This window comes from Azospirillum sp. A1-3, from assembly GCF_023806445.1.
GTDB lineage: Bacteria > Pseudomonadota > Alphaproteobacteria > Azospirillales > Azospirillaceae > Azospirillum.
In genome coordinates this window covers 225,442-272,500 of sequence record NZ_JAMSLU010000001.1, presented here as the reverse complement: position 1 = coordinate 272,500, position 47,059 = coordinate 225,442, and the positions used below count along the sequence as shown (strand labels likewise).

Below are 47,059 nucleotides of genomic sequence, written 5' to 3'. Positions count from 1 at the left end.
ATGTCGAGGCGGTCCCAGCCCCAGAACGGTTCGCCGTCGACGATGACGAAGGGCGAGCCGAAGACGCCGCGCTCCACCGCATCGTCGGTTTCGGTGCGCAGCCGGTCCTTGACCGCCGGGTCCTGGAGGGCGGCGGCCACCGCGGCGCGGTCGATGCCGACACTGCCCAGGGTCTTCGCCGCGATCTCCGCCACCGTGTCGGCCGGGCCGATGTCCCGCCCCTCGCCGAAATGGGCACGGAAGAGCGCATGGGCCAGCAGCTTCGCCTGTTCCGGATGCTCGTCGGTCAGCCAATAGAAGGCGCGCGAGGCGGCGACGCCGTTGGCAGGAGCCGAATCGGGGAAGGTGAAGGGAGCGCCGGTCAGCCGAGCGATGCGGCCGACGTCATGGGTCAGATATTCGCCGCGCAAGGGCTGCTGCAGGTTGGGCTTCATGCCCGTCACCTTGAAGATCGCCCCGAGAAGGACCGGGCGCCAGGTGACGGTGCGGCCATGCTTCGCCGCCAGCTCGTCGATGCGCAGGCTGGCGAAATAGCCGTAGGGCGAGGCGAAGTCGAAATAGAAATCGATCGGGTCCGGCACGCGCGTTTCCTCTCCGACAGGTTTTCCGGAAAGGCTAACGCGGGCGCGGGACAGCGTCCAGCAGTGCATCCGGGGGGCGCCTAGGGAAGGCGCAATCCCCGAACGGCCCGGCCCCGTCAGACCGTGCGCACCTTGGCGTCGAAGACGTAGCCGGCGCCGCGTTCGGTCTTGATGATGCGGGGCTCCTTCGGGTTCGCCTCGATCTTGCGGCGCAAGCGCAGGATCAGCACGTCGATGGACCGGTCGAACACCTCCGCCCCATCGACGCGGGTGAGGTCGAGCAGCTGGTCGCGGGTCAGCACCCGCTGCGGCCGCTTGACGAAGGCCGCCAGCAGGCCGAACTCCGCCTTGGTCAGTTCCACCTCGCGCCCCTCCTGCCCGCGCAGGCGCTGGGCGGTGAGGTCGAGTTCCCAATTGGCGAACTGCACGACGGCGCGCAGCTCGTCCGCGCTGCGGGCCGGGCGGGCGTCGTTGGAGACGCGGCGCAGGACCGCCTTGATGCGGGCCAGCAGTTCGCGAGGGTTGAACGGCTTGGTCAGGTAATCGTCGGCCCCCAGCTCCAGCCCGACGATGCGGTCGACGTCCTGGTCCTTGGAGGAGAGGATGATGACGGGAATCTGCGATTCGGTGCGGATCTGGCGGACGAGGCCCAGCCCGTCGCCGTCGGGCAGGCGCAAATCGCAGACCACGAGGTCGACAGGGTCGCCATCCAGAGCCTGCCGGGCCGATGCGGTGTCCTGCGCCGTCGTGACCCGGTAGCCCTCTCCCGCCAGATATGAGGCCAAAAGCTCCCGAATCGGCTCGTCGTCGTCGACAGCGAGAATGTGCATGCCTGTTACCTCCCCAAATCTTCTTATCTCACGCGCGAGCGGCACGCAATGCGTTACAACCCCGTAACAGCCGCGTCCGATTCGCCGACCACATGAGTTGGTTGAAACCGCGTCCTGCACCGGCGACATAAAAATACCGTTGCGCGGACATTAACCAGAAACAGGCTGCGGTTTAAATCCAGACCATTGAACAGGGGATGGTGGCGAACAGGGGGCGGCTGCCCGCCTGTGGGCGCCGGACCAATGCCGTGATGGGGAAGCACCGCCATGTCGAACATCGATCATTGCCTGGAGCGCCTGGCCCTGCTCGACCGCGCCGACCGTCTTCTGAACGAGGTGCAGGTCTATGGCCAGCATGGCTCGATCCGCGAAACGCTGGCGCAGCACCGGCTGCTGCTGGGCGAGGCGAGGCGCCACCTCGACTCGGCGCGCTCGGTCGGGCGGCTGGGCTGAGAACCATCGACAAGACCATCATCATGTCCGGCTGCAACGCCCAGGCGGCACCGATGCCGTCCCACCGCGCCGCGCCCCATGGCCAGTCTCAAGGCCAACCCCATTGCAGGGCGGCGAGGCGCCTGCCCGCCGACGGCCACCGCCGTCCGGCGACGGAGCGTTGTGCCCATCATTCCGGCTGCATGCCTGGTGCCGCACAGGTCGCGGCCCCGATCGCAGCACAGGTCATGGCCCACGGCGGCGCGCCGCTGTGGCGCACGATGATGGAACGCTGGCTGGCGGCGGCGCCCTGACCGATCCGGACTTTCGGAAGCCCTCCTGTTGCGCTCTCCCTATTCCCGCCCGATTTCGCGCCTATGTCGGCATCCGGGAGTCACAGAAACGGAGAGACCCATCATGACCCGCGCCATCCTTCTCGCCTCCACTGCCCTGCTGATGGCGGCCCCGGCGGCGTTTGCCGCGACAGGCGGGCCGGCCGGCGGGCAGCTGGCGCTGACGCGGGTCCTGCTGTCCACCGGCGGCGTCGGCTATTTCGAATATGAGGCGACGGTGAGCGGCGATGCCGACCTGTCGCTGGAGGTGCGGCGCGATCAGGTCGACGACGTGCTGAAGAGCATCGTCGTCTATGACGACAAGGGCGGCGTCGGCACCATCGCCCTGCCGGGAGCCGAACCGCTGGACACTGCCTTCCGCGAGCTGCCCTTTTCGGCCGACGACCTCACCTCTCCCGCCGCATTGCTGAACGCGATGCGCGGGGCGGAGGTGACGACCGGCGGCTCCCGCCAACTGACCGGCCGGCTGATGTCGGTGACGGAGGAGACGGTGCGGCTGCCGGGGAACGACGGCGCCACCACCACGCGCCACCGCGTAACGCTGATGACTGGCGAGGGCCTGCGCCAGCTGGTGCTGGAGGAGGCCGACGCGCTGCGCTTCACCGATCCGGCGGTGCAGTCGCAGATCGACCGGGCGCTGTCGGCGGTGGCGGAGAACGCCCGGCGCGAGCGGCGGCGGCTGACCGTCCACAGCCGGGCACCGCAGGGCCAAGAAGGCGGACAGGCGGCCGGCGAGCGGCGGGTCCGGGTCGGCTTTGTCGCGGAGATGCCGCTGTGGAAAGCGACCTATCGGCTCAGCCTCGGCACCGGGCCAGGGCAAGACGGACAGGGGCAAGACGGACAGGGGCAAAACGGGCAGGCCGATAAGGGCAACGGTTCGCTGCAGGGCTGGGCGGTGCTGGAAAATCTCAGCGGCGAGGATTGGCGCGGCGTCGACCTGACGGTGGTGTCGGGCAACCCGGTCACCCTGCGCCAAGCGCTCTACACCCCCTATTTCGTCGAGCGGCCGGAGGTGCCGGTGGAGGTGCTCGGCCGCGTGCTGCCCAGCGCCGACGAAGGAGCGGTGACGCTGAACGACGCCCGCCCGGCAATGCGGTCGCAGTCGGAGGCCTCGCGTGCCGGCGCGCCGCCCGCCACGGCCATGGCCGCTCCGGCGCCGATGCCCGGCGCGCCGGCTCCGGCACCGATGGGTGAAGCACTGGCGAAGGTCGCCCCCTATGGCAGCGCCGCGGGAACGCCGGCGATGGCCGCGGTGCGCGGTGCCGAGGCCGGTGCGGCGGAGGGCGTCCAGGTGCTGTTCCATTACCCGCAGCCGGTCAGCGTGCCGAATGGCGGGACGCTGATGATGCCGATCGCCGCGAGCACCCTGCCGGTGGAGCGGGTGGCGCTCTACCAGCCCGCCGCCGACGCCCGCCACCCGCTGGCCTCCCTGCGGCTGCGCAACGACGGCGACACCGCCCTGCCGCCGGGGCTGCTGACCTTCTATGACAGAGGCTCGGCGAACAGCGCTTATGTCGGTGATGCCCGGATGGCGACCCTGCCGGCGGGCGAGAGCCGGCTGCTGTCCTTCGCCGTCGATCAGTCGGTCACCGTCGACCGCGAGGAGAAGCCGAGCCGCCGGCTGTCGCGCGCCACCATCGCCGACGGTGTGCTGACCCTGTCGGTGATCGACCGGCAGAGCACGACCTATACGGTGGCCGGTGCCCCGGACGCCGACCGCGATGTCGTGATCGAGCATCCGCGCCGTCCCGGCTGGGACCTGGCCGAACCGGCGAACGGCAAGCCGGAGGCGACCGCCACCGCCTATCGTCTGCCGCTGGCGGTGCCGGCCGGCAAGACGGTGACGCTGACCGCCACGCTGGAACGGCCGCGGCAGGAGCGGATCATCCTGACCGACCTGACCGCCGACCAGATCGCCGCCCGCGCCTCCGCCCCCGAATTGCCGGCGGAGGTTCGTCAGGCGCTGACCACGCTCGCCGGCCTGCGCGCCGCCGTCGCCGAGAAGGAGCGTCGCATCGCCGAGCTGGAGCGCGAGCGGACGGAGCGCATCGCCGACCAGGACCGCCTGCGCGAGAACCTGAAGGCCCTGCCGGCGGGCAGCGACCTGCACAAGCGGACGCTGGCGAAAATGGCGGAGGCGGAAAACCGGCTGGACGCGCTGGCTCGGGACTTGGGCACCGCCCGCTCGGAAGCGGAAGCGGCGCGGCAGACGCTGCGGGAGCGGGTGAAGGCGATGGCGATCTGAGAGTAGCAGAGAGTTCGGTGGCGGCCTGAATGCCCCCTCCCCATCCCTCCCCCACCTTCGGTGGGAGAGGGGGCGGGACGCTTGTCAGCGTAACTGAAATGCGGAGCGGCGGAGTCCCCTCTCCCGCGGAACGCGGGGGAGGGTTAGGGAGGGGGCCCCCGCCGCGACACTTCACCTCCTACAGCGTCGTCGCGCTGCAATAGGCCCAATCCTCACCCTGCAGACCGAAGAAGGCGGCGACAGGCTTGCCGCTGGAGCGGTCGACGACGACGCGGAAGCGGCTGCCGGTGCAGGTGCCCTGGGGCTGCTTGGCGAAGGGCAGCTTGACGTGCTTGGACTTCAGGCAAGCGTCGGACATCTTCGGCGGGTTGGCCGGGCCGTCCACCTTCTTGCCGTTCAGCACCATATAATAGTTGGTGGCCTGCCCGCCCTTGACATCGGCCTTCACCTCGATCTTGCCGAAGCGCGATTTGTAGAGGCCGGCATCCTGTTCGCCATCCGGTGCGCCGCCGGGCAGCGAGCGGAAGGAGATGGCGGCGCAGGACGGCGGATCCTTGGCCTCCGCCGGGGCGGCGGCCAGTACGGCAAAACCGCCGGCCAGCAGAAGGGCGGCAGGTAGCAGGCGTGCAGAGAGCATCGGAGAACCCTTTCGAACCGGTTGAACCGTCACTTCGGCAATATACAGATGGCGGTCTGCTGCATCAGGGCGCAATCCTTCTCCGCGCCGCCGTCCAGCATCGACACCTCGACCTGGGTGATCGTCAGGGTGCGCCCCGGCTTCACCACACGGGCGCGGGCGATCATCACGTCGCCCTTGGCCGGCGCCATCAGGTTGATCTTGAACTCCACCGCCAGAACTTCGGCACCCGCCGGCATCAGGCTGTAGGCGGCATAGCCGCCGGCATTGTCGGCCAGCGTGCTGACCATGCCGGCATGGAAGAAGCCGTGCTGCTGCGTCAGTTCGGGGCGGAACGGCAGCCGCATTTCGCAGAATCCCGGCTCGACCGCCGTCAACTCGATGCCGAGAGTCCGGCAGATCGGCTGCTGTTCGAAGGAGGCGAGACAGCGCGCCTTCCAGTCGGGGTCGCGGGGAACGAAGGTGTCGGCCAAGGCGAAGCACTCCGGCAAAGGGACGTCGCGGGACAGCCTGCGTCAGCCGCCCCGCCGGATCAAGTCCGTATCCCTATAGGTCAGCCGCCGATCTCAGCTGCCGATCAGGCCCATCTGCGGGCTGGACGGTTCGGCATGGGCGCGCATCGGCATACGGCCGGCCAGATAAGCGTCGCGGCCGGCGCTGACCGCGTCGCGCATCGCCGCCGCCATCCGCACCGGATCGCGCGCCTTCGACACTGCCGTGTTCAGCAGCACGGCGGCGCAGCCCAGTTCCATCGCCAGGGCGGCGTCGGATGCGGTGCCGATGCCGGCGTCCAGCACCACCGGCACGGGGCTGCGGGCGCAGATCGTCTCGATGGCGTGCGGGTTGCGGATGCCCATGCCCGAGCCGATGAAGGCGCCCAGCGGCATCACCGCCGCCGCGCCCAGATCGGCCAGCTTGCGGCAGGTGACGGGGTCGTCGTTGCAGTAGGGCAGCACGACGAAGCCGTCATTGACCAGCTCATCCGTCGCGCGCAGCAGTTCCTCGACATCGGGATAGAGCAGTTCGCGGTCGCCGATGACCTCCAGCTTGATCCAGGGCGTATCGAGCGCCTCGCGCGACAGCTGGGCGGTCAGAACGGCTTCCTTGGCGGTCATGCAGCCGGCGGTGTTGGGCAGCAGCCCGACCGGGCCGGTGGGGCGCCCGGCGGTGGCGCGGGCCAGCACGTCGACGAGGCTTTCCGAATAGCCGTCCAGGCTGATGCGCCGGATCGCCAGCGTGACCAGCTCGCTGCCGCTGGCCGCCAGCGCGTCGAGCATGAGCTGCTGATTCGGATAGCCGGCGGTGCCGAGGAAGAGGCGCGAGCCGAGGCTGCGCCCGGCGATGGTGAGAGTGTCGGATTGGGACATGGGGAGTGCCTTTTGAAGGCCCTCTCCCGAGGGGGATTACCCGGGGACTCCCCCTCTCCCCCCGGGGAGAGGGTCGGGGTGAGGGGGATGCACATGCCGGATTTTCCGAGAATCCTCGCCGCGCGCCCCCCTCACCCTAACCCTCTCCCCGGGGGGGAGAGGGGATTCTTCCCGGATCACTCGCGGAGAGGGAAATTAAGGTCAGCCGCCTTGGATCGGGCGGACGATTTCCAGGCTGTCGCCGGGCTGGAGCGGGGTTTCGGGCCAGCGGCGGCGGGGGACGACGGCGCCGTTCAGGGCGACGGCGACGCCCTGCGCACCCTCGGCGATGCCGCGGCCGGCCAGAAGCTCGGCCAGTGATGCCGCGGACAATGGCTCTTCGCGGCCATTGATGCGGATGGCGCTCATGCGGCGGCTCCCGCCGCAACAAAGCGGTCGGCAGCGAAAGGGCGCAGCAGCGGGTCGGTCTCGCCGGTCAGCACCAGCCGGGCGATGCCGTCGGCGGTCACCGGGGTCAGCAGGATGCCGTTGCGGTGGTGGCCGGTGGCGTGGATTAGGCCGGGAATGCCGCTGTCGCCCAGGATCGGCGCATCGTCGCGGCTGCCGGGGCGGAAGCCGACCCAGGCCTCCTCGATCGGCAGTTCGGCGATGCCGGGCAGCGCCCGCCATGCCCCCTCCAGCAGGGCGAACTGCCCGCCGGCGGTCAGACGGTCGTCGAAGCCGCGCTCCTCCGTGGTGGCGCCGATCAGCAACCGGCCATCCAGCCGCGGGATCAGGTAGGTGCCCGGCGTCCACACCACATGGCGCAGCAGCGGCAACCGCGCGTCCATCCTCAGGCAGACCATCTGCCCCTTCACCGGCCGCACCGGCGGCTTGGCGGCGGGCGGCAGTCCCGGCACTCCGGCCGACCAGGCCCCGGCGGCCAGCACCACCCGGTCGGCCCGGTGCAGAGTTTCGGCAACCCGCACACCCACGGCGCGCCCGCCCTCCACCGCCAGCGCCACCTCGCCGCACTGCTCATGCAGGTGGGCACCGGCGGCCAGAGCGGCACGGCGCAGGGCGGCCGCGACCTTGCGGTTGTCGACCTGATGGTCGCCGGCACAGAACAGCGCACCGGCGACGCCGGGCTGCAGGAAAGGTTCGTGCCGCCGCACCTCGGCCCCGCTCAGCCATTCCACCGGCAGGCCCAGGTCGCGCTGGAAGCCGTGCAGGAAACGGACCTTGGCGGCATCGTCAGCGTTCAGCGCGATGACCATCGTGCCTTCGCTGCGCAGATCGACGGCCATGCCGCTCGCGGCTTCCAGAGCGCGGGCGAAGTCCGGCCACAGCGCCTGCGAGGCGCGGGTCAGCGGCAGCAGCCCCTCCTCGCCCGGTTCGGTTTCGACGCAGGCGGCCAGCATGCCGCCGGCGGCATGGGTGGCGCCGCGCCCGGCCTCTCCCCGCTCGAACAGATCGACGCGGCAGCCGGCCGACGCCAGCCTCCAGGCGATGGCAAGGCCGATGCAGCCGGCACCGATGATGGCGACGGACGGACGGGCAGCGGAAACGGAATATGGATGCGGTTCTGGCGCATGGATCATGCGGCGGCTCCCTTCGCTGGAATTACCCAGACAGGTTCGATGGGTGTGTTCTCAGCCGCGCGACCACCGCACGGCACCCCAGGCCTATGGCTTGCCTTATGCCAATGTTTCGCTGGCCCCACAAGCGGAATCGGTTCTTCCCGCCGGCGAGGCCGCCGCCCTCATATCAAGCACCCCCTACAACAAAAACACCGATGCCAGCCCCAGGAAGGCCAGGAAGCCGACGACATCCGTCACCGTCGTCAGGAACACCGCGCTCGACACCGCCGGATCGACGCCGAGCTTCTCCAGCCCCAGCGGGATCAGCGCACCGCTCAGCCCCGCCACCACCAGATTGATGATCATGGCGAGCCCGATGACGATGCCGATCAGCGGGCCGTACCAGACCAGCGCGATCGCACCGACCATCACCGCGAAGATGCCGCCGTTGATCAACCCGACCAGCAGCTCCTTGCCCACCACGCGCAGCGCGTTGGCCGACGACAGGTCGTGCGTCGCCAGCGCGCGGACGACGACGGTCAGCGTCTGGGTGCCGGCATTGCCGCCCATCGAGGCGACGATCGGCATCAGCACCGCCAACGCCACGATCTGCTCGATGGTGCCCTCGAACAGCGAGATGACGCCGGAGGCCAAAAAGGCGGTGGCGAGGTTGATGGTCAGCCAGCCGACGCGGCTGCGGGCGATGTCGGCGATGCCGCTGAACACGCCGGTGTCGCCCGACCCGCTCAGCTTGCGCAGGTCGTCCTCCGCCTCCTCGTCGATGATGCGGACGACGTCGTCGACGGTGATGACGCCGATCAGCCGGCCGGCGGCATCGACCACCGGCGCGGAGACCAGGGCGTATTGGCGGAACAGGTTCGCCACCTCCGCCCGCTCCATGGTGGCGGGGATGGAGTCGACCTCGCCGGTCACCAGATCGGCGATGCGCACGGCACGGCGCTGGCGCAGCAGCCGCGACAGCGGCACCGCCCCCACCACCCGGTGCATCGGATCGACGATGAAGATGTCGTAGAAATCCTCCGGCAGCGTATCGGTCGCCGCACGGACGAAGTCGATGGTCTTGCCGACCGTCCAGAATTCCGGCACCGCGACCAGCTCGCGCTGCATCATGCGGCCGGCGCTGTCCTCGTCGTAGGTCAGGTTCTCCTGCACCAGGGCGCGTTCGGCATCGGGCAGGTTCGCCAGGATCTGCGCGCGCGTCTCGGCGTCCAGATCCTCGATCAGTTCCACCGCGTCGTCGGTGTCCAGATCGGCGACGGCGGCGGCCAGTTCCTGCGGCTCGAACCGTTCGATCAGCGCTTCGCGCAGATCGGGGTTCAGGTAGGACAGCACCTCGCCGTCCAGCGCGGCGGGAAGCAGGTCGATCAGGTCGGCGCGCTCGGCCGGCTCCGCCTGTTCGATCAGGTCGGCGATGTCGGCGGCATGCAGCCCGTCGAGCCGCGCCAGCACGGCCTCGCGTTCGCGGGCGCGCAGCAGGCCGACGATCTCTTCCACGAACTCCGGCTCGACGCCGTAGGGACGTTCGTCGTCCGCCTCGGGACCGGCATGGGGGCGGCCGTGGGCGTGGGCGGCCCCGTCCGGCCGAAGATCCGGCCGCAGATCCGGCGTGTGGGGATCGGTGTGCATGCCGGCACCCTCCCTTCGACGATGCATCCCCCGCATGCCTGAGCCGGGTGGCCGGCGGCATGGTAACGGCGGGACGGCTCCGCGACATCGGACGGGACCGATGGCGCTTGGGGCCGGCGTTCGGGGTTTGCGGGTTGTGGAAGCCTTCCGGCCGGTGCCGGGAGCCGTCCGTCAAGGGACGGGACCGGTGACGGCGGAAGCGCCCCCGACATAGAGGCGCCGCCCCGGTTTGTCCAGCCCGGTTCGGCGGAAACCGGCAGGCAACGGCGGCATCGGCCGCAATTGCCACCATATCCTTGCACCGCCGCGACCCTTCATGTTCCCATGCGTCTCGCGCCGCGTCCGCGGCGGCGCGGGATGGGGATGGGGACCGAAAGCACCGATGGAGTATGCCTTCACCACCGTCGGCGGTCGCGACGGCATCCTGCTCTCCGGCCGCTGCACCTACGAGGACGGCACCCGCTTCCACGACATGTTGCGCGACTGGGACTTCGCGGCCAGCCCGGTGGTCCCGATCGACCTGCGCTTCGTCACCTTCATCGATTCCGCCGCCATCGGGATGATGTTCATCCTGGCGAACCGCTGCCGCGAGGCTGGCGGCCACATCGTCGCCAGCGGCGCCGCCCCGCACGTCATCCGCGCGCTGCGCCGCGCCACGCTGGACCGCTACATCGAGTTCCGCTGACCCGGCCACGCCCCCCCCCCGCACGGCCCGAAATCGGGGAGGGTGGCACCCCGAACCGCTCGTCCTGGTCCCGGACGGCGCCTTCCGATGCGCCGTTGACCCACCATGTCATAAAAACGCAACACTGGCCGCTCCCGTACCCCCCACCTTTGGAGCGCCTGTGGAGTACCTGCATCGTCTCGACCAGTCGCTGCTGCTGTGGCTGAACCAGTTCGCGGGGCACAGCGCGGCGTTGGACATGGCGGTGCGCGGGATCGCCAACATCTATCTGATCAAGCTGGGGCTGTTCAGTGCCGCCCTGTGGTGGCTGTGGTTCCGCCGCGAGGAGACGGAGGCCGGGCGCCGGCTGGTGGTGGACGCCATCGCCGCGGTGGTGCTGGCGGTGGCGGCGTCCATCCTGATCCAGGCGGTGATGCCGGCCCGGCCGCGCCCGCTGCACGACGCCGGCCTCTCCTTCGTCCCGCCGATCGGCCAGAGCCGCGACGCCCTGAAGAATTGGAGTTCCTTCCCCAGCGACAACGCCGCGCTTGGCTTCGCGCTGGCCGCCACCTTCCTCCGCGCCTCGCGCCCGTGGGGGCTGCTGGCCTGCCTGTGGGCGGCGCTGGTGATCGCGCTGCCGCGGGTCTATCTGGGCCTGCATTATCCGGGCGACGTCACCGGCGGCGCCCTGATCGGCATGCTCAGCGCCTTCGCCGTCGCCCGGCTGCTGCCGATGGGCGGCATCCACCGGCTGGTCGCCTGGGTGGAGGAACGCTGGCGCCCCTGGTTCTACGGCGCCGCCTTCCTGGTGATCTACGAGATGATGGTTCTGTTCGAGGATGTCCGCCGCGCCTGCGGGGGAGCGGCCAAGCTGCTGCACGCGCTGGCGGGGTAAGGCCCGGATACCGAAGCCCGGATACGAAAAAGCCCGCTCGGTCTTGCGACCTGCGGGCTTTTCGGTGTTCCTGTATCCCCAGGATGGTCCCATCTGCATGGGAGAGTGGTGCGGTCGAGAAGACTCGAACTTCCACGGGTTGCCCCACAGCGACCTCAACGCTGCGCGTCTACCAATTCCGCCACGACCGCATCAGGCTGGTAGTCCCCGACGCTCGCTCGCGCGCCTCATCGGGTGGAGCGGGTAGATATCAGCTTCCCGATGGCCGATCAAGCGTTACAATCATCGTCTGCGAAGAAAAATTCGGGACGGCCTTCCGGCCGCTCCGCCCACACCGTCCGCCGACGCCATCAGAGACCAGATCGAATGACCTCCCCGACCAGCCTGTCCGCCAGTCAGCCCGACATGCCCGCCCCGCAGCAGATCGAGTGGCGCATCTCCGACCAGCCGGTGCCCTACCCCGACGCCATCGCCGAGATGGAGGCGCGCGTCGAGGCGATCCGCGCCGGCACCGCGCCGGAACTGGTCTGGCTGTTGGAGCATCCGCCGCTCTACACCGCCGGCACCAGCGCGCGCGACGAGGATCTGCTGGAGGCCGACCGCTTCCCGGTCTACCGCAGCGGGCGCGGCGGCCAGTACACCTATCATGGGCCGGGACAGCGCGTGGCCTACGTCATGCTGGACCTGAAGAAGCGCGGTGCCGACATCCGCGGCTTCGTCCGCGATCTGGAGGAATGGATCATCCGCACGCTCGCCGCCTTCAACATCAAGGGCGAGCGGCGCGAGGGCCGCGTCGGCATCTGGGTCGACAAGCAGCCCTATGGCGGGCTGAAGGGCCAGGAGGACAAGATCGCCGCCATCGGCGTGCGCGTGCGCCGCTGGGTCAGCTTCCACGGCATCGCCCTGAACGTGGAGCCGGACCTGTCCCATTTCGGCGGCATCGTCCCCTGCGGCATCGCCGAGCATGGCGTCACCTCCATCGTCGCGCTGGGCCAGCTGGTGACGATGGAGGACGTCGATTCCGCCCTGATCGCGGCATGGCCGGAGGTGTTCGGCGGCCCGATGCGCGGTGAGGAGGACGGCGACGGGGACGCCTAGTACTTCTTGAACCCGCCGGCGGCCGGGGTGCCCGCCTGGGTGCCGGCGGGGTTCACGCGCGGGTCCTGGTTGTCCATCGACTGCACGGTGCAGCCGGTCGAATCGCCGTTGCGGAACAGGTAGATCTTCTTGCGGTCGGCCTTCTTGCCAGGATCGTGCAGGTTCAGCCCATGGCCGAAGGCGACGCCCAGCACCTCGCCCTTGTAATAGGCGCGGAAGCGCATCGGCTCGATCTCGTTGAAGCGCAGGGCGGCGCAGTCCTTGCTCAGTTCCTTCTCGAACTTGCCGGCCTTGCGCCAGTCCTCCTTGGAGCGGATCGTCATCCACTGCGACGGCAGCGCGTATTGCACGATCGGCGGCGCGATCGGCAGGCTGGCCCCCGGCTGCGGCGGCGCCATGTGGCCCTGCTCCGTCCGCTCCAGCGCACCGGCCAGCGCCGGGGCGGCCCCCAGCAGCGTCAGCCCGCACAGCCAGAGGGCTGCCTTGACGGGCGCATCAAATCCGGACATCGAACCCACGCTCCTTGACCTCGCCGACCGCTTTCTCCTTGGCAGGCATTTGAATGGATGGCGCAGCAGTGGCCACCTCCCCCAGCCGTCCGGAGAGCGACAGCGACAGGTCCAGCGCTCCGCCTTCCTCCGGCGCACCCAGCGGCTGCAACGTCACCGTGCCTTCCAGCCCCTGCGGCGGCCCGGACATCGCCCCGCTCAGCGCCGCCATGACGCGGCCGAGATCGTCGATGACGACCCGGTCGGTCTCGACCGTCAGCCCCCGGCCCGGACGGATGGAGGAGCGGAGGACGCCGAGCATGGCGGCCAGCCCCTCGCCCTTCTCCTCGGCCGGCACCCGCGCCAGCACCAGGGCCGCGTCGGCCAGCCTGACATCCACATGCCCATCGGCCAGGGCAAGGCCGATCCCCCGCAGATCCACTACCACATCCGGCCCGGCGTCCTCGCCCAGAGGCCGCAACTCGCCGGCCTGTCCGTCCAGCGCTATGACCGCGGCCCGGCGCTCCGCCTCGCCGAAGCGGGCGACGAGCGCGGTTTCAGCGGCGGCGGCATCGCTCCCGTCCATGCCGAAGGCGGTCAGCAGCCGACCCAGATCGCGCGCCAGCGCCTGGATCGCCGGCCCCAGCCGGTCGGCAAGATCGGCCGCCGGCGGTTCGGACGGCCGCGCCGGCGCATCCTGCACCGCCTCCGCCCCCAGGCTGAGGCGAACGGCCGGGTCGCCGCGTCCCGGCGCGGCGGAAGCCTTTGGCGCCGGCGCAGTCACGGTCGCGCGGACAGCCTTGCCCTTCGCCTCCGCCGCTTTGGCGAAGACTCCGGTGAGCATGGCCTTCATGCCGGCCACATCCGGTTTTCTGGCGGTCATCCGGCTACCATCCCCAAAACCACTGAGGGGCCAGCATGCCGCCGTCATGGTTAGCGGAACGCTAATGCGGGACCTAGGCCGTCGGCCGCTGCTCGAACCCCACCATGCCGGGGTCCTGCTCCGGTTCGGACACCACGTCGCGGACGATGGCCGATGGCGGGCCACGGCGGCAGGCGACCAGCATGCGGTCGACAGCGTCGGCGGGGCCGGCGAACAGAGCCTCCACCGTGCCGTCGCTGCGATTGCGCACCCAGCCGGTCAGGCCGAGCCTGTCTGCCTGATCGACGGTCCAGCCGCGATACCACACCCCCTGCACCTTGCCCTGGATGCGGACGCGAACCGCCTTCCGGTCGACAGCGCTCATGCCGCGCCACCCTTCGCGGCGGTGCTCCGTTTGCCCTGCTCCTCGTCCAGCAGGGCCTTGCGGGACAGTTTTCCGATCATGGTCTTGGGCAGCTCCTGGCGGAATTCCACGACTTTCGGCATCTCGATGGGCGACAGCTTGTCCTTCAGGAAGGCGTGCAGCTCCTCGGCGGTCAGGCTCTGTCCATCGTCCAGCCGGACATAGGCCTTCACCGTCTGGCCACGATACTCGTCCGGCAAACCCGCCACCACGCATTCGGCGACCGCCGGGTGCAGGTAGATCGCCTCCTCCACATTGCGGGGATAGACGTTGAAGCCGCTGCACAGGATCATGTCCTTGATGCGGTCGACGATGGTGGTATAGCCGTCCTCGTCCATCACCCCGACATCGCCGGTGTGCAGCCGGCCGTCGACCAGCGTCTGCGCCGTCTCGGCCGGGCGGCGCCAATAGCCTTTCATCACCTGCGGCCCGCGGATGCAGACTTCGCCCTTCTCGCCCGGCGGCAGGACGCGGCGCGGTTCCTCCAGGCTGACGATCTCGACGATGGTCCCGGGCAGCGGCAGGCCGATGGAGCCCTTCTTGTCCGAATGCAGCACCGCCGGATTGACGGTGGCGACGGGGGAGCATTCCGACAGGCCATACCCCTCCACCAGCGTGCAGCCGGTCGTGCGTTCGAACGCCTCCTTCACCTCCAGCGGCAGCGGCGCCCCGCCCGACATGCAGAAGCGGATCGAGGAAAGATCGAACTTCTCCAAGTGTTTATGGTGGTTGATCGCGGTGTAGATGGTCGGCACGGCGGGGAACAGGGTGATCCGCTCCGTCTGCAGGGTGCGCATCACCTGCTCCAGCTCGAAGCGCGGCAGCAGGACGATCTCCGCCCCCAGATGCAGGCCGAAATTCATCACCGCGGTCATGGCGAAGACATGGAACAGCGGCAGCACGCCCAGCATGCGCTCCTGCCCATCGTCACGTCCTTCGCCCGGCTTACGCTCCTTCGCCGCGTACCATGTCGCGCACTGGATGGTGTTGGCGTAGAGATTGGCGTGGGTCAGCATCGCGCCCTTCGGCACGCCGGTGGTGCCGCCGGTGTATTGCAGCACCGCGACATCCTCCTGCGCATCGATGGCGACCGGGGTCGGCCGGCCGTCGTTGGCGATCAACTGGGCGAAGGGGATGTGGCGGTCGTCGCGCGGGATCGCCGCGATCTCCGCCCGCTTGGCGATGGGAAACAGCCAGTTCTTCGGGAAGGGCAGGATGTCGGCCATGCGGCAGATCACCAGCCGCTTCAGCCCGGTCTCCTCCAGCATCCGCGCCATCTTGCCGTAGAGCAGCTTGAGGTCCAGCGTGACCATCAGGTCGATGTCGCTGTCGCCGATCTGGTGGATCAGTTCGCGCTCGGCATAGAGCGGGTTGAAGTTCACCACCGTGCCGCCGGCCTTCAGGATGGCAAAGAAGGCGATGACGTAATAGGGCGTGTTGGGCAGGAACAGCCCGACCCGCGTGCCCTTCCCCACCCCGATCGCCTGGAAGCCGCGGGCGGCGCGGTCGACCAGCCGCCCCAGTTCGCGATAGCTGGTGCGCTTGCCCAGGAAGTTCAGGCAGGGCTTGTCGCCGTGACGGGCGACGGCGCCCTCCAACAGCTCAGTCAGCGGCCGGGCCGGGATGGGCATCGCCCAATCCACCGCCGGCGGGTATGAGGCCAGCCATGGATAATCGGGCAGCTTGCGGGCGGCATCTCCCATCGCGCGGTTCCTCCCCTGAATTTCTGGCCCTGAGTTCCTGGTTCCGGTGGCCGGTTTCGCCCGACACCGCCGCCGCCCCGAGTCTACGCCGGGAAGCGGGGGATTGTCCCCTGGAGAGGAGATGGGATCGCCGCCATCCTGAACAAGCAGGAGCTGTGTTGCCTGCCGCCTTATCGCACGCCGCGCAGCCGGTGCAGCACCTCCACCGCCATCCATTCGGCAAGGTTTCCATCCTCGCCATCCAAAAAGACGGCGACGGAGACCGGAACCGGCCCCGGCGCATGGAAGGCGGCCGGCGTGACCCCCGGCCCGCCGCCGGTGTGGCCCCAATAGGGTCCGGCCACCGGGTCCAGCTCCACCATCATGCCGAGCCCATAGGACGGCTCGACCCAGGGCCGCCCGCCCATCGGCCCGCCGACCGGCAGACCGTCCCGCATCCGCCGCAGCAGCGCATCCGGCAGGTAGTCCTCGGTCAGGCCGTGGATGAAGCGGCAGGCATCCGCCGCCGTCATCGCCACCACCCCATGCGACACCCAGCCGGGATGATAGGCCTTCTCCACCGCATCCCCGCCGAAGGTCGGGCTCGGACCGAAGAACAGCCCGGTGAGGTCGGAGCGGTCGCGCAGAAGCGACGCGCTGGACAGCCCGAGCGGGTCGAAGACCTCGCGCGCCAGCAGCTCCGCCAGCGGGGCGCCGCCCGCCCGCTCCAGCAGCCGGCCGATCAGCAGATAGCCGATGTTGGAATAGGCGAAGCTGCCGACCGGCACCCCCTCCACCCCGCAACGGGCGAGGAACTCCTCGCCGCTCCAGGGCTCCGTTCCGGCGGCGACGGCGGCATGGTAATCGGCCCGGCCGCCATAATCGGGCAGCCCGGCGCGGTGGGTCAGGATCTGCGCCACGCTGACCGACACCGGCCGCCCAGCCAGTTCCGGCAGCCAGCGCTCTGCCGGCCCGTCGAGATCGACCACGCCGCGCGCGGCCAGCCGCAGCACGGCGGCGGCGAGGATCGTCTTGGTCAGGCTGTAGACCAGGGCGCGCCGGTCGGCCGGATCGGCTGGATCGGTTGGATCGGCCGCCGCCGCTCCGCTCACGGGCTTCCGCCGCAGCACCAGCGTACGGATCGGCTCCGCATCGGCTCCCCGGCCGCGGAGAAAGGCGACGACGGCAGTCCCGGCCGGGGCGGGGCTCGCGCTCTCCTCCCCCAGCAGATCGGTCAGGGCAGCGGCCAGCAAGTCCGGTTCGGTATCCGCACCCGCCAAATTATTCTTGTTCTTGTCCATCACTCGCCCACTCCCGCTACCCGTCCTGTTTGTCACCACAGATAAGAAGGCACCCACAAGGCAAAGGAAAATCGGGTCCGCTCCTACTGGGGCGCCCCGCAGGTGGACCGTTAACCACAACTGTCGGCTGTCACCCGCCGCCGACCTGCTGTATCCTTATGAAACCGCCCCCGTGGAGGGCCGCGCCATGCCCGTGATGGACGCCGACCAGCGCCGGAAACTGGAAGACCAGCTGCTTCGCAAGGCGGAGGAAGCGATACGGACCCTGCGCCGGGAGGCGGAGACCGGCGACCCCGCCCGCGTCGATTCGCTGGCGGAGGGAATGGCCGGGCTGCTGAAGACCCGGGAATTCCCCAGCCTGCGCGCCGCCGAGTTCCGCGAGCTGACCCGCGCCGTCCAGCGCGGCGCCTATCAGCGCAGCGTCGATTCGCTGCTGATCCAGGCCGAACGCTGCGGCCATCGCGGCGACGAAAAGGGACGCAACGCGCTGCTGACCCAGGCCAAAGACCATTTTGCCAAGGCCCTGCGCTTCGGCGCCGACGACGAGTTCCGCCACGGTGTCGAGCGGCGCGTGCAGGCGACGCTGATGACCAGCAAGGACGGGGTGGACGACCGCACCAAGCAGGCGGCCAAGCACAAGCTGGACCAGCACGATGTCGGCGCCAAGCCGCCCAACGGCATCGAGCGCCGCCGCGCCATCCGCTACATGGACCCGGTCCTGGCGGTGGAGGCGGAGGGGCGGCGCTGCACGACGATCAACTGGTCGACCCGCGGCCTGCTGGTCGACCTGCCGCCGGAGGAATTCGCCCATGCCGTCGGCGGCAGGCTGCGGCTGGAGCTGTATTGCCCGGAAATTCCGGTGGGTCCGGATAAGACCAGCCATCGCATCGGCGGCCGGCAGATCGCCCATGTGGTGCGCCTCGACCCCGACCGCCGCGCGGTGGCCCTGTCCTTCCCCGACATCAGCACCGTGATGCTGGACCTGATACACGCGATGAAGGAGGCCGGCATCAAACCCGAACCGGAGCGCTGACCGACCTCCTTCACCTCCAAACTCACATCACGCCGATCCCGCTGGGCGCCGTCACGGCATGTTCCTTCAGGATCGCTTCGGAGATCGCCGACACCTCGATCAGCTGGACCTCGTAGCCCCACAGGTTGGCGATGTGGCGCAGCACCGCCTTGGCGTCGCTCTCGTCCAGCAGCACGCCGTTGGTGACGCGGTGCTGCAGGATCAGCTTGCGGTCGCCGGCAAGATCGACGTCGACGATCTGGATGTCCGGCTCCAGGTAGCCGAGGTCGTACTGGCGGGCCAGCTTCTTGCGGATGTCGCGATAGCCGCGCTCGTTGTGAATGTGATCGACCAGCAGATAGGGGTCCTCCGCGTCGTCGCGCACGCTGAACAGCTTCAGTTTCCGCATCAGATGCGGGCTGAGATATTGCAGGACGAAGCTCTCGTCGCGGAAATTGGCCCAGGCCTCGCGCACCGCCGCCATGCCGTCGCCCTGGCCGGCGAGGTCGGGGAACCACTGGCGGTCCTCGTCGGTCGGTTTCTCGGCGATGCGGGCGATGTCCTGCATCATCGCGAAGCCGATCGCGTAGGGGTTCAGGCCGGAGAAGCGCTTGTCGTCGAACTCCGGCTGGAACACCACCGAGGTATGGGAGTGCAGGAACTCCAGGAAGGCGCCTTCGCTGATCTGGCCGGTCTCGTGCAGGCGGCTCATGATCTGGTAATGGACGTAGGTGGCGCAGCCCTCGTTCATCACCTTGGTCTGTTTCTGCGGATAGAAATACTGGGAGATGTGGCGGACGATGCGCAGGATCTCGCGCTGCCAATGCTCCAGCCGCGGCGCCTTCTTCTCCAGGAAATAGAGGATGTTCTCCTCAGGCAGTCCCAGCAGCTTCTTGCGCTCCGACACCGACTTGGCCGGACGCGGGCCGGCGGCGGTTTTGGGCACCGTGCGCCACAGATCGTTGAAGGTCTGGTCCTGATATTCCTGCCGCTCGCGCTCGCGCCGCTGTTCGGTCCGCAGGTCGGAGCGCTTCTTCGGATATTTGTGCACGCCCTGGCTCATCAGCGCATGGGCGGCGTCCAGCACCCGCTCCACCGCGGCATGGCCGTAGCGTTCCTCGCAATGGGTGATGTAGGTCTTGGCGAATTCCAGATAGTCCAGGATGCCCTGGGCGTCGGTCCATTGCTGGAACAGCTGGTTGTTCTTGAAGAAGTGATTGTGGCCGAAGGCGGCGTGGGCGATCACCAGCGTCTGCATCGTCATGGTGTTCTCTTCCATGATGTAGCTGATGCAGGGGCTGGAATTGATGACGATCTCGTAGGCCAAGCCGCGATAGCCCTTGCGGTACATCATCTCGTCGCGGGCGAAATGCTTGCCGAAGGACCAGTGCTTGTACATCAGCGGCATGCCGATGGACGAATAGGCGTCGAGCATCTGCTCGGCGGTGATGACCTCGATCTGATTGGGATAGACGTCGAGGCCCATTTCCTTCAGCGCGATGTGCTCGACGGCGTCGTAGACGCGCTTGATCTTGTCGTAATCCCACTCGACGCCGTCATACAGCAGCGCGTCGGGTCTGGTGATCACAGCGGTCATTCTCGATCTCCCCCTACCGCCCCCCCGGCTATGGGATGGGGGCGGTGATTTCCCTTTATCCCCTTACGCTCCCGCCTTCTCGCGGGCGAACAGCTCGCGGAAGACCGGGAAGATCTCCCGGCGGGAGCGGACGCGGCGCATCGCCAGCGGGCGTTCCGGGCTCTGCACCTGCTTGTAGGTGCGCCACAGCTCCGTCTCGCGGCCCAGCGCCGACAGGCCCATGTTGTGTTCCGCCGCCACCTCAATGTAGGCGAAATACTGGCACATCGGCAGGATGACATCGCGCAGCAGGGTCGCCGACTTGGCGTTGTCCGACGACATGTTGTCGCCGTCCGACGCCTGGGCGGCGTAGATGTTCCATTCATTGTGCGGATAGCGGTCCTGCACGACCTTCTGCATCTCCTCCAGCGCGGTCGACACCACGGTGCCGCCGGTCTCGGTGGAGTAGAAGAAGGTTTCCTCGTCGACCTCCTTGGCCTCGTGGGTGTGGCGGATGAAGACGATGTCGACCGACCGGTACCGCCGCCGCAGGAACAGGTACAGCAGCATGAAGAAGCGCTTGGCCAGATCCTTCATGTGCTCGGTCATCGAACCGGACACGTCCATCAGGCAGAACATCACCGCCTGGGCGATCGGCTTCGGCACCGATTCGAACCGGTTGTAGCGGACGTCGATCGGGTCGATGAAGGGAATGCGCTTGGAGCGCAGGACGATGTGTTCCAGCTGTTCGCGCAGCGCCTGGATCTGGTCGGCATCCTCGCCGGCCTCCTCGGCCTCGCGCAGCAACTCCTCCAGCTCTCGGATTTCGTCGCGCTTGGGGCGCTTCAGCGCGATGCGGCGCGACAGGCTGTTCCGCATGGTGCGGACGAGGTTCAGGTTGGCGGGCGATCCCGACACCGAATAGCCGGCCCGGGTCAGCGTGTGCGATTCCGACTGCTTGACCTTCTGCTTCACCAGATCGGGAAGCTCCAGATCCTCCAGGAAGATGTCGAGGAACTCGTCGCGCGACAGGACGAAGCGGAACTCGTCCTCGCCCTCCCCGTCGGCGCTGCCCTCGCTGCCGCGACCGCCGCCACCGCCGTCCGGGCGCTGGATGGTGTCGCCTTCCACATATTCCTTGTTGCCGGGCACGACATAGTCGCGCACCCCGCCCTGGCTGGCGCGGTGGAAGGACGGTTCGCGCACGCCGCCGGCGGCGATCGTCACCTTCTCGCCGTTCTCGATATCCTGGATGCCCCGCTTGCCGGAGGCGTCGCGGACCGCCTTGACCACCTGTTCCTTGGCACGGCGCAGGAAGCGCTGGCGGTTGGCCAGGCTCTTGCCTTGCGGGTTCAGGCGACGGTCGATGATGTTCATCAAGGGGCTGGCCCTCCCACCCGTTTCGTCACGCGGCCTTCGAACTCTGACAGCATTCTATGACAGTGGGGTCGCCGCGGGGCGTTGCAACACCCCGCCCCGCGGCAATTATGCACCCAGCAGTCTACTGAACTCAGCCCGCCTGCTTGACCCGCATGTACCACTCGACCAGCCGGCGGACCTGCCGCTCGGTGTAGCCGCGGGTCATCATGCGCGAGACGAACTCGGTGTGCTTCTTCTCGGTCTCGCCGTCCTTCTTCGAGCCGAAGCTGATGACCGGCAGCAGATCCTCGACCTGGCTGAACATCCGCTTCTCGATGACCTCGCGGATCTTCTCGTAGGAGGTCCAGGACGGGTTGCGTCCGGCATTCGCCGCCCGGGCGCGCAGGGCGAACTTCACCACCTCGTTGCGGAAGTCCTTCGGGTTGGCGATGCCCGCCGGCTTCTCGATCTTGGTCAGCTCCTGGTTCAGCAGCTCGCGGTTCATCAGCTGGCCGGTGTCGGGATCCTTGAAGTCCTGATCCTCGATCCAGGCGTCGGCATAGTCCACGTAGCGGTCGAACAGGTTCTGGCCGTAATCGGAGTAGGATTCCAGATAGGCCTTCTGGATCTCGTTGCCGATGAACTCGGCATAGCGCGGGGCGAGTTCGGCCTTGATGAACTCGACGTACTTCTTCTCCGTCTCCTCCGGGAACTGTTCGCGCCGGATTGCCTGTTCCAGCACATACATCAGATGCACCGGATCGGCCGAGATCTCCGTCGAGTCGTAGTTGAAGGTCGAGGCCAGGACCTTGAAGGCGAAGCGGGTGGAGATGCCGCCCATGCCCTCGTCGACGCCGGCCTGATCCTTGTACTCCTGCATCGACTTGGCTTTGGGATCGGTTTCCTTGACGCTTTCGCCGTCATAGACCCGCATCTTGCTGTAGAAGCTGCTGTTCGGATGCTCGCGCAGGCGCGACAGCACCGAGAAGCGGGCCAGCATCTCCAGCGTCGCCGGGGCGCAGGGTGCGGTCGCCAGATCGGAACTGCGGACCAGCTTCTCGTAGATCTTCTGCTCCTCCGCCACCCGCAGGCAGTAGGGGACCTTGATGACGCAGATGCGGTCGATGAAGGCTTCGTTGTTCTTGTTGTTCTTGAAGGTCTGCCACTCCGCCTCGTTGGAGTGGGCCAGGATCACGCCCTGGAAGGGGATGGCGCCGATGTTCTCCGACCCGACATAGTTGCCCTCCTGCGTCGCGGTCAGCAGGGGGTGCAGCATCTTGATCGGAGCCTTGAACATCTCGACGAATTCCAGCATGCCCTGGGTCGCCCGGTTCAGGCCGCCGGAGAAGCTGTAGGCGTCGGGATCGTTCTGGCTGTAGATCTCCAGCTTGCGGATGTCGACCTTGCCGACCAGGGACGAGATGTCCTGGTTGTTCTCGTCGCCCGGCTCAGTCTTTGTCACGCCGATCTGGCGCAGCTTGCTGGGATGCAGCTTCACCACCTTGAAGCGGTTGATGTCGCCGCCGAACTCGTCGAGGCGCTTGACCGCCCACGGGCTCATCAGTCCGGTCAGGCGGCGCTTCGGGATGCCGAAGCGTTCCTCAAGCTCGTCGCCGATCTCGTCCGGGTTGAACAGGCCGAGCGGGCTTTCGAAGGTCGGGCTGATCTCCTTGCCGGCCTTCAGGACGTAGATCGGGCATTTCTCCACCAGCGATTTCAGCCGCTCCGCCAGCGACGACTTGCCGCCGCCGACCGGGCCCAGCAGGTAGAGGATCTGCTTGCGCTCCTCCAGGCCCTGTGCGGCGTGCCGGAAGAATCCGACGATCCGCTCGATCGTCTCTTCCATGCCGTAGAACTCGGAGAAGGCGGGATAGACCTTGATGGTCCGGTTCATGAAGATGCGGCCCAACCGCGGGTCGCGGGCCGTGTCGACCACCTCCGGTTCGCCGATGGCGGCCAGGATGCGTTCGGAGGCCGAGGCGTAGGACATGGGGTCGTCGCGGCACAGCTGGAGATAGTCCATCAGGGACATCTCGGTCTCGCGGCGGGTCTCGTAATTCTGCGTGTAGCGCGTGAACAGTTCGTCGGCCGGGAACATTCGTCGCTCCGTCTTATCTGGTCCGATGCGCCGGGGCGCCGCCGGTGGCTGCGGCGGCAGGCCGCGGCGCATGCCGCGATCCATGGGGCACTCCAGGGAAGACGCGGACCTCAAGGGGTCCACAGCCTCCCCGCTCAGCGGTAGAAGCCAGCGGTCTGGTGTAAGGAACGGTCCTGTGAAGGCCGGGAGCCGTCCGTCCTGCGACGCGGCAACCCCCGAACGAGTCATTTTTGAATGTAATGCTCCACCTAGAGCTTTCCAGGCACTCAGGCTCCATAGCCGGAAAGCCCGCTGTGGAGCCGGCCTCAGCCATAGGACCTAGGTCCCACGGCCAGTGTGGGTGCGGCGAGCGCACCTGCTCAACCAGCGCGCGTGTTTGCCGCGCGTGCGGCGGAAGGTTCGGCGATTGGAGTGTGACGGCTTTGCAGAGAGACGGCGTGTATCCGGCGGCAGTCGTCGTTGCCCGTCCGGTCGGGGAGAGTTGCCCAGTGCTGGTCGATCCATTGCGGTTCGATCGGGCCCTCTTGATCACGCCATCGGCCTCCTCAAGCAAGCGCGCCGCCTCGACCAAGCACGGCGCAGGGATTTACCGTCGATGCTGGACTCCAAACCTTAACAAAATCTCGCAAGCGACATTGCGGCTGGCCGTATCGTATGGCCGGTGCTCCGTAACACCTCGCCCCAATACCTCGCCCAATACCTCTTTGAGATCATGTTGCGTCCCAATCATCCCCATCAACAAGGCGGAAATTGGGTGAGGATGGGGCACCCATGCGGCGCGGTGGGGGAATACCGCTCGATTACCGAATTGTTTCAACGGCTTGGCAAGCTTGCCACGGGGTGGGAAATTTTAAGGAGGGGTCCGCACCCTGCCGGCCGCCGCCGTCGGGAGCGACAATCACAGGCGGTAAACGCGACGTTCGGGCAAGGCCCGCTCAGGCCAGAAGGCTGGTCCCCAGCCCCATGGCCAGCACCCCGCGCAGGCTGGCGGGGGTGACCGGCTTGGCCAGCACCGCGTCGGCGCCGCCGTCACGCGCCTGGGCCTCACGGTCGCTGTCGACACGGCCGCTCATCAGCACCACCGGCAGGGCATGCCGGTAAGGCTCGCCGCCGGCGCGCAGCGCGCGGACGAAGCCGAAGCCGTCCATCGGCTGCATTTCCACGTCGCACAGCACCAGATCGGGAGAGTGTGCGGCGACGGCGGCAAGGCCCGACTCGCCGTCGGCGGCCTGATGGACCGCCTTGACGCCCAGCGTGCCCAGCATCTTCGCCAACACCATGCGGGTGAAGGACTCGTCCTCGACAACCAGGACCGACAAGGCGCCGAACGGCGTCTCCGTCCCGCCTGCCCCAGTGTCTTCAGCAGCATCCTCAGCCGATCGGTCAGCCACCACGCCCGCCCTTTCGCTTGAGCCACCCTCGGCGGACTGGCGCCGGGGGTCATTTCGTGACTGAACCTGTGTACGATGGCAACCAGAACCACGCAAGATGTCCAAAAATGCGAGGGGCGGAGTGCCCTGGATGAGCGGTTGCGCCGGTCCTCCGGCCCCGCTTAGATGGAACGCATGAGCTTCCTCGATCACATCCGCGCGTGCAACGCGCACGACCTGTCCGGTTTCCGCCCCTTCGAGCTGGACGGCCACACCGTGGGCTGGGTGCGCCATGCCCTGGCCGACGCGCTGCCCGGCGTCGATCCCGGCTTCGTCGTCACCGCCGACCGGCTGACCATTGCGCCCGAGATCCGGGACTTCGAAGCGCGCTCCACCCTGCTCGACCATGCCGCCGCCTATCTGGTGGAGCAGGGCACGGTCAAGGCGCTGCGCGGGGAATATTACCCCATCCTGCCACGCTGGGGGGCGGAGCCGCTGGCCCGGCTGGACCGCGCCGCGGTCGGCGCCTTCGGCATCGAGGCCTATGGCCTGCACATCAACGGCTTCGTCCGCGATGAGGCCAGCGGTAATGGGGCCGGCGGCCTGCTGCTGTGGGTCGGCCGCCGCGCCCGCGACCGCGAGGTGGCGCCGGGCCAGTTCGACAACCTGATCGCCGGCGGCCAGCCGATCGGCCTGACGCTGGCCGAAAACCTGGAGAAGGAGGCGGCGGAGGAGGCCGGGCTCGACGCCGAGACCGCGCGGCGCGCCGTGCCGGTCGGCGCCATCAGCTACACCATGGAGACTCCGGCCGGGCTGAAGCGCGACCGCCTGTTCGTCTACGACCTGGAGCTTCCGCCCGGCGTCACCCCGGTCAACACCGACGGCGAGGTGGAGGCCTTCGAACTCTGGCCGCTGGACAAGGTGGCCGACTCGGTGCGGGGCACCGGCGACTGGAAGTTCAACGTCAACCTCGTGGTGATCGACTTCCTGGTCCGCCACGGCTGGCTGACCCCGGAGAACGACCCCGACTATCTGGAGATCGCCTGCGGCCTGCGCCGGTAGGCCCGACTCCGGTCAAACAAAAGGCCCCGCTCTCTTGCGAGAGCGGGGCCTTTTTTGTTTCCGGCCGCGGGCGCGCCCGGTGCCTTTACCAGAGCCTTGCTTACCCTGAGCGTTGCTTGCCCTGGGCCTTACTGCGGCAGCGGCTGCGGGCTGTCGGCCAGCGAGCGCAGGTAGGCGATGACAGCGGCGCGGTCGTCGTCCTTCTTCAGGCCGGCGAAGGTCATCTTGGTGCCCGGGGCATAAGCCTTCGGGTCGTAGAGGAACTTGTTCAGCTCGTCATAGGTCCAGGTGCCGCCGGTCTTGACCAGGGCATCGGAATAGCTGAAGCCCTGCATGTGGCCCTTCGGACCGCCGAGGACGCCGTACAGGTTCGGGCCGACCTTGGCCGAACCGCCCTTGTCGAAGCTGTGGCAGGCGGCGCAGGCCTTGGCGACCTTCTGGCCGGCTTCCGGGCTGGCGGCGGCGAGCAGCGGCGCGATCGGCGCCGGACCGGTGGGAGCGGCACCCTTGTCGGCGGGCGCGCTTGCCCCCTCGGGCGTCGCGATGACATAGACGCTCTGTTCGAGCGGCTTCGAATGAACCAGCACCTTGGACGCGAATCCGGCCAGCATCGCGATCAGCCCGGCCAGCAGCACGGCGCCGAAAACCTTGTTCCACTCCATGCTCATTGAGAGCCCCTTTTTTCCCTATTTCAGTACACTCGGCGTTTCTCCCGCCCGCGGCTGAACGCGCCGCGGCTACCATAGCCCGCGGTCCGAAGCTTGTCATAGCCCAGCGGACCGCGAAAAAAGGTCGCATACAAATTTGTCGCAGTCACCAACCACTTAATTTCCTTGCGCATTACGCTGCACTGCAAAACCTCCTCCATCCGGGTCATACCGGCACTTGACGCCGCACCGGCGTCCATGTTTCACCCGCGCCAATGCCGTCTGGCCCGCTCTGGCGGACCTGATCCCCTTTCCACCGGAGCTTCCGCGCCATGCCGACCGCCTCCAGCCCCACCCGTCCCGTCAACCCGATCGTGGTGATCCCGGCGCGCATGGCCTCCACCCGGCTGCCCGGCAAGCCGCTGGCCGACATCCTGGGCGCGCCGATGATCGTCCATGTGCTGCGCCGCGCCATGGAGGCCGCCATCGGCCCGGTGGTGGTCGCCTGCGCCGAGCCGGAGATCGCCCGCGCCGTCGAGGCCGCCGGCGGTACCGCCGTGCTGACGCGCCCCGACCATCCCTCGGGCTCCGACCGCATCTTCGAGGCGCTGCAGCTGATCGATCCGGAGGGGCGGCACGACGCGGTGGTCAATGTGCAGGGCGACCTGCCGACCATCGAGCCGGAGAGCGTCCGCGCCGCCTTCGCTCCGCTGGCCGACCCGGAGGTCGACATCGCCACGCTGGTCGTCGAGATCACGCGGGAGGAGGAGATCAGCGACCCCAACGTGGTCAAGGCGGTGCTGGAGCTGCCCGCCGGCGCCCGCCAGGGCCGTGCGCTTTATTTCACCCGCGCCACCGCGCCGACCGGAGACGGTCCGCTCTATCACCACATCGGCCTCTACGCCTACCGCCGGGCGGCGCTGGAGCGTTTCGTGTCGCTGCCGCCCTCGGTGCTGGAGCAGCGCGAGCGGCTGGAGCAGCTGCGCGCCCTGTCCAATGGCATGCGCATCGACGCGGCGGTCGTTGACGCGGTTCCGTTGGGTGTCGATACTCCCGCCGACCTGGAGCGCGCCTGCGCCCTCCTGTCCGCCCGCAAGGGCGGCTGAGATCTGATGATGTCCGGCCGCAAGGCCGGCTGAAACCTTACCGACCCGCCTTTCCAAGATCCGCCGGGGGAACTTTGTCCATGCCCAGCTCCAACATCATCGCCTTCCAGGGCTTCCCCGGCGCCTATTCCGATCTGGCCTGCCGCAACGCGCGGCCGACCATGACGACGATGCCCTGCGCCACCTTCGAGGACGCCTTCTCGGCGGTGCGCGAAGGCCGCGCCTCGCTGGCGATGATTCCGGTGGAGAACTCCATCGCCGGCCGCGTCGCCGACAACCATTACCTGCTGCCCGAAGGCGGCCTGCACATCATCGGCGAGCATTTCCAGCGGGTGAACCACCAGCTGCTGGCGCCGAAGGGCGCCACGCTGGACAGCATCCAGACCGTGCGCAGCCACATCCAGGCGCTGTCCCAGTGCCAGACCGCCATCCGCGAGTTGGGCCTGCAGGCGATCAACCATGCCGACACGGCGGGGGCGGCGAAAGAGATCGCGGCGATGAACGACCCGCGCCATGCCGCCATCGCCTCCTCGCTGGCGGCGGAGATCTACGGCCTCGACATCCTGAAGAGCGGGATCGAGGACGCCACCCACAACACCACCCGCTTCCTGATCCTGGCGCGCGAGCCGAAGCTGCCGGCGCTGGGCTCCTGCAAGACGATCACCACCTTCGTCTTCCGCGTCCGCAGCGTGCCGGCCGCTCTGTACAAGGCGCTGGGCGGCTTCGCCACCAACGGCGTCAACATGACCAAGCTGGAAAGCTATATGGTCGGCGGCCACTTCACCCAGACGCAGTTCTACGCCGACGTGGAGGGCCATCCGGACGAACGCCTGCTGCGCCTCGCCCTGGAGGAACTGGATTTCTTCGCCCGCGAGGTGAAGATCCTCGGCGTCTATCCGGCCAACCCGTTCCGCTATCAGGAGAGCCAGCGCGTCGGCGAGGACTGAGTCTCTCCCGCAACGCCGCAAGTCTTTTCGCAGTTGCCGCAAGTCGCGCGTCATTCCGCCGCAGTGACGCGACTTAGCCATGGCCGCGTTCGGCAGGTGCTGGGCATGATTAGCGAAAGTTGTTATACAATAAAGACCGGCAAGGACCGGACTCATAAGCCTACGAATACAACAAGACACCACGGCGGCTGACGGGTGAAACCCCGCCGACGGCCATGGCGCCACGGATGGAGGTTGCCATGCTCACGATGGACGATTGCCTGGGGTTGGCGAATCTGGAGGCGGAGGAGGTGGCGCAGATCGCCGCCCACGAACATCTCCCCTTCATGACCGCCCTGGAAAAGGGTGCCTCGCTTTTGGTTGAGCCCTGGGGCGACGCCGCCGTCCGCCAGATGGTGTGGGACAACCTGTGCAGCACCCACCGCCGCCATCCGGCCGAAGCGGCCTCGCTGATGACGCTCTACAACGACACCTGCACCCGCCACCCCAACCCCTTCGACCGCCGCTGCTCCCCGGCGCGGGCCATGGGGCCGCAACGGCGGCATTGAGGGGGCTCTGGCTTCCATCTATGCGCTGCATGACCGGCCTGACGCGCTGTGTTACGCTTTGCGGACCCCGCAATTCTTGCTGTACGTCAGGCCGACCATGCGCATGATCCGAGACATGTCCAAACCGCGTCCGGAGCGTCAGGTTCCGCCAGCCAAGCTGGCAACGGACATACCGGACGCCGGGCTTTACGACGAAGACTTCGTGGCCTGGATCGAACGCCAGGCGGCGCTGCTTCGTTCGGGCACTCTTACTGCGCTGGATCGCGCCAACCTAGCCGAAGAACTGGAGGATATGGGAAAGGCCAAGCGGCAGGAACTGCGCAACCGGCTTGAAGTGCTGCTCACTCATCTCCTCAAATACCAGTTCCAGCCGGCTATGCGCACGGGCAGTTGGCTCGGAACCATCGGTGAGCAGCGCCATCGCATCGAAGACGTGGTGGAGGAAAGTCCGAGCCTGCGTCCGCTGCTCGCCGAATTGCTGGAGGATGCCAAGATCTACAAGAGGGCGGTCCAGAAGGCGGCGCTGGAGACCGGCCTCCCCGCCAGCACCTTCCCGCCAGCCAATCCCTACGACGGGCAGGCGCTGGACGGCCGCTTCTGGCCCGGCCCCGGTCCGCATCCGGATCTCGACTGACTGCTGTTTCAGCCGCTTCTCATCGGATCCTGCCACGCGCCTCTCTCAGCCGTCATTCCCGCGAAGGCGGGAATCCAGCTGTTTCAGCCGCTTAGCTGCGGAGCTTCCTGGATCCCCGCCTGCGCGGGGATGACGGCCGAGGAAAGAGGCTACTCCCTCACCCCTCCGCCATCCATTCCCGGATCAGGCGGTGGGCGATCGAGTCGGGGCGGGCGAGGCGGAAGGTCTCGTCCGGGGTGTGGGTGCGCAGGAAGTCGCGGTCGAACCAGCGGGCGCTTTCCAGCTCGTCATTGCCGGTGTCGATGTCGAAGCTGGTGGCCCGCGCCATGAAGCCCAGCATCAGCGAGGACGGGAAGGGCCAGGGCTGCGACGACCGGTATTGGATGTCGGTCACCGTCAGCCCGACCTCCTCGAACACCTCGCGGGCGACGGTGTCCTCCAGGCTTTCGCCCGGCTCCAGGAAGCCGGCCAGCACCGAATGCATGCCCGGCGGGAAACGGCTCTGGCGGCCCAGCACGATCCGGTCGCCGCCGTCATGGACCAGCATGATGACGGCCGGGTCGGTGCGCGGGAAATGGTGGGTGGCGCAGTCGGGGTTGGTGCAGAGGCGCACATGCCCGCCCTCCGCCGACGCGGCCGGGGAGCCGCAGACCCCGCAGAAGCGGTGGCGGGCGTTCCACCACACCATGCCGCGGGCATAGGCGCACAGTGCCGCCTCCCCTTCCGGCATCAGCGGCCCGGTGGCGCGCAGATCCTCGAACCGGCCGTGGCCCCGCAAGGCCGGCAGCCCGTCCGGCTCCTCCACCATCGACAGGTCGACGGTGAAGAGCGGGGTGCCATCCTCCATCAGCCCGAGGAAGATCGGCACCGCATCCAGCCCTTCCGCCGGCAGCAGGACGGCGCGCGGCGCATCCTGGGGTCCGGCGACGAAGCTCTTGGTCTGCCAGATCGGCAGGACACGGGACGCGGGAGCGAGCCAGGCCTCCGTCAGCCACTCCTCGTCCTTGCGGCGGAGGGAGGCGCGGTCGATCGGCGCGGCGGCGTAGATGTTGGGTCGGTTCATCATGGCCGGTCGAGGCTGCCACAAGCCGTGCCGGGCGAAAAGCCCTCCCGGTGGCCTAGCTGTCCTGCGGCGGCACGAGCCGCCCTCAACACGAAGCCTGAAGCCTGGACAGGGCGCTTTCGGGTTTCCGGGGCGGGCGGGCACCGGTAGGATGCGGCAACCAGTCTGACAGAATTCCCAGTTTGACAGAATTGAAGGAGCGACCATGACCGAACCCTGCCCCGCCCCGATGGTGGCGCTCGCCCAGCGGTTGGCCGACTCCAGCGGCAGCGTCGTCCGCCGCTATTTCCGCACCCCCGTCGCCATCGACGACAAGGCCGACGCCTCGCCGGTCACCATCGCCGACCGCGAGGCGGAGCATGTCATCCGCACCATCATCGAAAGCCAGCGCCCCGACGACGGCATCTATGGCGAGGAACACGGCACCAAGAACCTCGACGCCGAATGGGTGTGGGTGATCGACCCCATCGACGGCACCAAGTCCTTCATCACCGGCCGGCCGATCTTCGGCACGCTGATCGCCCTGCTGCACCATGGCCGCCCGGTTCTGGGCATCATCGACCAGCCCATCGTCGGCGACCGCTGGATCGGCGTGGAGGGCCGGCCGACCACCCACAACGGCCAGCCGGTGCGCGTCCGCCCCTGCCCCGGTGGGCTGCCTGCCGCGATGTTCGGGACCACCTCGCCCGACCTGTTCCCCGGCAGCGATTACGAGGCCTACCGCCGCGTCGCCGCCAAGGTGAAGACGGCGGCCTATGGCGGCGATTGCTACACCTACGGCCTGCTGGCGTCCGGCTATTACGACCTCGTCGTCGAGTCGGGGTTGAAGCTGTACGACTTCGCGGCGCTGGTGCCCGTGGTGACCGGGGCCGGCGGGCTGATGACGGATTGGGAGGGCAAGCCGCTCGACGCCAAATCCAGCGGCCGGGTGATCGCCGCCGGTGACCCGCTGACCCACCAGGATGCCATGAAGGCGCTGGCCGGCTGAGGACACCGAGATGACCGCCCCGACTATAACCACCATCGAGCCGCCCGCCCGTTCCGTCTTCGAAACGTCCCCTGAAAAGCTGCGGCCCTTTCTGGAAGGCTTGGCCGCGCGGGTATCGGTCGGGTCGAACTGGATGGTGCGCAAGAAGACCGTCTGCGACCTGCTGTTGGGGCTGGACGCCTTCTTCGCCCTGCCGGCGGCCGAACGCAGCGCGCTGATGGCCGATGATGCCTCTTCCGGTACCCCAGCCGACGCGGAAGGCGGGCCGGAGGATTTCCGCAAGGTCCTGCCGCTCTATGTCGGCGCCATCCTGGAAGGGCTGAAGGAAACGGCCGTTGCGTCCCCGGAACAGGCGGCCATCTACCTGCTGTCCATCCATCCGGAGCATCAGGCGGCGGCGGAAGCCTGGATGCTGGCCGACCCGCGCAACGGGAAGTCGGTGCGTAAACTGATGCGGGACGACCGCCGCTATCGCCAGTTGATGGACCGCATGGCCGACCACTGGCGAAGCTCGCAAAGCCGCTGAACCTGAACCGGAATTGCGCTTGACCGGGGCGCGGGCGTGGCAATCTAACCAGAACGTCCGCTCCTCCAAACAGGACCGCCGATGCGCCGCCTTCTCGCCGTTGCCGCCACGATCCTGACCCTCGCCGCGCCGGTCGTCCTCACTCCGGCCCAGGCCGCGACCAGGACCGTCACCGCGCTGAAGCAGTTCGGGGAGCCGCAGTTCAAGCCGGGCTTCACCCATTTCCCCCACGTCAATCCCGACGCGCCCAAGGGTGGGTCGATCGGGCTGGCCGAATCGCAGCCGGGCACCTACGACAGCCTGAACACGCTGATCCTGCGCGGGGTGCGGCCGCGCACGCTGGGGCTGATCTCCGACACGCTGATGGTCGGGTCGGGCTGGGAGCTGGACGCCGCCTATGCCCATCTGGCGGAAAGCGTCGAGGTCCCGGACGATTACGGCTGGGCCATCTTCACGTTGCGCCAGGGCGCCCATTGGCATGACGGCACGCCGATCACCAGCGCCGACGTGGTCTTCACCTGGGATGCGATCCAGGCCCACGGCGCCCCCTTCATCAAGTCCTTCCTCGACCACATCGCCAAGGTGGAGGCGCTGGACGACCGCCGCTTCAAGATCACCCTGACCGGCACCGGGGAGATCAAGCCGATCATCGACTTCGCCGTCACCTTCGCGCCGCAGCCCAAGCATTGGTGGACCGCCAATGGCCGCGACATCTCCAAGACGACGCTGGAGCCGGTGCTGGGCAGCGGCCCCTACCGGATCAAGATCGTCGATCCCGGCCGCTCCATCACCTATGAGCGGGTCGCCGACTGGTGGGCGAAGGATCTGCCGACCGCCCGCGGCTTCTACAATTTCGACACGGTGAAGGACGACTTCTACCGCGACGACGACGTGATGTTCGAGGCGTTCAAGGCCGGCGCCTACGACTTCCGCGGCGAATACCGGGCGCAGCGCTGGACCACCGGCTACGACTTCCCCGCCGTCAAGGACGGCCGGGTCAAGACGCTTGAAGTCCCGAGCGAGTTGCCGCTCGGCGCCCAGGGTTTCCGCCTGAACACCCGGCGCGCCAAGTTCGCCGATCCGCAGGTGCGCGAGGCGCTGACCCTGCTGTTCGACTTCGACTGGATCCAGAAGAACATCCTGTACGGCCAGTACAAGCGCACGCTCAGCAACTTCCCCAACTCCGACTTCGGGGCGAAGGGACCTCCCGGCCCGGCGGAACTGGCGCTGCTGGACCCCTACAAGGCAAAGGTGCCGGAGCGGGTGCTGACCCAGCCCTTCACTCTGCCCACCACCGACGGCAGCGGCAACAACCGCGCCCAGGTGCGCGAGGCGACCCGCTTGTTCAAGGCGGCCGGCTGGGAGGTCCGCAACGGCAAGCTGACCAACGTGAAGACCGGCGAGGTGATGGCGATCGAGTTCCTCGACGGCACCGGTGCGCTGACCCGCGTCATACAGCCCTATGTCGAGACGCTGCGCCGCGTCGGCATCGACGCCAGCCTGCGATTGGTCGACACCGCCCAGTATCAGGCCCGGCTGGACGAGTTCGATTTCGACGCCATTATCGTCAATCTCAGCTTCTTCACCCCGCCGGGCACTGAATTGCGCGGCTATTTCGGGTCGGCCGCCGCCGGCACCAAGGGCTCGGCCAATTATTCCGGCATCCACGACCCGGTGGCCGACGCGCTGATCGAAAAGGCGCTGGCCGCCAAGGATCTGGACAGCGTCCAGGCCGCCACCCGCGCGCTCGACCGCGTTCTGCTGTGGGGCTTCTACATGGTTCCGCAATGGTACAACCCGGAAAGCTGGATCGCCCACAAGGCGTGGCTGGCCCATCCCGCGGTCTGGCCGAAATACGACCAGGACTATCGCAGCACCAATTTCCCGGCGACCTGGTGGGTCGACGCGGCCAGTAAGGCGGCACAGCCTTGATGACGCCCCATTGCCGGGCTAACTCCATCCATCTGAACGGTTTTTGAGAAAACAAGCGAGGGAGGGGATCGGGTATGATGGGTCGGATGCGGTGGCTGGGCACCGGCGTGATGGCCGCGATGACGGGGGCTCTGCTGCTTGCGGCACCCGTCGCGGCACAGGACAAGGGCAGCCACGCCATCGCCCTGCATGGCAAGCCGAAATACGGGCCGGACTTCCAGCATCTCGACTACGTCAATCCCGACGCGCCGAAGGGTGGCGAGGTCAAGCTGATGGCCTTCGGCGGCTTCGACAACCTCAACCCCTTCATCCTGCGCGGACAGGCCGCCGCCGGCTCCGGGCTGGCGTTCCAGACCCTGACCACCAGCAACGGCGACGAGGCGATCACCGAATACGGCCTGCTCGCCGAAAGCATCGAGGTCGCACCGGACCACACCTGGGTCGCTTTCACCCTGCGGCCGGAGGCCCGTTTCCAGGACGGCAAGCCGGTCACGGTGGACGACGTGATCTGGAGCTTCGACACGCTCCGCGAAAAGGGCCATCCGCTCTACCGCACCTACTACGCCGACGTAACGAAGGCGGAGAAGACCGGCGAGCGCACGGTCAAATTCTCGTTCCGGGATGGCAACAATCCAGAGCTGCCGGTCATCATGGGCCAGTTGCCGGTGCTGCCCAAACACGCCTTCGCCAATCGCGATTTCGCCGCCACGACGCTGGAGCCGCTGGTCGGCAGCGGTCCCTATAAGGTGGTGGACGTGCAGGCCGGCCGCTCCATCACCTATGAGCGGGTGAAGGACTGGTGGGCGAAGGATCTGCCGATCAACCGCGGCCGCTACAATTTCGACCGCATCCGCTACGACTATTACCGCGATCTCGACGTGGCGTTCGAGGCGTTCAAGGCCGGCGCCTATGATTTCCGGCTGGAGAACTCGTCGAAGAACTGGACCACCGGCTACAATGTCCCGGCGGTGCAGAACGGCCAGATCGTCAAGGAAGAGATCAAGCACCAGGACCCGCAGGGTATGCAGGCCTTCGTGTTCAACATCCGCCGGCCGATCTTCGAGGATCGGCGGGTGCGCGAGGCGCTGAATTACCTGTTCGACTATGAATGGACGCGGGCCAACCTGTCCTACGGTCTCTATCAGCGCACCAAAAGCTATTTCGCCAACACCGAACTGGCGTCCACCGGCCTGCCCTCCCCCGCCGAGCTGAAGCTGCTGGAACCGTTCCGCGGCCAGATCCCGGAGGAGGTGTTCACCAAGCCGTACGAGCCGCCGAAGACCGATGCCAGCGGCAACATCCGCGGCAACCTGCGCACGGCACTGGGCCTGTTGAAGGAGGCCGGCTGGGAGTTGAAGAACGGCAAGCTGGTCAACGCCCAGGGCCAGCCCTTCCGCTTCGAGATCCTGCTGGTCCAGGCCGACATGGAACGCATCGTCCAGCCCTTCGTCCGCAATCTGGAGCGCGCCGGCATCGAGGCGCAAATCCGCGTGGTCGACAGCGCGCAGTACCAGAACCGCACCGATAATTTCGATTACGATATGATCATCGAGCGGTTCGCGCAGTCATTGTCGCCCGGCAACGAACAGCGCGACTACTGGGAATCCTCGCGCGCCGACCAGCCGGGCAGCCGCAACGCCATCGGCATCAAGAACCCGGTGGTCGACAAGCTGGTGGAGACGCTGATCGCCGCCCCCGACCGCGAGTCGCTGATCGCCGCCACCCGGGCGCTGGACCGCGTGCTGCTGTGGAACTGGTACGTCATCCCGCACTGGCACGACACGGTGTACCGCGTCGCCTACTGGAACCGTTTCTCCCATCCGGCGGTTGCCCCCAAATACGGCCTCGGCTTCCAGGACACATGGTGGGTCGATCCGGAAAAGAACGCCAAGCTGGCCAACAGCGCGCGCCGCACGGAACCCTGAGCCGCCTGACACGTACACTGCTCTGGTCTAAGCTGTCGTTTCCTTGAGGATTGGGGAGGGTCGGGACACCCGCGATGCTGGCATACATCATCCGACGCCTGTTGCTGATCATCCCCACCCTGTTCGGGATCATGGTGATCAATTTCCTGATCGTGCAGATCGCCCCCGGCGGCCCGATCGAGCAGATGATCGCCCGTGTCCAGGGCACGGCGGTGGAGGCGACCTCGCGCATCGGCGGATCGGCCGGCGGCGACGCCAACACCGCCCAGCGCCAAAACCAGACCGGCGGCGACAGCGGCAGCAAGTACCGCGGCGCCCAGGGCCTGGATCCCGCCTTCATCAAGCAGCTGGAGAAGGAGTTCGGCTTCGACAAGCCGCTGCACGAACGCTTCATCCACATGATGTCGAACTACATCCGCTTCGATTTCGGCACCAGCTACTTCCGCGACCGCCGGGTGGTCGATCTGGTGATCGAGAAGATGCCGGTGTCGATCTCGCTCGGCATCTGGACGACGCTGATCGTCTATCTGGTCTCCATTCCGCTCGGCATCGCCAAGGCGGTGCGCGACGGACAGCCCTTCGATGTCTGGACCTCCGGCGTCGTCATCGTCGGCTATGCGATTCCCAGCTTCCTGTTCGCCGTGCTGCTGATCGTGCTGTTCGCCGGCGGGCGTTATCTCGACTGGTTCCCCTTGCGCGGGCTGGTGTCGGACAATTGGGGCGACCTGCCCTGGTACAAGCAGATACTCGACTATTTCTGGCACATGGCGCTGCCGGTGCTGTCGATGGTGATCGGCGGCTTCGCCGGCCTGACCATGCTGACCAAGAACTCCTTCATGGAGGAGATCGGCAAGCAGTACGTCATCACCGCCCGCGCCAAGGGCCTGACGGAAAACCGGGTGCTGTACGGCCATGTCTTCCGCAACGCCATGCTGATCGTCATCGCCGGCTTCCCCGGCGCCTTCATCGGCATCCTGTTCACCGGCGCGATGCTGATCGAGGTGATCTTCTCGCTCGACGGGCTGGGGCTGCTGGGCTTCGAGGCGGCGATCAACCGCGACTATCCGGTGATGTTCGGCACGCTGTACTTCTTCACGCTGCTGGGGCTGATCATGAATCTGGTCGGCGACATCACCTATGTGATGGTCGATCCCCGCATCGACTTCGAATCGCGGAGGGTGTGATGACTCCGCTGACCCGGCGCCGGCTGGCCAATTTCAAGGCGAACCGCCGCGGCTTCTGGTCCTTCTGGATCTTCCTGGTGCTGTTCGTCGTCTCGCTGGGGGCGGAGTTCATCGCCAACGACAAGCCGTTGGTGATCGAATATGAGAATCACTACTACTGGCCCGTCTTCAACGCCTACCCCGAGACCACCTTCGGCGGGGAGTTCGAGACGGAGACCGATTACCGCGACCCCTATGTCCGCGACCTGATCAATTCCAAGGGCTGGATGGTTTGGCCGCTGATCCCCTACAGCTACCGCACCATCAACTACAACCTGCCGGTTCCCGCCCCCGCCCCGCCGTCCGCCGACAACTGGCTGGGCACCGACGACCAGGGGCGCGACGTGGTGGCGCGGCTGATCTACGGCTTCCGCATCTCGGTGCTGTTTGGTCTGGTGCTGACGGCCTTTTCGTCGGTCATCGGCGTGGCGGCCGGTGCGGTGCAGGGCTATTTCGGCGGGCTGACCGACCTGCTGTTCCAGCGCTTCATCGAAATCTGGCAGGGTCTTCCCACCCTGTTCCTGCTGATCATCCTGGCCAGCGTGGTGACGCCGACCTTCTGGTGGCTGCTGGGCCTTCTGCTGCTGTTCTCCTGGACCGCGCTTGTCCATGTGGTGCGGGCGGAGTTCCTGCGGGCGCGCAACCTGGATTACGTGCGCGCGGCCAAGGCGCTGGGGGCGGGCGACGTCACCATCATGGTGCGCCATGTGCTGCCCAACGCGATGGTGGCGACGCTGACCTTCATGCCCTTCATCCTGAACGGTTCGATCACCACCCTGACCGCGCTGGACTTCCTCGGCTTCGGCCTGCCGCCCGGCTCGCCGTCGCTGGGCGAGCTGCTGGCCCAGGGCAAGGCCAACCTCCAGGCGCCCTGGCTGGGCCTGACTGCCTTCTTCGTGCTGGCGATAATGCTGAGCCTGCTGATCTTCATCGGCGAGGCGGTGCGCGACGCCTTCGACCCGCGCAAGACCATCGCCCAGATGTCCACCGCCCTGCCCGGCGAGGCCAGCGCGGCGACGGCTGCGCGCAAGGAGGCGGCGGAGTGATGGTGTACATCGACCACGACCGCCTGTCCCCTCTCCCCCCCGGGGAGAGGGTTAGGGTGAGGGGGATGCGCTACGTGGCTTCGCAAGAAGCACAAAGTCTCTCATCGCCCCATGAATCCACGCGGTGCTCCCCCCTCACCCCGACCCTCTCCCCGGGGGGGAGAGGGAGATTCAGCGGACGTTCGCCGACATGACCATCATGCCCCCCAACCCCGACCTGCTGTCCGTGCGGGGCCTGTGCGTCGATTTCCGCTCGGGCGCCGGCGCGACGCAGGCCGTGAAGGGCGTGTCCTTCGACATCCAGAAGGGCGAGACGCTGGCGCTGGTCGGCGAATCGGGCTCCGGCAAGTCGGTGACGGCTCTGTCGATCCTGCAGCTGCTGCCCTACCCGATGGCGCACCACCCCGCCGGCTCGATCCGTTTCCGCGACACCGAGCTGCTGGGCGCCGAGGAAAAGACCCTGCGGCAGGTGCGCGGCAACCGCATCGCCATGATCTTTCAGGAGCCGATGACCTCGCTGAACCCGCTGCACAGCATCGAGCGGCAGATCAACGAGACCCTGTTCCTGCACAAGCGCCTGTCGACCAGCGCCGCCCGCGCCCGCACGCTGGAGCTGCTGCGCCTTGTCGGCCTGCCCGACCCGGAAAAGCGGCTGACCGCCTATCCGCACGAACTGTCGGGCGGCCAGCGCCAGCGCGTGATGATCGCCATGGCGCTGGCCAACGAGCCCGACCTGCTGATCGCCGACGAGCCGACCACGGCGCTGGACGTCACCATCCAGGCGCAGATCCTGGCGCTGCTGAAGGATCTGCAGAGCCGCTTCGGCATGGCGCTGCTGCTGATCACCCACGACCTGGGCGTGGTGCGCAAGATGGCCGACCGCGTCTGCGTGATGAACCAGGGCGAGATCGTCGAGCAGGCCAAGGTCGACGACCTGTTCATCCGCCCGCGCCACCCCTACACGCAAAAGCTGCTGTCGGCCGAGCCGCGCGGCAACCCGCTGAACCCGCCCGACGACGCGGCGGAGGTGATGGCCGCCGACCGGCTGAAGGTTTACTTCCCGATCAAGAAGGGACTGCTGCGCCGCACCGTCGGCCACATCAAGGCGGTGGACGGCGTCGACGTCGCGGTCCGCCGCGGCCACACGGTCGGTGTCGTCGGCGAATCGGGATCGGGCAAGACCACGCTGGGCCTCGCTCTGCTACGCCTGCACGCCAGCGAGGGCGCCATCCGCTTCGACGGCACCGACATCCAGGGCTGGCAGCCGAAGCGCCTGCGCGGCCTGCGCCGCGAGATGCAGATCGTCTTCCAGGACCCCTATGGCAGCCTGTCCCCCCGCCTGTCGGTTGGCCAGATCATCGGCGAGGGGCTGGGCATCCACGGCATCGGCGACAGCAAGGAACGCGAGGCAATGGTCGCCCGCGCGCTGGAGGAGGTCGGCCTGCCGCCGGAGGCGCGCAACCGCTACCCGCACGAGTTCTCCGGCGGTCAGCGTCAGCGCATCGCCATCGCCCGCGCCCTGGTGCTGAAGCCGAAATTCGTCGTGTTGGACGAGCCGACTTCGGCGCTGGACATGTCGGTGCAGGCGCAGATCGTCGACCTGCTGCGCGACATCCAGGCCCGCCACAACCTCGCCTACCTGTTCATCAGCCACGATCTGCGGGTGGTGCGGGCGCTGTCCAGCCACGTCATGGTGATGAAGGACGGCAAGGTGGTCGAACAGGGTCCGACCCAGCGCATCTTCGAGGACCCGCGCGAGGAATACACCCGCGCCCTGCTCGCCGCCGCGCTGAACCTGGAGGCTGTGGAGTCGCCGGCGGTGCGGACGTGAGGCCTTGAGGTGAGGCGGAGACTTTATCCGCGACCGCTCCGCAGGTAGGGTACCGCTCCCCTCGCACTGACTGACGCCGACGCCATGACCGACACCGCCCTGCAAGACGCCGCCCGCCTCGCCGAAGCTGTCCGGTCGGGGGACCGGCGGGCGCTGGCGCGGGCAATCACGCTGATCGAATCGACGCGCGCCGACCATCGCGCCACCGCCGACGCGCTGCTGGCGGCGCTGCTGCCCTATACCGGCAACTCGGTGCGACTTGGCATCTCCGGCGTGCCGGGAGTGGGCAAGTCGACCTTCATCGAGGCGTTCGGGCTGCATGTCATCGGGCTGGGACACAAGGTCGCGGTGCTGGCGGTCGATCCGTCGTCGCAGCGCACCGGCGGTTCGATCCTGGGCGACAAGACCCGCATGGTCGACCTGTCGCGGGAGGCCAACGCCTTCATCCGCCCCTCCCCGGCCGGGACGACGCTGGGCGGCGTGGCGCGGCGCACCCGCGAGGCGATGCTGATCTGCGAGGCCGCCAGCTTCGACGTCATCGTGGTGGAGACGGTTGGCGTCGGCCAGTCGGAGACCGCGGTCGCCGACATGGTCGACCTGTTCATGCTGCTGCTGCTGCCGGCCGGCGGCGACGAGCTGCAGGGCATCAAGAAGGGCATCGTCGAGCTGGCCGACCTCGTCGTCGTCAACAAGGCCGACGGCGACCTCGCCGCCACCGCCCGCCACACCGTCGCCGATTACCGCCACGCGCTGGCCCTGCTGCGTCATGGCGACTGGCGGGTGCCGGTGCTCAGCTGCTCCGCCTTCCGGAAGATCGGCATCGACACGGTGTGGCAGACCATCGGTGAGCACAAGGCGCTGACCGAGGCCAACGGCGCCCGCGCCACCCGCCGGGCGGAGCAGGCCCGCGCCTGGTTGTGGAGCGAGATCCGCGAGACGCTGATCGACCGTTTCCGCGCTCATCCCGCCGTGCGCGCCGATCTGGCGCGACTCGAGGCGGAGGTGACCGCCGGAACCACCATCCCGGCCGCCGCCGCCCATATCCTGCTGGGGCGCTTCCTCGACCAGCCAAGCAAATCATAATTAGGGCCGGCATAATCCGTTCAGCTTATGCTGCACCGCAACAAATCCGTTGCACCGCACCAACCTTAGGGCTATTCTGCGCCGGGCGGGAAAGGGGCGACGTGTGTCGATTCGGTGAACATCGCTTGGGCCGGGGTGCCCGCGGTCTCCTGGGGTTACGCCGGAGCGGCCTTTCCGTTTCCGCCAATGTGCCTTTTCCACGGGAGACAACGCCATGACCGCTCAGCCGACCCCCGCCAACGTCCTGAACCTGTTCAAGACCAACGCCCAAACCACCGCGGCCAAGTCCGCCCGCGTCGCCACCCTGGTCCAGGACGGCTACCGCCGCTGGTTCGACGGCGTGACCGCCTCGGTGAACGACGCCAGCCGTCTGGCCGCCGGGCTGGGCAAGGCCCGCACTCCCGCCGATCTGGCGGCGCTGCAGCGCGATTGGCTGTCCACCGCCCAGGCCCGCGTGACCGAGAGCGTGCAGGGCTTCCTGGACGTCTCCACCAAGATCGCCGCCGAGATCACCACCCTGCCGACTCCGGTCGCCGATGCCGCTCCGGTTGCCGCCCCCGCTCCGGTCGCATCCCCGAAGGCCGAGGCTCCGAAGCCGACGCTGGTGACGGTCGCCGCCCCGAAGGCCGAGGAGCCGAAGGTTGAGGCGCCGAAGGTCGAGGCAAAGGTCGAAGCCCCCGCTCCGGCCCCGGCCGTCGAGGCTCCGGAAGCCGCTCCGGTGCCGGCCCCGGTGCCGGCCCCGGTTCCGGTCAAGGCTGCCGAGACCGCTCCGGTCGCCGCCGCCAAGCCGGTCGAGGTTCCGGTGCAGGAACTGGTCGAGACGGTGAAGGCCGAGCAGGCCGCTCCGGCCGCCGCCTTCGCCGAGGAGGTGAAGGCCGTGGCCAAGCCGGCGCCGCGCCGTCAGGCCAAGCCGGTTGCCGCCAAGCCGGCGTCGAAGACCTCCCCCACCGTGAACTGACACCGGTCACGGCAAGATTGGCGCGGCGCGTCTCTTCGCCTGATCGAAGAGGCAGCCGCGCTTCGACTCTCCACCTTTCCGCGACGACTCGGCTTTTGACGGTTTCATCGCGGATCCCGGCTTGACGACGGCGCTTTTGTTCGACTATATAGCGGCCTCCTTCGGGCGGCAGGCCGTCCGTTACCGGGTTTCATTTGCTAAAGTAAAGGATCAGTCCGATGGCACGTCGGTGCTCCGTGACCGGCAAGGGCACGCAGTTTGGCAACAACGTCAGCCACGCCAACAACAAGAATCGCCGCCGCTTCCAGCCGAACCTCCAGGAAACGTCGCTGCTCAGCGACAGCCTGGGGCAGCTGGTGCGTCTGCGCCTCTCGGTGAACGCGATCCGCTCGATCGAGCACAAGGGCGGCCTCGACGCCTTCCTGCTCGATGCGAAGGACGCCGTCCTGAGCCTCGACGCCCGTCGCATCAAGCGCCGGATCGCCAAGGCCCAGGAGAAGCAGCAGGTCGCGGCCTGATAGCTTCCCCGGCATCCGGGACGCGTTTGGTGTGCTGAGGCGGGGCGCTTGCCGCTCCGCCGACAAGAATTAGGACGCGTACAGGACGATTCCGACTCCCGGTAAGAGAGCGGCGCGCGACATCCGAAAGGGTGCCGCGCGTTTCGTCGTTTCCGAGGGAGGGGGTCAAGCGCTTGTTCAAATAAGCGGCGGCAGTCCCTCCCCCGCCCAGCGGGGGAGGCTAGGTGGGGGGTCTAACTTTCACTCCCCCAGCAACTCCTCCAGGTCCTCCGCATCCACCACCCGCCGGGCGATCTCATAGCCGAAGCCCGCCCGCCCCAGCGCCGCCATGTCCTTCTCCCGGTGCGCCTCGCGCTGCTCCGGCCGGCGGTACGGCCCCAGCCGCCGCCGCTTCGCCAGCGCCAGCGCCGCGGTCAGGTCCAGATCGGGCCCGACATCCTCGCGCAGGCTGTCCAGCGCCTTGTCGGCCTCGTCGCGGCCGATGCCCTTGCCGGCCAGTTTCTGTGCGATCAGCCGGGTGGAGGCACCGCGGCGGTGCAGGCTCTCCGTCCGCATGCGGGCATAGGTCTCGTCGTTCAGCAGGCCGCTGCGGACATAGCGGGCCAGCAGTTCGTCGATCCAGCGCGCGCCCTCCTCGCGGTCGGTGCCGTGGGCCTTGGCCGACAGGTCGACCTTGCGCATCAGCACCCGGCGCAGGTTGGTTGTCGAACTGGCGAAGCGCTCCAGGTAATGCAGCGCCGCGTTCTCAAGATACTGCGGTGTGACCCGCTTTGGCGGCTTTCTGGCCGGGGGGCCAGCGTTCTTGTTCAAAGGGCGCTTGTCGTCGGTGTTCATGGCAGTCCCTTCGGCGGCGGCGGTTGCCGGATGGACAGGCCGCACGTACAGTCCGTGACCTTATACCGGCCGGTTCCCAACAGGCAGATCGTGACGCGATGACCCTTCCTCTTCCTCCCATGCCGCGCAATGTCGGTTCCGTCAACTGGATCGGCCTGTGGACGCTCTACGCACGCGAGGTACGGCGCTTCATCAAGGTTCACCAGCAGACCGTCTGGGCGCCGGTGGTGACGACTCTGCTCTATTACGCGGTGTTCGCCCTGTCGCTCGGGTCGGCGGTGCGGATGGTGGGCGAAACGCCCTATCTGCAGTTCCTGGCGCCCGGCCTGATCATGATGGCGATGGTGCAGAACGCCTTCGCCAACACCTCCTCCTCCGTCGTCATCGCCAAGGTCCAGGGCAACATCGTCGACATCCTGATGCCGCCGCTGTCGCCGATGGAACTGGTCAGCGGCTTCGTCTTCGGCGGCATCACCCGCGGCGTCGTGGTCGGTCTGGTGACGGGGCTCGCCATCTGGGCGGTGATCCCGATGCACATGCCGCATCCGGGCTTCGTTCTGTTCCACGCTGTGATGGCGTCGATGCTGCTGGCGCTGCTGGGTCTGGTCGGCGGCGTCTGGTCGGAGAAGTTCGACAACATCGCCGCCGTAACCAACTTCGTGGTGACGCCGCTGTCCTTCCTGTCCGGCACCTTCTATTCGGTCGACACGCTGCCGCCGGTCTTCTGGTGGGTCGCCCATTTCGACCCGTTCTTCTACATGATCGACGGCTTCCGCTACGGCTTCATCGGGGTGTCCGACGGATCGCGCTGGCTGGGCGTCGTGGTGATGCTGGGCGTGAATGCCGGCCTTTGGTGGCTCGCCTGGCGCATGTTCAAGACCGGATACAAGCTCAAGGCGTAATGACGCAGCAATCGCCGCGCTTTCCCACCCCTATCCGTTGACAGAACCCATCAATCCCCGGATATTTGCCGTTCCCGGCGGTCAGGCATGGCCGCCGGATTTTCCATTTTTGGAGACCAAAGCCGTGATCCCCGTCGTTATGCCCACATACGCCCGCGCCGACGTCGTGTTCGAGCGCGGTGAAGGTCCGTATCTCTACGCGACCGACGGGCGACGATTCCTCGACTTCGCCGCCGGCGTCGCGGTGAACGCGCTGGGTCACGCGCACCCCTATCTGGTCGAAAAGCTGACCGAGCAGGCGAAGAAGCTGTGGCACACCTCCAACCTGTTCCGGGTCGCCGGACAGGAGAGCCTTGGCAAGCGCCTGACCGAGGTGACCTTCGCCGACACGGTGTTCTTCACGAACTCCGGTGCGGAAGCGTGGGAATGCGGCGCCAAGGCCGTCCGCAAGTACCACTATGACTCCGGCAACCCGCAGAAGAACCGCATCATCACCTTCGAGCAGGCCTTCCACGGCCGCACGCTGGGCGCCATCTCGGCCGCCAAGCAGGAGAAGCTGGTGCACGGCTTCGACCCGCTGCTGGACGGCTTCGATCAGGTGCCGTTCGGCGACCTCGACGCCGTGCGCGCGGCCATCACGCCGCACACCGGCGGCATCTGCGTCGAGCCGATCCAGGGCGAGGGCGGCATCCGCGCCGGCTCGGTGGAGTTCCTGCGCGGCCTGCGCGCGCTGTGCGACGAGCATGGCCTGCTGCTGTTCCTGGACGAGATCCAGTGCGGCATGGGCCGCACCGGCAAGCTGTTCGCCCATGAATGGGCCGGCATCACCCCGGACGTCATGTGCGTCGCCAAGGGCATCGGCGGCGGCTTCCCGCTCGGCGCCTGCCTTGCGACGGAGCGTGCGGCGTCGGGCATGACCGCCGGCACCCACGGCTCGACCTATGGCGGCAACCCGCTGGCGACCGCCGTCGGCAACGCCGTGCTGGACGTCATGCTGGCGCCGGGCTTCCTGGACACCGTCCAGCAGACCTCGGCCTCTCTGCACGGTCGTCTGGAAGAGTTGGTCGCCAAGTATCCGTCGCTGTTCCTGGAACTGCGTGGCCAGGGCCTGATGCTGGGCCTGAAGCTGGGCCAGCCGGTCGGCGAGGTGGTGACGAAGCTGCGCGCCAACGGCCTGCTGTCGGTTCCGGCCGGCGACAATGTGGTGCGGCTGCTGCCGCCCCTGAACATCGGCGAAGCCGAAGTGAACGAAGCCGTCGCGATTCTCGACCGGACGGCGCAGGAGTGCGTGGGATGAGCGGCGACAATAACAACAACACGGTCCGGCATTTTCTCGACATCGACCGGTTGGACGGCGCCACCCTGCGCCGTCTGCTCGACCATGCCGTCCGCATCAAGGCCGACCTGAAGAAGGACCGGCTGGCCCATTCCACCCTGCTGGCCGGCCGCTCGCTGGCCCTGATCTTCGAGAAGCCCTCGACCCGCACCCGCGTATCGTTCGAGGTCGGCATGCAGCAGTTCGGCGGCAGCGTCGTGGTGCTGAAGCCCGACGACATGCAACTGGGCCGCGGCGAGACCATCGGCGACACCGCCCGCGTGCTGTCGCGCTTCGTCGACGCCGTGATGGTCCGCACCACCGGCGAGGAACGGGTGCATGAGTTGGCGGCCCATGCCAGCATCCCGATCATCAACGGCCTGACCGACCAGACCCACCCCTGCCAGATCATGGCCGACCTGATGACCTTCGAGGAGCATCGCGGTCCGATCAACGGCCGGACCGTCGCCTGGATCGGCGACTGCAACAACGTCGCGGTCAGCTGGGCGCACGCCGCCGTCCGCTTCGGCTTCGAACTGCGCCTCGCCTGCCCGACCGTCTACGGCCCGTCGCCGGAGCTGCTGGCCTGGGCGGAGCGCGAGGGCACCGGCCGTCTGGTCGTCACCGAATCGCCGGAAGAGGCGGTGCGTGGGGTCGAATGCGTCATAACCGACGCCTGGGCCTCGATGCACAACACCGACGTGGACGAGCGCACGGCCATCCTCAGCCCCTATCAGGTGAACGAGGCGCTGATGGCGCACGCCCATCCGGACGCGCTGTTCATGCACTGCCTGCCGGCCCACCGGAACGAGGAAGTGACCGACGGCGTGATCGACGGCCGCCATTCGGTGGTCTGGGACGAGGCGGAAAACCGCCTGCACGCCCAGAAGGCCATCCTCGGCTGGTGCATGGGCGTTCTGGACTGAGGGAGCGCCACTTGCCCCCTCCCCGACCCTCCCCCGCTTCGCGGGAGAGGGAGTAAGTGTCGGAGCGACGGAGTTCCCTCTCCCGCGTAAGCGGGGGAGGGTTAGGGAGGGGGCAAAACTCCCCACACCACAGGCCACCCCCATGCATGGGTGCCCTGCCGATCTTGATTCGGCCGCTCTCCGCCCCGATCTTCGGCCCTACGCCTGCATAACCGGTCTCTGTCTTAAGGAATCCGCCCTATGGACGATCCGTCCGTCCGCCCGCTCACCGATGATTTCGTCCTGCCGTTCCAGATCGAGGCGTCGCGCCTGCGCGGCCGCGTCGTTAAGCTGGGGCCGGCGATCGACGAAATCCTGACGCGCCACGACTATCCGCCCACCGTCGCCCGCTTCCTGGCGGAGACGGCGACGCTGGCCGTACTGCTCGCCAGCATGCTGAAGTACGAGGGCATCTTCACGCTCCAGACCAAGGGCGACGGGCCGATCCGCCTGATGGTGGCCGACGTCACCTCGGTCGGCGACGTGCGCGCCTATGCCCAGTTCGATCCGGAAGCGCTGGCCAAGG

46 protein-coding genes and 1 tRNA gene (2 of these 47 running past the window's edge) are annotated in these 47,059 nt (G+C 67.7%); 26 read left to right on the top strand and 21 right to left on the bottom strand.

From position 1 onward, the window contains the following. Together M5E06_RS01260 and M5E06_RS01255 are read right to left on the bottom strand one after the other, a co-directional pair. Nucleotides 1-581: the 5' portion of a 2-hydroxychromene-2-carboxylate isomerase gene (locus M5E06_RS01260; protein WP_252136887.1), read on the bottom strand. Its footprint begins 34 nt before the window's first position; only the first 581 of its 615 coding nucleotides appear in the window; it begins with the start codon at nucleotides 579-581; its stop codon lies off the left edge, out of view. A 116-nt stretch (nucleotides 582-697) separates the two neighbouring features. Further along, nucleotides 698-1,411, bottom strand: a complete 714-nt coding sequence (locus tag M5E06_RS01255) for a response regulator (RefSeq protein WP_085087905.1) — start codon at nucleotides 1,409-1,411, stop codon at nucleotides 698-700. Nucleotides 1,412-1,678: 267 nt separating this feature from the next. On the opposite strand from M5E06_RS01255, the gene M5E06_RS01250 reads away from it, so the two are divergent. The 3 genes from M5E06_RS01250 (at nucleotide 1,679) to M5E06_RS01240 (ending at nucleotide 4,441) form a co-directional block, all read left to right on the top strand. Then, on the top strand, nucleotides 1,679-1,864 hold the full coding sequence (locus M5E06_RS01250) for a hypothetical protein (protein ID WP_252136886.1): 186 nt from the start codon (nucleotides 1,679-1,681) through the stop codon (nucleotides 1,862-1,864). Between the two features lie 23 nt (nucleotides 1,865-1,887). Continuing rightward, the gene (locus tag M5E06_RS01245) at nucleotides 1,888-2,157 is read left to right on the top strand and encodes a hypothetical protein (RefSeq protein WP_252136885.1); all 270 of its coding nucleotides are present in this window, start codon (nucleotides 1,888-1,890) and stop codon (nucleotides 2,155-2,157) included. A 103-nt stretch (nucleotides 2,158-2,260) separates the two neighbouring features. Further along, nucleotides 2,261-4,441: a hypothetical protein gene (locus M5E06_RS01240; protein WP_252136884.1), complete on the top strand. Its 2,181-nt coding sequence runs from the start codon at nucleotides 2,261-2,263 to the stop codon at nucleotides 4,439-4,441. A gap of 178 nt (nucleotides 4,442-4,619) precedes the next feature. Here the strand turns inward: M5E06_RS01240 and M5E06_RS01235 are convergent, their stop codons facing one another. The 6 genes from M5E06_RS01235 to mgtE form a co-directional block, all read right to left on the bottom strand. After that, entirely contained in the window at nucleotides 4,620-5,078 is a 459-nt protein-coding gene (locus M5E06_RS01235; RefSeq protein WP_252136883.1) for a hypothetical protein, read from the bottom strand. 29 nt (nucleotides 5,079-5,107) lie between these two features. After that, complete coding sequence (locus M5E06_RS01230) at nucleotides 5,108-5,551, bottom strand: PaaI family thioesterase (RefSeq protein ID WP_252136882.1); 444 nt, start codon at nucleotides 5,549-5,551, stop codon at nucleotides 5,108-5,110. Between the two features lie 93 nt (nucleotides 5,552-5,644). After that, on the bottom strand, nucleotides 5,645-6,445 hold the full coding sequence (locus M5E06_RS01225) for a thiazole synthase (RefSeq protein WP_252136881.1): 801 nt from the start codon (nucleotides 6,443-6,445) through the stop codon (nucleotides 5,645-5,647). 201 nt (nucleotides 6,446-6,646) lie between these two features. Further along, the gene (thiS, locus tag M5E06_RS01220; protein WP_136705103.1) at nucleotides 6,647-6,853 is read right to left on the bottom strand and encodes a sulfur carrier protein ThiS; all 207 of its coding nucleotides are present in this window, start codon (nucleotides 6,851-6,853) and stop codon (nucleotides 6,647-6,649) included. Next, nucleotides 6,850-8,025 (bottom strand): glycine oxidase ThiO, encoded by a 1,176-nt coding sequence (thiO, locus tag M5E06_RS01215; RefSeq protein WP_252136880.1) that lies wholly within the window; start codon nucleotides 8,023-8,025, stop codon nucleotides 6,850-6,852. The genes thiS and thiO overlap by 4 nt, the downstream gene beginning before the upstream one ends. Before the next feature lie 177 nt (nucleotides 8,026-8,202). Then, complete coding sequence (gene mgtE / locus M5E06_RS01210; RefSeq protein WP_252136879.1) at nucleotides 8,203-9,651, bottom strand: magnesium transporter; 1,449 nt, start codon at nucleotides 9,649-9,651, stop codon at nucleotides 8,203-8,205. A gap of 382 nt (nucleotides 9,652-10,033) precedes the next feature. Here mgtE and M5E06_RS01205 point away from each other — a divergent pair, with 382 nt between their 5' ends. Together M5E06_RS01205 and M5E06_RS01200 are read left to right on the top strand one after the other, a co-directional pair. Further along, on the top strand, nucleotides 10,034-10,336 hold the full coding sequence (locus M5E06_RS01205; RefSeq protein WP_109151654.1) for an STAS domain-containing protein: 303 nt from the start codon (nucleotides 10,034-10,036) through the stop codon (nucleotides 10,334-10,336). A 160-nt stretch (nucleotides 10,337-10,496) separates the two neighbouring features. Beyond that, nucleotides 10,497-11,210, top strand: coding sequence for a phosphatase PAP2 family protein (locus M5E06_RS01200; protein ID WP_252136878.1), 714 nt, complete (start codon nucleotides 10,497-10,499; stop codon nucleotides 11,208-11,210). Between the two features lie 106 nt (nucleotides 11,211-11,316). Here M5E06_RS01200 and M5E06_RS01195 read toward each other — a convergent pair. Then, a tRNA-Leu gene (locus M5E06_RS01195) sits at nucleotides 11,317-11,401 on the bottom strand. Between the two features lie 175 nt (nucleotides 11,402-11,576). Between M5E06_RS01195 and lipB the strand changes: the two genes are divergently transcribed. Next, complete coding sequence (lipB, locus tag M5E06_RS01190; RefSeq protein ID WP_252136877.1) at nucleotides 11,577-12,308, top strand: lipoyl(octanoyl) transferase LipB; 732 nt, start codon at nucleotides 11,577-11,579, stop codon at nucleotides 12,306-12,308. Here the strand turns inward: lipB and M5E06_RS01185 are convergent. From M5E06_RS01185 to M5E06_RS01165, 5 genes are all read right to left on the bottom strand, one after another. Beyond that, a complete protein-coding gene (locus tag M5E06_RS01185; RefSeq protein WP_109151657.1) occupies nucleotides 12,305-12,817 on the bottom strand; it encodes a DUF8265 family protein in 513 nt (170 codons plus the stop codon). The two genes, lipB and M5E06_RS01185, sit on opposite strands and share 4 nt — an antisense overlap. Beyond that, complete coding sequence (locus M5E06_RS01180) at nucleotides 12,804-13,679, bottom strand: hypothetical protein (RefSeq protein ID WP_252136876.1); 876 nt, start codon at nucleotides 13,677-13,679, stop codon at nucleotides 12,804-12,806. The genes M5E06_RS01185 and M5E06_RS01180 overlap by 14 nt, the downstream gene beginning before the upstream one ends. Before the next feature lie 73 nt (nucleotides 13,680-13,752). After that, nucleotides 13,753-14,043, bottom strand: coding sequence for an acylphosphatase (locus M5E06_RS01175; RefSeq protein ID WP_252136875.1), 291 nt, complete (start codon nucleotides 14,041-14,043; stop codon nucleotides 13,753-13,755). After that, entirely contained in the window at nucleotides 14,040-15,785 is a 1,746-nt protein-coding gene (locus tag M5E06_RS01170; protein ID WP_252136874.1) for a long-chain-fatty-acid--CoA ligase, read from the bottom strand. Before M5E06_RS01170 ends, M5E06_RS01175 begins: the two co-directional genes overlap by 4 nt. A 170-nt stretch (nucleotides 15,786-15,955) precedes the next feature. Further along, the gene (locus M5E06_RS01165) at nucleotides 15,956-17,065 is read right to left on the bottom strand and encodes a serine hydrolase domain-containing protein (RefSeq protein ID WP_252136873.1); all 1,110 of its coding nucleotides are present in this window, start codon (nucleotides 17,063-17,065) and stop codon (nucleotides 15,956-15,958) included. A 187-nt stretch (nucleotides 17,066-17,252) separates the two neighbouring features. Between M5E06_RS01165 and M5E06_RS01160 the strand changes: the two genes are divergently transcribed. Beyond that, nucleotides 17,253-18,098: a PilZ domain-containing protein gene (locus M5E06_RS01160; protein WP_252136872.1), complete on the top strand. Its 846-nt coding sequence runs from the start codon at nucleotides 17,253-17,255 to the stop codon at nucleotides 18,096-18,098. 22 nt (nucleotides 18,099-18,120) lie between these two features. Here the strand turns inward: M5E06_RS01160 and M5E06_RS01155 are convergent, their stop codons facing one another. From M5E06_RS01155 to M5E06_RS01140, 4 genes are all read right to left on the bottom strand, one after another. Next, nucleotides 18,121-19,674 (bottom strand): SpoVR family protein, encoded by a 1,554-nt coding sequence (locus M5E06_RS01155; RefSeq protein ID WP_109151664.1) that lies wholly within the window; start codon nucleotides 19,672-19,674, stop codon nucleotides 18,121-18,123. Between the two features lie 63 nt (nucleotides 19,675-19,737). Continuing rightward, the gene (locus M5E06_RS01150; protein ID WP_252136871.1) at nucleotides 19,738-21,030 is read right to left on the bottom strand and encodes a YeaH/YhbH family protein; all 1,293 of its coding nucleotides are present in this window, start codon (nucleotides 21,028-21,030) and stop codon (nucleotides 19,738-19,740) included. A gap of 133 nt (nucleotides 21,031-21,163) precedes the next feature. Next, nucleotides 21,164-23,110, bottom strand: coding sequence for a PrkA family serine protein kinase (locus M5E06_RS01145; protein ID WP_109151666.1), 1,947 nt, complete (start codon nucleotides 23,108-23,110; stop codon nucleotides 21,164-21,166). Nucleotides 23,111-24,045: 935 nt separating this feature from the next. Then, a complete protein-coding gene (locus M5E06_RS01140) occupies nucleotides 24,046-24,501 on the bottom strand; it encodes a response regulator (RefSeq protein WP_252136870.1) in 456 nt (151 codons plus the stop codon). Between the two features lie 174 nt (nucleotides 24,502-24,675). On the opposite strand from M5E06_RS01140, the gene M5E06_RS01135 reads away from it, so the two are divergent. Further along, nucleotides 24,676-25,542: an NUDIX hydrolase gene (locus M5E06_RS01135; RefSeq protein ID WP_252136869.1), complete on the top strand. Its 867-nt coding sequence runs from the start codon at nucleotides 24,676-24,678 to the stop codon at nucleotides 25,540-25,542. A 128-nt stretch (nucleotides 25,543-25,670) separates the two neighbouring features. On the opposite strand, the gene M5E06_RS01130 is transcribed toward M5E06_RS01135, so the two are convergent. Continuing rightward, nucleotides 25,671-26,210 (bottom strand): c-type cytochrome, encoded by a 540-nt coding sequence (locus tag M5E06_RS01130; RefSeq protein WP_252136868.1) that lies wholly within the window; start codon nucleotides 26,208-26,210, stop codon nucleotides 25,671-25,673. A 311-nt stretch (nucleotides 26,211-26,521) separates the two neighbouring features. Between M5E06_RS01130 and M5E06_RS01125 the strand changes: the two genes are divergently transcribed. From M5E06_RS01125 to M5E06_RS01110, 4 genes are all read left to right on the top strand, one after another. Continuing rightward, nucleotides 26,522-27,295 carry a 3-deoxy-manno-octulosonate cytidylyltransferase gene (locus M5E06_RS01125; protein WP_252136867.1) on the top strand — a complete coding sequence of 258 codons (774 nt, stop codon included), beginning with the start codon at nucleotides 26,522-26,524 and terminating at the stop codon, nucleotides 27,293-27,295. An 80-nt stretch (nucleotides 27,296-27,375) separates the two neighbouring features. Further along, nucleotides 27,376-28,242, top strand: a complete 867-nt coding sequence (locus M5E06_RS01120) for a prephenate dehydratase (protein WP_252136866.1) — start codon at nucleotides 27,376-27,378, stop codon at nucleotides 28,240-28,242. 239 nt (nucleotides 28,243-28,481) lie between these two features. Further along, nucleotides 28,482-28,790, top strand: coding sequence for a hypothetical protein (locus tag M5E06_RS01115; RefSeq protein ID WP_252136865.1), 309 nt, complete (start codon nucleotides 28,482-28,484; stop codon nucleotides 28,788-28,790). A gap of 115 nt (nucleotides 28,791-28,905) precedes the next feature. Continuing rightward, complete coding sequence (locus M5E06_RS01110; RefSeq protein WP_252136864.1) at nucleotides 28,906-29,424, top strand: DUF29 domain-containing protein; 519 nt, start codon at nucleotides 28,906-28,908, stop codon at nucleotides 29,422-29,424. A 157-nt stretch (nucleotides 29,425-29,581) separates the two neighbouring features. Here M5E06_RS01110 and nudC read toward each other — a convergent pair whose 3' ends face one another. Further along, complete coding sequence (gene nudC, locus M5E06_RS01105; protein WP_252136863.1) at nucleotides 29,582-30,490, bottom strand: NAD(+) diphosphatase; 909 nt, start codon at nucleotides 30,488-30,490, stop codon at nucleotides 29,582-29,584. A 202-nt stretch (nucleotides 30,491-30,692) separates the two neighbouring features. Between nudC and hisN the strand changes: the two genes are divergently transcribed. The 10 genes from hisN (at nucleotide 30,693) to rpmB (ending at nucleotide 42,517) form a co-directional block, all read left to right on the top strand. Further along, on the top strand, nucleotides 30,693-31,475 hold the full coding sequence (gene hisN, locus M5E06_RS01100) for a histidinol-phosphatase (RefSeq protein ID WP_252136862.1): 783 nt from the start codon (nucleotides 30,693-30,695) through the stop codon (nucleotides 31,473-31,475). A 10-nt stretch (nucleotides 31,476-31,485) separates the two neighbouring features. Beyond that, nucleotides 31,486-32,001: a hypothetical protein gene (locus tag M5E06_RS01095; protein ID WP_252136861.1), complete on the top strand. Its 516-nt coding sequence runs from the start codon at nucleotides 31,486-31,488 to the stop codon at nucleotides 31,999-32,001. 81 nt (nucleotides 32,002-32,082) lie between these two features. Then, on the top strand, nucleotides 32,083-33,933 hold the full coding sequence (locus M5E06_RS01090; RefSeq protein ID WP_252136860.1) for an extracellular solute-binding protein: 1,851 nt from the start codon (nucleotides 32,083-32,085) through the stop codon (nucleotides 33,931-33,933). A gap of 74 nt (nucleotides 33,934-34,007) precedes the next feature. Continuing rightward, nucleotides 34,008-35,858, top strand: coding sequence for an extracellular solute-binding protein (locus M5E06_RS01085; protein ID WP_252136859.1), 1,851 nt, complete (start codon nucleotides 34,008-34,010; stop codon nucleotides 35,856-35,858). Nucleotides 35,859-35,932: 74 nt separating this feature from the next. Beyond that, on the top strand, nucleotides 35,933-37,042 hold the full coding sequence (locus M5E06_RS01080; protein ID WP_109151676.1) for a microcin C ABC transporter permease YejB: 1,110 nt from the start codon (nucleotides 35,933-35,935) through the stop codon (nucleotides 37,040-37,042). Next, nucleotides 37,042-38,127 carry an ABC transporter permease gene (locus M5E06_RS01075; RefSeq protein WP_252136858.1) on the top strand — a complete coding sequence of 362 codons (1,086 nt, stop codon included), beginning with the start codon at nucleotides 37,042-37,044 and terminating at the stop codon, nucleotides 38,125-38,127. Before M5E06_RS01080 ends, M5E06_RS01075 begins: the two co-directional genes overlap by 1 nt. Nucleotides 38,128-38,317: 190 nt before the next feature. Continuing rightward, a complete protein-coding gene (locus tag M5E06_RS01070) occupies nucleotides 38,318-39,958 on the top strand; it encodes an ABC transporter ATP-binding protein (RefSeq protein WP_252136857.1) in 1,641 nt (546 codons plus the stop codon). Nucleotides 39,959-40,042: 84 nt separating this feature from the next. After that, nucleotides 40,043-41,041 carry a methylmalonyl Co-A mutase-associated GTPase MeaB gene (gene meaB / locus M5E06_RS01065; protein WP_252136856.1) on the top strand — a complete coding sequence of 333 codons (999 nt, stop codon included), beginning with the start codon at nucleotides 40,043-40,045 and terminating at the stop codon, nucleotides 41,039-41,041. A gap of 214 nt (nucleotides 41,042-41,255) precedes the next feature. Further along, on the top strand, nucleotides 41,256-41,999 hold the full coding sequence (locus tag M5E06_RS01060) for a phasin family protein (protein WP_252136855.1): 744 nt from the start codon (nucleotides 41,256-41,258) through the stop codon (nucleotides 41,997-41,999). Between the two features lie 218 nt (nucleotides 42,000-42,217). Continuing rightward, nucleotides 42,218-42,517, top strand: a complete 300-nt coding sequence (gene rpmB / locus M5E06_RS01055; protein ID WP_042696295.1) for a 50S ribosomal protein L28 — start codon at nucleotides 42,218-42,220, stop codon at nucleotides 42,515-42,517. A 240-nt stretch (nucleotides 42,518-42,757) separates the two neighbouring features. On the opposite strand, the gene M5E06_RS01050 is transcribed toward rpmB, so the two are convergent. Beyond that, entirely contained in the window at nucleotides 42,758-43,351 is a 594-nt protein-coding gene (locus M5E06_RS01050) for a regulatory protein RecX (protein ID WP_252136854.1), read from the bottom strand. Nucleotides 43,352-43,449: 98 nt separating this feature from the next. Between M5E06_RS01050 and M5E06_RS01045 the strand changes: the two genes are divergently transcribed. The 4 genes from M5E06_RS01045 to M5E06_RS01030 form a co-directional block, all read left to right on the top strand. Beyond that, nucleotides 43,450-44,253, top strand: coding sequence for an ABC transporter permease (locus M5E06_RS01045; protein WP_252136853.1), 804 nt, complete (start codon nucleotides 43,450-43,452; stop codon nucleotides 44,251-44,253). Between the two features lie 124 nt (nucleotides 44,254-44,377). Next, entirely contained in the window at nucleotides 44,378-45,550 is a 1,173-nt protein-coding gene (locus M5E06_RS01040) for an aspartate aminotransferase family protein (protein ID WP_252136852.1), read from the top strand. Next, nucleotides 45,547-46,494, top strand: a complete 948-nt coding sequence (gene argF / locus M5E06_RS01035) for an ornithine carbamoyltransferase (protein ID WP_252136851.1) — start codon at nucleotides 45,547-45,549, stop codon at nucleotides 46,492-46,494. The genes M5E06_RS01040 and argF overlap by 4 nt, the downstream gene beginning before the upstream one ends. Nucleotides 46,495-46,734: 240 nt before the next feature. Continuing rightward, on the top strand, nucleotides 46,735-47,059 hold the 5' portion of the coding sequence (locus M5E06_RS01030; RefSeq protein ID WP_252136850.1) for an Hsp33 family molecular chaperone. Its footprint extends 611 nt past the window's final position; the window shows 325 of its 936 coding nt (coding positions 1-325); its start codon is at nucleotides 46,735-46,737; its stop codon lies off the right edge, out of view.

Bases quoted from the DNA above. Each gene is read 5' to 3' on its own strand.
- M5E06_RS01150 (WP_252136871.1), bottom strand. From the start codon at position 21,030: ATGAACATCATCGACCGTCGCCTGAACCCGCAAGGCAAGAGCCTGGCC.
- M5E06_RS01185 (WP_109151657.1), bottom strand. From the start codon at position 12,817: ATGTCCGGATTTGATGCGCCCGTCAAGGCAGCCCTCTGGCTGTGCGGG.
- M5E06_RS01180 (WP_252136876.1), bottom strand. From the start codon at position 13,679: ATGACCGCCAGAAAACCGGATGTGGCCGGCATGAAGGCCATGCTCACC.
- M5E06_RS01165 (WP_252136873.1), bottom strand. From the start codon at position 17,065: ATGGACAAGAACAAGAATAATTTGGCGGGTGCGGATACCGAACCGGAC.
- M5E06_RS01070 (WP_252136857.1), top strand. From the start codon at position 38,318: ATGACCATCATGCCCCCCAACCCCGACCTGCTGTCCGTGCGGGGCCTG.
- M5E06_RS01205 (WP_109151654.1), top strand. From the start codon at position 10,034: ATGGAGTATGCCTTCACCACCGTCGGCGGTCGCGACGGCATCCTGCTC.
- M5E06_RS01245 (WP_252136885.1), top strand. From the start codon at position 1,888: ATGTCCGGCTGCAACGCCCAGGCGGCACCGATGCCGTCCCACCGCGCC.
- argF (WP_252136851.1), top strand. From the start codon at position 45,547: ATGAGCGGCGACAATAACAACAACACGGTCCGGCATTTTCTCGACATC.
- M5E06_RS01095 (WP_252136861.1), top strand. From the start codon at position 31,486: ATGACCGCCCCGACTATAACCACCATCGAGCCGCCCGCCCGTTCCGTC.
- M5E06_RS01115 (WP_252136865.1), top strand. From the start codon at position 28,482: ATGCTCACGATGGACGATTGCCTGGGGTTGGCGAATCTGGAGGCGGAG.
- M5E06_RS01235 (WP_252136883.1), bottom strand. From the start codon at position 5,078: ATGCTCTCTGCACGCCTGCTACCTGCCGCCCTTCTGCTGGCCGGCGGT.
- hisN (WP_252136862.1), top strand. From the start codon at position 30,693: ATGACCGAACCCTGCCCCGCCCCGATGGTGGCGCTCGCCCAGCGGTTG.
- M5E06_RS01250 (WP_252136886.1), top strand. From the start codon at position 1,679: ATGTCGAACATCGATCATTGCCTGGAGCGCCTGGCCCTGCTCGACCGC.
- M5E06_RS01110 (WP_252136864.1), top strand. From the start codon at position 28,906: ATGTCCAAACCGCGTCCGGAGCGTCAGGTTCCGCCAGCCAAGCTGGCA.
- thiS (WP_136705103.1), bottom strand. From the start codon at position 6,853: ATGAGCGCCATCCGCATCAATGGCCGCGAAGAGCCATTGTCCGCGGCA.
- M5E06_RS01060 (WP_252136855.1), top strand. From the start codon at position 41,256: ATGACCGCTCAGCCGACCCCCGCCAACGTCCTGAACCTGTTCAAGACC.
- M5E06_RS01225 (WP_252136881.1), bottom strand. From the start codon at position 6,445: ATGTCCCAATCCGACACTCTCACCATCGCCGGGCGCAGCCTCGGCTCG.
- M5E06_RS01050 (WP_252136854.1), bottom strand. From the start codon at position 43,351: ATGAACACCGACGACAAGCGCCCTTTGAACAAGAACGCTGGCCCCCCG.
- lipB (WP_252136877.1), top strand. From the start codon at position 11,577: ATGACCTCCCCGACCAGCCTGTCCGCCAGTCAGCCCGACATGCCCGCC.
- M5E06_RS01130 (WP_252136868.1), bottom strand. From the start codon at position 26,210: ATGAGCATGGAGTGGAACAAGGTTTTCGGCGCCGTGCTGCTGGCCGGG.
- thiO (WP_252136880.1), bottom strand. From the start codon at position 8,025: ATGATCCATGCGCCAGAACCGCATCCATATTCCGTTTCCGCTGCCCGT.
- M5E06_RS01045 (WP_252136853.1), top strand. From the start codon at position 43,450: ATGACCCTTCCTCTTCCTCCCATGCCGCGCAATGTCGGTTCCGTCAAC.
- M5E06_RS01080 (WP_109151676.1), top strand. From the start codon at position 35,933: ATGCTGGCATACATCATCCGACGCCTGTTGCTGATCATCCCCACCCTG.
- mgtE (WP_252136879.1), bottom strand. From the start codon at position 9,651: ATGCACACCGATCCCCACACGCCGGATCTGCGGCCGGATCTTCGGCCG.
- M5E06_RS01075 (WP_252136858.1), top strand. From the start codon at position 37,042: ATGACTCCGCTGACCCGGCGCCGGCTGGCCAATTTCAAGGCGAACCGC.
- M5E06_RS01255 (WP_085087905.1), bottom strand. From the start codon at position 1,411: ATGCACATTCTCGCTGTCGACGACGACGAGCCGATTCGGGAGCTTTTG.
- M5E06_RS01085 (WP_252136859.1), top strand. From the start codon at position 34,008: ATGATGGGTCGGATGCGGTGGCTGGGCACCGGCGTGATGGCCGCGATG.
- M5E06_RS01135 (WP_252136869.1), top strand. From the start codon at position 24,676: ATGAGCTTCCTCGATCACATCCGCGCGTGCAACGCGCACGACCTGTCC.
- meaB (WP_252136856.1), top strand. From the start codon at position 40,043: ATGACCGACACCGCCCTGCAAGACGCCGCCCGCCTCGCCGAAGCTGTC.
- M5E06_RS01125 (WP_252136867.1), top strand. From the start codon at position 26,522: ATGCCGACCGCCTCCAGCCCCACCCGTCCCGTCAACCCGATCGTGGTG.
- M5E06_RS01145 (WP_109151666.1), bottom strand. From the start codon at position 23,110: ATGTTCCCGGCCGACGAACTGTTCACGCGCTACACGCAGAATTACGAG.
- M5E06_RS01170 (WP_252136874.1), bottom strand. From the start codon at position 15,785: ATGGGAGATGCCGCCCGCAAGCTGCCCGATTATCCATGGCTGGCCTCA.
- nudC (WP_252136863.1), bottom strand. From the start codon at position 30,490: ATGATGAACCGACCCAACATCTACGCCGCCGCGCCGATCGACCGCGCC.
- M5E06_RS01155 (WP_109151664.1), bottom strand. From the start codon at position 19,674: ATGACCGCTGTGATCACCAGACCCGACGCGCTGCTGTATGACGGCGTC.
- M5E06_RS01120 (WP_252136866.1), top strand. From the start codon at position 27,376: ATGCCCAGCTCCAACATCATCGCCTTCCAGGGCTTCCCCGGCGCCTAT.
- M5E06_RS01175 (WP_252136875.1), bottom strand. From the start codon at position 14,043: ATGAGCGCTGTCGACCGGAAGGCGGTTCGCGTCCGCATCCAGGGCAAG.
- M5E06_RS01240 (WP_252136884.1), top strand. From the start codon at position 2,261: ATGACCCGCGCCATCCTTCTCGCCTCCACTGCCCTGCTGATGGCGGCC.
- M5E06_RS01160 (WP_252136872.1), top strand. From the start codon at position 17,253: ATGCCCGTGATGGACGCCGACCAGCGCCGGAAACTGGAAGACCAGCTG.
- rpmB (WP_042696295.1), top strand. From the start codon at position 42,218: ATGGCACGTCGGTGCTCCGTGACCGGCAAGGGCACGCAGTTTGGCAAC.
- M5E06_RS01090 (WP_252136860.1), top strand. From the start codon at position 32,083: ATGCGCCGCCTTCTCGCCGTTGCCGCCACGATCCTGACCCTCGCCGCG.